Origin of the sequence: Streptosporangium sp. NPDC000396 (assembly GCF_042898655.1) — a bacterium.
In the GTDB taxonomy this organism is placed as follows: Bacteria; Actinomycetota; Actinomycetes; order Streptosporangiales; family Streptosporangiaceae; genus Streptosporangium.
The window spans coordinates 57,672-114,409 of the sequence record NZ_JBIAZA010000020.1 but is presented as its reverse complement, the minus strand read 5'-3'; the positions used below and the strand labels follow the sequence as shown (position 1 = coordinate 114,409).

Annotated in this window: 52 protein-coding genes (2 of these 52 cut by a window edge); 28 read left to right on the top strand and 24 right to left on the bottom strand. The window is 68.7% G+C overall.

Annotated features, from left to right (window positions below):
• Nucleotides 1-382, bottom strand: the 5' portion of a protein-coding gene (locus tag ACFY2X_RS29690; RefSeq protein WP_389944385.1) for a TetR/AcrR family transcriptional regulator C-terminal ligand-binding domain-containing protein. The gene continues 224 nt to the left of window position 1, outside the view; 382 of the gene's 606 nt are visible here — the first part of the coding sequence; it begins with the start codon at nucleotides 380-382; the stop codon falls past the left edge of the window.
• A gap of 230 nt (nucleotides 383-612) precedes the next feature.
• Here ACFY2X_RS29690 and ACFY2X_RS29685 point away from each other — a divergent pair, with 230 nt between their 5' ends.
• The gene (locus ACFY2X_RS29685; protein ID WP_389944382.1) at nucleotides 613-1,263 is read left to right on the top strand and encodes a VC0807 family protein; all 651 of its coding nucleotides are present in this window, start codon (nucleotides 613-615) and stop codon (nucleotides 1,261-1,263) included.
• 69 nt (nucleotides 1,264-1,332) lie between these two features.
• Here ACFY2X_RS29685 and ACFY2X_RS29680 read toward each other — a convergent pair whose 3' ends face one another.
• Together ACFY2X_RS29680 and ACFY2X_RS29675 are read right to left on the bottom strand one after the other, a co-directional pair.
• Nucleotides 1,333-2,193 (bottom strand): aldo/keto reductase, encoded by an 861-nt coding sequence (locus tag ACFY2X_RS29680; protein ID WP_389944380.1) that lies wholly within the window; start codon nucleotides 2,191-2,193, stop codon nucleotides 1,333-1,335.
• A 49-nt stretch (nucleotides 2,194-2,242) separates the two neighbouring features.
• Nucleotides 2,243-3,196: an NAD-dependent epimerase/dehydratase family protein gene (locus tag ACFY2X_RS29675; RefSeq protein ID WP_389944377.1), complete on the bottom strand. Its 954-nt coding sequence runs from the start codon at nucleotides 3,194-3,196 to the stop codon at nucleotides 2,243-2,245.
• A 109-nt stretch (nucleotides 3,197-3,305) separates the two neighbouring features.
• Here ACFY2X_RS29675 and ACFY2X_RS29670 point away from each other — a divergent pair, with 109 nt between their 5' ends.
• From ACFY2X_RS29670 to ACFY2X_RS29660, 3 genes are all read left to right on the top strand, one after another.
• Nucleotides 3,306-3,842, top strand: coding sequence for an Lrp/AsnC family transcriptional regulator (locus ACFY2X_RS29670; RefSeq protein WP_389944374.1), 537 nt, complete (start codon nucleotides 3,306-3,308; stop codon nucleotides 3,840-3,842).
• A gap of 591 nt (nucleotides 3,843-4,433) precedes the next feature.
• On the top strand, nucleotides 4,434-4,739 hold the full coding sequence (locus tag ACFY2X_RS29665; protein WP_389944371.1) for a hypothetical protein: 306 nt from the start codon (nucleotides 4,434-4,436) through the stop codon (nucleotides 4,737-4,739).
• A 421-nt stretch (nucleotides 4,740-5,160) separates the two neighbouring features.
• Complete coding sequence (locus tag ACFY2X_RS29660; protein WP_389944368.1) at nucleotides 5,161-6,375, top strand: amidohydrolase; 1,215 nt, start codon at nucleotides 5,161-5,163, stop codon at nucleotides 6,373-6,375.
• 216 nt (nucleotides 6,376-6,591) lie between these two features.
• Here ACFY2X_RS29660 and ACFY2X_RS29655 read toward each other — a convergent pair whose 3' ends face one another.
• From ACFY2X_RS29655 to ACFY2X_RS29645, 3 genes are all read right to left on the bottom strand, one after another.
• Entirely contained in the window at nucleotides 6,592-7,239 is a 648-nt protein-coding gene (locus ACFY2X_RS29655) for a hypothetical protein (RefSeq protein ID WP_389944365.1), read from the bottom strand.
• 354 nt (nucleotides 7,240-7,593) lie between these two features.
• On the bottom strand, nucleotides 7,594-8,466 hold the full coding sequence (locus tag ACFY2X_RS29650; RefSeq protein ID WP_389944362.1) for an NAD-dependent epimerase/dehydratase family protein: 873 nt from the start codon (nucleotides 8,464-8,466) through the stop codon (nucleotides 7,594-7,596).
• Nucleotides 8,467-8,551: 85 nt separating this feature from the next.
• Complete coding sequence (locus ACFY2X_RS29645) at nucleotides 8,552-12,310, bottom strand: serine hydrolase (protein WP_389944359.1); 3,759 nt, start codon at nucleotides 12,308-12,310, stop codon at nucleotides 8,552-8,554.
• A 247-nt stretch (nucleotides 12,311-12,557) separates the two neighbouring features.
• On the opposite strand from ACFY2X_RS29645, the gene ACFY2X_RS29640 reads away from it, so the two are divergent.
• From ACFY2X_RS29640 to ACFY2X_RS29605, 8 genes are all read left to right on the top strand, one after another.
• A complete protein-coding gene (locus ACFY2X_RS29640) occupies nucleotides 12,558-13,022 on the top strand; it encodes a GbsR/MarR family transcriptional regulator (RefSeq protein WP_389944357.1) in 465 nt (154 codons plus the stop codon).
• Nucleotides 13,023-13,103: 81 nt separating this feature from the next.
• Nucleotides 13,104-14,000: an ATP-binding cassette domain-containing protein gene (locus ACFY2X_RS29635; protein ID WP_389944355.1), complete on the top strand. Its 897-nt coding sequence runs from the start codon at nucleotides 13,104-13,106 to the stop codon at nucleotides 13,998-14,000.
• A complete protein-coding gene (locus tag ACFY2X_RS29630; protein WP_389944352.1) occupies nucleotides 13,997-15,586 on the top strand; it encodes an ABC transporter permease in 1,590 nt (529 codons plus the stop codon). Before ACFY2X_RS29635 ends, ACFY2X_RS29630 begins: the two co-directional genes overlap by 4 nt.
• Nucleotides 15,587-15,974: 388 nt before the next feature.
• Nucleotides 15,975-17,648, top strand: a complete 1,674-nt coding sequence (locus ACFY2X_RS29625) for a CDGSH iron-sulfur domain-containing protein (protein WP_389944349.1) — start codon at nucleotides 15,975-15,977, stop codon at nucleotides 17,646-17,648.
• A 296-nt stretch (nucleotides 17,649-17,944) separates the two neighbouring features.
• Nucleotides 17,945-18,241: a type II toxin-antitoxin system Phd/YefM family antitoxin gene (locus tag ACFY2X_RS29620; protein ID WP_389944347.1), complete on the top strand. Its 297-nt coding sequence runs from the start codon at nucleotides 17,945-17,947 to the stop codon at nucleotides 18,239-18,241.
• Nucleotides 18,238-18,477: a hypothetical protein gene (locus tag ACFY2X_RS29615; protein WP_389944344.1), complete on the top strand. Its 240-nt coding sequence runs from the start codon at nucleotides 18,238-18,240 to the stop codon at nucleotides 18,475-18,477. The genes ACFY2X_RS29620 and ACFY2X_RS29615 overlap by 4 nt, the downstream gene beginning before the upstream one ends.
• Before the next feature lie 235 nt (nucleotides 18,478-18,712).
• A complete protein-coding gene (locus ACFY2X_RS29610; RefSeq protein ID WP_389944341.1) occupies nucleotides 18,713-19,366 on the top strand; it encodes a pentapeptide repeat-containing protein in 654 nt (217 codons plus the stop codon).
• 162 nt (nucleotides 19,367-19,528) lie between these two features.
• Nucleotides 19,529-19,936, top strand: a complete 408-nt coding sequence (locus ACFY2X_RS29605) for a hypothetical protein (RefSeq protein ID WP_389944338.1) — start codon at nucleotides 19,529-19,531, stop codon at nucleotides 19,934-19,936.
• 275 nt (nucleotides 19,937-20,211) lie between these two features.
• On the opposite strand, the gene ACFY2X_RS29600 is transcribed toward ACFY2X_RS29605, so the two are convergent.
• Both ACFY2X_RS29600 and wrbA read right to left on the bottom strand, forming a co-directional pair.
• Nucleotides 20,212-20,610: a DUF6069 family protein gene (locus ACFY2X_RS29600; RefSeq protein ID WP_389944336.1), complete on the bottom strand. Its 399-nt coding sequence runs from the start codon at nucleotides 20,608-20,610 to the stop codon at nucleotides 20,212-20,214.
• Nucleotides 20,607-21,212, bottom strand: coding sequence for an NAD(P)H:quinone oxidoreductase (gene wrbA / locus ACFY2X_RS29595; RefSeq protein WP_389944333.1), 606 nt, complete (start codon nucleotides 21,210-21,212; stop codon nucleotides 20,607-20,609). Before wrbA ends, ACFY2X_RS29600 begins: the two co-directional genes overlap by 4 nt.
• A 110-nt stretch (nucleotides 21,213-21,322) precedes the next feature.
• Here wrbA and ACFY2X_RS29590 point away from each other — a divergent pair, with 110 nt between their 5' ends.
• The 11 genes from ACFY2X_RS29590 (at nucleotide 21,323) to ACFY2X_RS29540 (ending at nucleotide 32,658) form a co-directional block, all read left to right on the top strand.
• Nucleotides 21,323-21,952 (top strand): TetR/AcrR family transcriptional regulator, encoded by a 630-nt coding sequence (locus ACFY2X_RS29590; protein WP_389944331.1) that lies wholly within the window; start codon nucleotides 21,323-21,325, stop codon nucleotides 21,950-21,952.
• Between the two features lie 248 nt (nucleotides 21,953-22,200).
• On the top strand, nucleotides 22,201-23,043 hold the full coding sequence (locus tag ACFY2X_RS29585) for a class I SAM-dependent methyltransferase (RefSeq protein WP_389944328.1): 843 nt from the start codon (nucleotides 22,201-22,203) through the stop codon (nucleotides 23,041-23,043).
• 386 nt (nucleotides 23,044-23,429) lie between these two features.
• Complete coding sequence (locus ACFY2X_RS29580) at nucleotides 23,430-23,840, top strand: hypothetical protein (protein ID WP_389944325.1); 411 nt, start codon at nucleotides 23,430-23,432, stop codon at nucleotides 23,838-23,840.
• A 710-nt stretch (nucleotides 23,841-24,550) separates the two neighbouring features.
• Nucleotides 24,551-26,470 (top strand): ATP-binding cassette domain-containing protein, encoded by a 1,920-nt coding sequence (locus tag ACFY2X_RS29575; protein WP_389944322.1) that lies wholly within the window; start codon nucleotides 24,551-24,553, stop codon nucleotides 26,468-26,470.
• 28 nt (nucleotides 26,471-26,498) lie between these two features.
• Entirely contained in the window at nucleotides 26,499-26,870 is a 372-nt protein-coding gene (locus ACFY2X_RS29570; protein WP_389944319.1) for a hypothetical protein, read from the top strand.
• A 216-nt stretch (nucleotides 26,871-27,086) separates the two neighbouring features.
• Entirely contained in the window at nucleotides 27,087-28,241 is a 1,155-nt protein-coding gene (locus ACFY2X_RS29565) for a methyltransferase (RefSeq protein ID WP_389944316.1), read from the top strand.
• Nucleotides 28,242-28,297: 56 nt separating this feature from the next.
• On the top strand, nucleotides 28,298-29,227 hold the full coding sequence (locus ACFY2X_RS29560) for a lytic transglycosylase domain-containing protein (protein ID WP_389944313.1): 930 nt from the start codon (nucleotides 28,298-28,300) through the stop codon (nucleotides 29,225-29,227).
• Between the two features lie 299 nt (nucleotides 29,228-29,526).
• Nucleotides 29,527-30,018 carry a hypothetical protein gene (locus ACFY2X_RS29555; RefSeq protein WP_389944310.1) on the top strand — a complete coding sequence of 164 codons (492 nt, stop codon included), beginning with the start codon at nucleotides 29,527-29,529 and terminating at the stop codon, nucleotides 30,016-30,018.
• Between the two features lie 71 nt (nucleotides 30,019-30,089).
• Nucleotides 30,090-30,758 (top strand): DsbA family protein, encoded by a 669-nt coding sequence (locus ACFY2X_RS29550; RefSeq protein ID WP_389944307.1) that lies wholly within the window; start codon nucleotides 30,090-30,092, stop codon nucleotides 30,756-30,758.
• 107 nt (nucleotides 30,759-30,865) lie between these two features.
• On the top strand, nucleotides 30,866-32,005 hold the full coding sequence (locus ACFY2X_RS29545; protein ID WP_389944304.1) for a sensor histidine kinase: 1,140 nt from the start codon (nucleotides 30,866-30,868) through the stop codon (nucleotides 32,003-32,005).
• Nucleotides 32,002-32,658, top strand: a complete 657-nt coding sequence (locus tag ACFY2X_RS29540) for a response regulator (RefSeq protein WP_389944301.1) — start codon at nucleotides 32,002-32,004, stop codon at nucleotides 32,656-32,658. The genes ACFY2X_RS29545 and ACFY2X_RS29540 overlap by 4 nt, the downstream gene beginning before the upstream one ends.
• A 30-nt stretch (nucleotides 32,659-32,688) precedes the next feature.
• Here the strand turns inward: ACFY2X_RS29540 and ACFY2X_RS29535 are convergent, their stop codons facing one another.
• Nucleotides 32,689-33,432: a DUF2306 domain-containing protein gene (locus tag ACFY2X_RS29535; protein ID WP_389944298.1), complete on the bottom strand. Its 744-nt coding sequence runs from the start codon at nucleotides 33,430-33,432 to the stop codon at nucleotides 32,689-32,691.
• Between the two features lie 276 nt (nucleotides 33,433-33,708).
• Between ACFY2X_RS29535 and ACFY2X_RS29530 the strand changes: the two genes are divergently transcribed.
• Entirely contained in the window at nucleotides 33,709-34,695 is a 987-nt protein-coding gene (locus ACFY2X_RS29530) for an NAD(P)-dependent alcohol dehydrogenase (RefSeq protein WP_389944295.1), read from the top strand.
• A 186-nt stretch (nucleotides 34,696-34,881) separates the two neighbouring features.
• Nucleotides 34,882-35,736, top strand: a complete 855-nt coding sequence (locus ACFY2X_RS29525; RefSeq protein WP_389944292.1) for a hypothetical protein — start codon at nucleotides 34,882-34,884, stop codon at nucleotides 35,734-35,736.
• Between the two features lie 74 nt (nucleotides 35,737-35,810).
• Here ACFY2X_RS29525 and sigJ read toward each other — a convergent pair whose 3' ends face one another.
• The 8 genes from sigJ to ACFY2X_RS29485 form a co-directional block, all read right to left on the bottom strand.
• On the bottom strand, nucleotides 35,811-36,695 hold the full coding sequence (gene sigJ, locus ACFY2X_RS29520) for an RNA polymerase sigma factor SigJ (RefSeq protein WP_389944289.1): 885 nt from the start codon (nucleotides 36,693-36,695) through the stop codon (nucleotides 35,811-35,813).
• 150 nt (nucleotides 36,696-36,845) lie between these two features.
• Nucleotides 36,846-37,511, bottom strand: a complete 666-nt coding sequence (locus ACFY2X_RS29515) for a rhomboid family intramembrane serine protease (RefSeq protein WP_389944286.1) — start codon at nucleotides 37,509-37,511, stop codon at nucleotides 36,846-36,848.
• 177 nt (nucleotides 37,512-37,688) lie between these two features.
• A complete protein-coding gene (locus tag ACFY2X_RS29510) occupies nucleotides 37,689-38,249 on the bottom strand; it encodes a dihydrofolate reductase family protein (protein ID WP_389944283.1) in 561 nt (186 codons plus the stop codon).
• A gap of 78 nt (nucleotides 38,250-38,327) precedes the next feature.
• Nucleotides 38,328-38,882, bottom strand: a complete 555-nt coding sequence (locus ACFY2X_RS29505) for a hypothetical protein (protein WP_389944280.1) — start codon at nucleotides 38,880-38,882, stop codon at nucleotides 38,328-38,330.
• A gap of 135 nt (nucleotides 38,883-39,017) precedes the next feature.
• On the bottom strand, nucleotides 39,018-43,187 hold the full coding sequence (locus tag ACFY2X_RS29500) for a WGR domain-containing protein (protein ID WP_389944277.1): 4,170 nt from the start codon (nucleotides 43,185-43,187) through the stop codon (nucleotides 39,018-39,020).
• A 387-nt stretch (nucleotides 43,188-43,574) separates the two neighbouring features.
• Nucleotides 43,575-44,114 carry a DinB family protein gene (locus tag ACFY2X_RS29495; RefSeq protein WP_389944274.1) on the bottom strand — a complete coding sequence of 180 codons (540 nt, stop codon included), beginning with the start codon at nucleotides 44,112-44,114 and terminating at the stop codon, nucleotides 43,575-43,577.
• 220 nt (nucleotides 44,115-44,334) lie between these two features.
• Nucleotides 44,335-44,844: a hypothetical protein gene (locus ACFY2X_RS29490; RefSeq protein WP_389944271.1), complete on the bottom strand. Its 510-nt coding sequence runs from the start codon at nucleotides 44,842-44,844 to the stop codon at nucleotides 44,335-44,337.
• Between the two features lie 257 nt (nucleotides 44,845-45,101).
• On the bottom strand, nucleotides 45,102-47,030 hold the full coding sequence (locus tag ACFY2X_RS29485; RefSeq protein WP_389944268.1) for a fumarylacetoacetate hydrolase family protein: 1,929 nt from the start codon (nucleotides 47,028-47,030) through the stop codon (nucleotides 45,102-45,104).
• A 66-nt stretch (nucleotides 47,031-47,096) separates the two neighbouring features.
• On the opposite strand from ACFY2X_RS29485, the gene ACFY2X_RS29480 reads away from it, so the two are divergent.
• The gene (locus ACFY2X_RS29480) at nucleotides 47,097-47,678 is read left to right on the top strand and encodes a TetR/AcrR family transcriptional regulator (RefSeq protein WP_389944265.1); all 582 of its coding nucleotides are present in this window, start codon (nucleotides 47,097-47,099) and stop codon (nucleotides 47,676-47,678) included.
• Nucleotides 47,679-47,834: 156 nt separating this feature from the next.
• Here ACFY2X_RS29480 and ACFY2X_RS29475 read toward each other — a convergent pair whose 3' ends face one another.
• Together ACFY2X_RS29475 and ACFY2X_RS29470 are read right to left on the bottom strand one after the other, a co-directional pair.
• Nucleotides 47,835-48,260, bottom strand: coding sequence for a hemerythrin domain-containing protein (locus tag ACFY2X_RS29475; protein WP_389944263.1), 426 nt, complete (start codon nucleotides 48,258-48,260; stop codon nucleotides 47,835-47,837).
• A complete protein-coding gene (locus tag ACFY2X_RS29470) occupies nucleotides 48,257-49,609 on the bottom strand; it encodes an MFS transporter (protein ID WP_389944260.1) in 1,353 nt (450 codons plus the stop codon). Before ACFY2X_RS29470 ends, ACFY2X_RS29475 begins: the two co-directional genes overlap by 4 nt.
• Nucleotides 49,610-49,631: 22 nt before the next feature.
• On the opposite strand from ACFY2X_RS29470, the gene ACFY2X_RS29465 reads away from it, so the two are divergent.
• Entirely contained in the window at nucleotides 49,632-50,282 is a 651-nt protein-coding gene (locus tag ACFY2X_RS29465; protein ID WP_389944257.1) for a TetR/AcrR family transcriptional regulator, read from the top strand.
• A 214-nt stretch (nucleotides 50,283-50,496) separates the two neighbouring features.
• The gene (locus ACFY2X_RS29460) at nucleotides 50,497-51,174 is read left to right on the top strand and encodes a hypothetical protein (RefSeq protein ID WP_389944254.1); all 678 of its coding nucleotides are present in this window, start codon (nucleotides 50,497-50,499) and stop codon (nucleotides 51,172-51,174) included.
• A gap of 111 nt (nucleotides 51,175-51,285) precedes the next feature.
• Here ACFY2X_RS29460 and ACFY2X_RS29455 read toward each other — a convergent pair whose 3' ends face one another.
• From ACFY2X_RS29455 to ACFY2X_RS29435, 5 genes are all read right to left on the bottom strand, one after another.
• Nucleotides 51,286-51,852 carry a hypothetical protein gene (locus tag ACFY2X_RS29455; RefSeq protein ID WP_389944251.1) on the bottom strand — a complete coding sequence of 189 codons (567 nt, stop codon included), beginning with the start codon at nucleotides 51,850-51,852 and terminating at the stop codon, nucleotides 51,286-51,288.
• A gap of 268 nt (nucleotides 51,853-52,120) precedes the next feature.
• Complete coding sequence (locus ACFY2X_RS29450; protein ID WP_389944248.1) at nucleotides 52,121-53,137, bottom strand: nucleotidyl transferase AbiEii/AbiGii toxin family protein; 1,017 nt, start codon at nucleotides 53,135-53,137, stop codon at nucleotides 52,121-52,123.
• 155 nt (nucleotides 53,138-53,292) lie between these two features.
• Entirely contained in the window at nucleotides 53,293-53,940 is a 648-nt protein-coding gene (locus ACFY2X_RS29445; RefSeq protein ID WP_389944245.1) for a hypothetical protein, read from the bottom strand.
• Between the two features lie 193 nt (nucleotides 53,941-54,133).
• Nucleotides 54,134-55,087: a phosphotransferase family protein gene (locus ACFY2X_RS29440; RefSeq protein ID WP_389944242.1), complete on the bottom strand. Its 954-nt coding sequence runs from the start codon at nucleotides 55,085-55,087 to the stop codon at nucleotides 54,134-54,136.
• Nucleotides 55,088-55,470: 383 nt separating this feature from the next.
• A protein-coding gene (locus ACFY2X_RS29435) for an MFS transporter (protein ID WP_389944240.1) crosses the window boundary here: on the bottom strand, nucleotides 55,471-56,738 show its 3' portion. 181 nt of this gene lie beyond the right edge of the window; only the last 1,268 of its 1,449 coding nucleotides appear in the window; its start codon lies off the right edge, out of view; the stop codon is at nucleotides 55,471-55,473.

Genomic DNA, 56,738 nt, shown 5'->3' with positions numbered 1-56,738 from the left:
GGTAGATCTCCCGCTGGGACGCCTCTCCCCCGGTATGCGTGCTGATCATGGCGGCGCGCAGGAAGACGGCACCCATGGGGCCGGCCACGTCTTCGGCCATCTGGACCGTGTAGGCCTCAAGGTCGCCTCGGAGCGTCCCGGTGTCGGGGACCGGCGACGAGCGCGACAACCGTTCGGTGACCACGTCGTCGATCAGCGCCGTCAGGTTGCCCCAGCGCCGGTAGATCGTCGTCTGATGGACACCGGACCGCTCGGCTACCAGCGCGACGTTCAGATCGCCCCAGCCCTCCTCGCCGAGCAGATCGATGACGGCCTGGTGCACCGCCGCGCGGACACGGGCGCTGCGGCCTCCGGGACGGCGGGCGGGCTCTGCTGCTCCCATACCCCCACCCTAACGCAGCAAATCTTGCTTTAAGCCTTCTCGCGTTCTACGCTCCCCTTGAAGCAAGAAAACTTGCGTTAAGAGGAAGCCGTACACGCGCCTTCCTCCGAGCACGGTGCTCTACCGATCCTGGGCCGTCTCTCCGGTGACGGCCGCACTTCACGACCCGTGATCAGGACACATGACGGCTTCGGCGGCAGCGCCGAAAAGAAACACTTCGGGAGCACAAGATGGGCCACCCCGGCAAAGGCGGAATCGTCTCGATAGTGCTGTGGGACGTCATGCCGGTGATCGCCACGTATTACGGATGCCGCGCCCTGGGCGTGAGCGAGTACGCCGCCCTGCTGGCGGCGGCGAGCGTCGGGTTTCTGCGCGTCGCCTATGTCGCCCTGCGGCAGCGCCGTTTCGATGGCTTCGCCGCTTTCATGGGCCTCGTCTTCGGCATGGGACTCGCTCTCTCCTTCTTGACCGGAGACGAGAAGTTCCTGCTGGCCGTCAAGTCCGTCACCACCTCGGTCGCCGGCCTGGTCTTCCTCGGCACCTGCGTCGCGGGCCGCCCCGCGGCCTTCGCCGTGGCCAAGCGTTTCGGCGCCGAGAACGAGGAAACGGCCCAGCGCTGGGACGTCCTCTACGCGACGGAGCCGGCGTTTCGCCGCATCTATCTGGTGATGACCCTGGTGTGGGGCTTCGCGCTCCTGGTCGAGTCGGCCGCCCGTCTCCCGCTGATCTACCTGCTGCCGACCGATGTCATGGCCGGCCTGTCATCGCTTCTCCTCGTGGGAACCATCGGGCTGCTCGCCCTGTGGAGCGCCTGGTACGGCAAGCGCGGCGAGCAGGCGACGACGCGACTCCCGGCTTCGGAGCCGACCGGCATTTCGTGAGCACGGCACACTCGCGACGCGCTCACGGAAGAAGCGCTCACGGAAAAGGGAATCAGCCGACCTGGGGAATCAGCCGACCTCAAACCGGGCGATCTCCTCGGCGCTCAGAACCAGCTCGGCGGCCGCCGCGGAGTCACGGATCGTCTCGGGGCGGCTGGCACCCGGGATGGGGATGACGACCTGAGACCTGGCGAGCATCCAGGCGAGGCAGACCCGCTGCGGGCTCACCCCGTGGTCCCGCGCGACCTCGTGGAACGCCGCGTGGGCCTGGCCCAGCTCACCGGCCTTGGAGATGCCGCCGAGCGGGCTCCACGGCAGGAAGGCGATGCCCATCTCCTCGCACAGGCGCAGCTCGGGCTCGCTGTCGCGGAAGACCGGCGAGAACTCGTTCTGCACGGAGACCAGTCGGCCGCCGAGAACCTCGTCGGCCTGGCGGATCTGCTCGACGTTCGCGTTCGAGATGCCGGCCATGCGGATCTTTCCTTCGTCGAGCAGCTCGCGAATGGCACCGACGGACTCGGCGAACGGGACGTTCGGGTCAGGGTGATGAAGCTGGTACAGCCCGATCGCGTCGACGCCGAGCCGCTTGAGCGACTCGTCACAGGCTCGCTTGAGGTGCTCCGGAGTGCCGGTGATCGTCCACGAGCCGTCGCCCGGCCGCCCCCGCCCGCCCTTGGTCGCGACGAGGACCGACGAGGTGTCGCCGCCGTAACCGGCCAGCGCTCGCGCGATGAGCTCCTCGTTGTGGCCGATCTCGCCCGCGTGCCAGTGGTAGGAGTCGGCCGTGTCGATGAGCGTCACCCCGGCGTCGAGCGCGGCGTGGATCGTGGCGATCGCCCGGCTCTCGTCGGGCCGTCCCTCGATGGACAGGGGCATGCCTCCCAGGCCGATCGCGCTGACCTGGACATCGCCGATGCGGCGAGCGTTCATGAGAGAAGTCCTTTTAGGTATTTATCTGGTTATTTCGGTTATTTCGGGCTTATCTTCCCGCACCGCCACGCACCGCGACCGCCTCGGCGACGACGCCGGGGAACCAGTCCATGGTGTTTGAGAACGTGAACCCCAGCCGACCGGCCAGGGTGTTGTCCATGCCGTAGTAGTGCTCGAACGAGAACGGCGACACCTCGGCGTCCTCACCGCCGCCGGAATCCACCGTCCGGTAGATCGGCTGCGCCGTACCGTGTGCCGCGATCTGCGCGCAGATGTCGGTGACATCGAGCTCGCCGTGTGAGCAGGCGTTGACGGCCCCGACGAAATCAGATCCCGCCGCCCAGAACAAGAAGTCAGCGATCTCCCGCTCGTGGATGAACGTCGAAGGCCGGCTCTCGCGATGGACGACGATCTCCCCGCCTGTCAGGATCCGCTGGACGTAGTGGTCCAGCCGGCCGGTGAAGTCGTCGGCCCCGCCGCCCAGGACATGGGCGCAACGGACGGCGGCGAACGGAAACACCGCCCCTTGGGCCAGGACCGCTTCCGCCTGACGCTTGCCCTCGCCGTAATGGCGTTCGAGGAAACGCGGATCGCGCCACGGCAGATCGGTCCGCACCGGCCAGAGCTTCGGATCGACGGCCTCCTCGGTCACCGGGGTGCCCGGCGAGGCGGGAGGGATCCCATCGGAGCCGGCGGGGCCGTACACCTCGATGGTCGAGGTCATGACATAGCGCCGGGTGCGGTCACGGAAGAGGCGCTGCGCGGCGGCAGCCTGCAACGGCGTGTAGCAGACCTGGTCGATGACCACGTCGAAGGCGCGATCCGCGAGCGCCCTCTCGAACCCCTCCTCGTCGTCGCGGTCGGCGATGAGATGGGTGATGCCCGGCGGCGGTGACGACGAGCCGCGGTTGACGACCGTGACATCGATGCCGGCATCACGCAGCAGCACGATCAGGCGCTTCCCGAAGTAGCGGCTGCCACCGATGATGCATACGTCTTTCATGCGCCTTCTCCCACGACTGAGGGCCCCCGAACGGGCTCACCGGGCGGGCGAACCCTGCCGACGGGTATATAAGTGTCACGGAGGCAGACCGGGATCTGAAGGGGAATTCATGGGAGATTCAACGTCTGCACCGAAAGTTTCACGGCATCTGCCGGGGTTCACCAACGATCCCTCAGCCGAGCTCGACTCCATCGACACGCAGCTGCTTGAGCTGGTTCAGACGGAAGGCAGGATCACGCTGAGCGAGCTCGGTCGGCGAGTACGGCTGAGCCCGGCGGCCGTGGCCGAGCGGATCCGCCGGCTGGAGGGCAACGGGACGATAACCGGATACGCGGCACTCGTGGCACCGGCCCGTCTCGGCTACGGGCTCCTGGCCTTCGTCAGGGTCAACCCGCATGGCGGCTTCACCCTGCGCCACCCCCGGACCCAGGAGCTGATCGCGCGGCCCGAGGTCCTGGAGGTGCATCACGTGGTCGGCGAGGACTGCTGGATCCTCAAGGTCGCCGTCGGCGACACCGGCCACTTGGAGGAGTTGCTCGAACAGATCTCAGCCCTCGGCCGCACCACGACCTCGATCGTGATGTCGTCCCCGGTCGAGCGCAAGGTGATCATGCCGATCGGTCGCGATCGATCCGGGCATCCCTGACACCACCCCCTGGGTGACCACGCGGCCGGGGCGTCGCCGTGGAGCCCGAGATCACGGCCACCGGGGCCACCGACACCGGCCCGCTCCGAGCCGGCCTTTGACTGGAGCGCGTCTCCCCGGACCGACCCTTGGCCGGAGCGCGTCTCCCTGGACCGGCCTTTGACTGGAGCGCGTCTCCCCGGACCGACCCTTGGCCGGAGCGCGTCTCCCTGGACCGGCCTTTGACTGGAGCGCGTCTCCCCGGACCGACCCTTGGCCGGAGCGCGTCTCCCTGGACCGGCCTTTGACTGGAGCGCGTCTCCCCGGGCGAGCCGGTCGAGATCATCCTCCCGCTCGGCACGAGAACGCCCCGCGCACCCTGCGGAATCGGAGCCTGTGGCCCTTCTGACGATCAGCTACTCCGCTATCCCAACTGTCGACATAGAGATAAATATAGGATAAAGGCCACTAAGTCCCAGTTTGTCGCTCTACATCCACGGATATCAAGACTGCGAGGGATGAATCACCAAATTGGTGATCATTCCAGGCATTTTCCAACCACTCTGGAAATGCCTGAGCGGAGCATCGGATCCTTTCGGGGGGAAAACGCAAATGCCTAGTCTCAAGAGTGTCTTCGCGGGGCTCGTAGTCAGCACGGCACTGGCCGGCGGCATCGTCGGCCTGGGTGCGGCGACCACCACGACCGCTGCCAACGCCGGCGTGACTCCGACGACCTCCGTCGGCTTCCAGGCCTGGGGTGGCTGCGGCGGCTGGGGTGGTTGCGGTGGTTGCGGCCACCGCTGTGGCCGCAACCGGGTCAAGGTGAGGGTCTTCAACGTCAACAACAACAACCTGCGCAACTTCCAGACCCAGCACCAGAAGAAATCGAAGGGCGACGGCTGGGACTGGGACGACTGACGGAAACGGGGCTCTCGGCGGCCGGCCTTGACGGCAGAGAGCCCCCTCCGGGCGCCTTCCGGGCGCCAGACGATCGTCGGATCCCAGGTCACGCCCCAGGTTGAGCACGACGCGTAACCAGATCCGCGGTTGTGACGAGCTCTAAGCCCATGGCGGAGGGCCAGGTGCCCGTGTCCCCGAGATCACGGTCTTCGCGGGAAGACAGTGGTCGCACAGGGGACACGGGCACTTCGAAACTCCCGTGCCCGGCCGAGCGAACCAGATTATCCGCGAAACTCCCCCAACGAGGACTCCACCGGTTTTCGGGCCGCGGATCCCGCACCGGGCCTTTTCCATTTCGCCTCGCAAACCCAGGGCAGCGGAATCACCTTGACGAATTGACCTGCGCGAAGGCGGGACATGGTCCGGTAAGTTGCACTTCATGAACATTGCCATTACCGGTGGATTTGTCGTACCAGTTGACGGCGAGCCGATCGACGGCGGTACCGTGCTGATCCAGAGCGGCAAGATCGTGGCGGTCGCCCCCGACGCCGAGGTCGACGTTCCCTCCGGCGTCACGACGGTCGACGCGGGCGGCTCGTGGGTGCTGCCCGGGTTCGTCGAGGCGCACGGTCATCTCGGCGTCCATGAGGAGGCCGAAGGCTGGGCGGGCCAGGACACCAACGAGATGACCGATCCCAACGGTGCCCGGCTGCGCGCCCTCGACGCGATCAACCCTGCCGACCTGGGTTTCGCCGACGCCCTGTCCGGTGGCGTCACCACCGCCGTCATCAAGCCCGGTTCGGGCAACCCCATCGGCGGGCAGACGGTCGCGGTCAAGTGCTGGGGCCGTACGGTCGACGACATGCTGGTCCGTGAGCCGGTGAGCGTGAAGAGCGCGCTGGGCGAGAACCCCAAACGGGTCTACGGCGACCAGAAGAAGCTGCCCTCCACCCGGCAGGGCGTGGCCGCCGTGATCCGCGACGCGTTCGTCAGGGCGCAGGACTACAAGGCCAGGCGGGAGCACGCCAAGGCCGAGGACAAGCCGTTCGACCGCGACGGCACGCTGGAGATCCTCGTCCGGGTGCTCGACGGCGAGCTGCCCTGGTGCCAGCACACGCACAGGGCCGACGACATCGCCACCGCCCTCAGGCTGGCCGACGAGTTCGGCTACCGCGTGGTGATCAACCATGGCACCGAGGGATACCTGCTCGCCGACGTGCTCGCGGAGAAGGGCGTTCCGGTGATCATCGGCCCGCTGTTCACCAGCAGGTCGAAGGTGGAGCTGCGCCAGCGGTCACTGCGCAACCCCGGCATCCTGGCCCGCGCCGGCGTCGAGCTGGCGATCACCACCGACCACCCGGTCGTGCCGATCCACTTCCTCGTGCACCAGGCGACGCTCGCGGTCAAGGAAGGACTGGACCCCACGGTCGCGCTGCGCTCGATCACGCTGAACCCGGCCAGGATCATGGGCCTGGACGACCGGGTGGGAGCGCTCAGACCGGGACTGGACGGCGATGTCGTCATCTGGTCGGGCGACCCGCTCGACATCATGAGCCGCGCGCTCCGGGTGTTCATCGAGGGCCGCGAGGTCTACAGCTTCTCGGCGGAAAAGGGCGAGGGCGAGGTCGCCGACCCCTACTACCGCGAGGCCTGATCTGTGACTGCCGCGGGATCCGGGACCCGTACTGCCACGGGTTCCGGGATCCCGTACTTCTGCAGACTCCCGGAGCCCGTACCGCCGCAGGGATCCGGCCTGGATCCCGCAGGGAGCCGCCCAGAGGACGACTCCCTTCCCGCAGGCTTCAGGTCGCCGGTGCGAGACGGCCGGAACCGCCTCTTGGGAGAGGCCGTATCCGTTCCGGCGACGAGATCAGAGCTGGCCGCTCTCGATCGCCTGCTTGAGGGCCGCCTGCGTCGCCTCGTGGGAGGCGACGCCGTTCGCGACGGCGAAGTCGATCAGCGAGTTGTCGGCGTCGAAGGTGAGGTGCTCGGTGACCTCGGTCTTCCCGCCGCCCAGATCGGCGAAGACGATCTTCTGGTGCGTGACGACGCCGGGCATCGACCAGGTGTCCGTCTCGTACTTGAGACCGGCGAGGTCGATGCGCTGCTGCGCGTGCGTCTTGAGGGTGACGATCGTGCCCTGGTAGGGGATCTCCTCGATGGCCGTGAAGTTGATGTAGCGCTTGCCGTCCTGGGACCAGTCCTTGTGGGTGACGACCCGCTTCAGGAACGAATGCATGCCGATGTGGTTGTTGATGTTCGAATACGCGGGGAACACCCGCCCCACCGGGGCGTCGATCTCGATCGAGATCTCAGCCTTCTCCCGGCTCAGCCCTGACCCCGGCAGGGGAGGCGGCGCGGAGTCGTAGAACTTGTAGGTGTCCCACGTGGCCTGCCACTCGGCGGCGAGTTCGACGTCACTCTGGGAGGTGTCGGCACGCGCGGCGCCGGAGAAGGCGGTGAGGAGGAAGGCGGCAGCGAACAGCTGGGCCGAGAGAAGTCGGAAGAGCTTCTTCACGTGTACCTCAAGGAGAGAAAGTAGGTGCGAGTGATCTTCTATCGCATCCAGTCGTAATTGAGAACACTTCGCGCAGAAGAGATAAGGCAGGCGCCGCGGCACGATCAGGGGAGTCGCAGGAGGGGCGCCGGCGGGGCTCGGCGTGCGGTTGTGGTGATGGTGAAGGCCGCCGTCGGCGTTCAGCGGGGAACGACCTGTGCGTGGACACCGGGCAAGTCGTCGAACGCGGCAGATGAGTCCATCGTGATCACGACTCTCGCGGTGGCGGCGGCCGTCGCGGCGATCAGCAGGTCGGTTGAGGGCCGGTATTCACGAACCGGCCCTCAACACCCTTCGTTGATGGACGGGCGACATTCAGGCGTAGGAGCCACCGGTCAGTTCCGTGGTGACGTACGGCCGGCTCGGCCGCCACCCCAGCTCGTCCCACGCCCGCCTGCCGGAGACGGTCTGGTCCAGAGCCAGCGCCTGGGCGAACGGCAGACCCAGCGTCTCGGCGGCCTGCTCGACCGGCCACGACTCGGCCCGGCCGGTTCCGCCCGCGGCCAGGTCGGCCGCCGCGGCCAAAGCGGCGGTCGGCACCGCCTCCAGCGCGATGCCGTGCAGCACGCTGCCCGCGGAGCCCTTCTCCAGCACCAGCCCGTACAGCGCGGCCAGGTCGTCCACGTGCACCATCGGCCAGCGTGTCCCCGCCGAACCCACATAACGCCCACGGCCGTGCTCCCGGGCCCAGGCCACCATCAACGCGGGAATGCCGCCGCCGTTGCCGTAGGCGATCCCCGGCCGGATCACCGCGGAGCGCACGTCCTCCGACGCCGCGGCCAGCACCCGCTGCTCGATCCGCGGGCGGTATCCCACGATGTCGATCGCGTTCGTCACCGAGCCCTCGTCCGCGGCCCGGTCGCCCGTCGCACCCCGCACCCACACACCGCTGGTGTAGACGAACGCCCACCCGGTTCCCCGCAGCCGATCCAGCAGGGCGTCCACCGCGGCGGCGTCCACCGCCTCCTTGCCGGTCGGTGTCGCGATGTTCAGCACCGCGTCGATGTCATCCGTCACCGCGGCGCGCAACGAGCCGGGGTCGGACAGATCGCCCACCCGCGCCTCCGCCTCGGCCGCCACAGGATCGCCGGCCTGCACGAACGGCACCACCTCGTGGCCGTCATGCCGCAGCCGCCGCACCGCGGCCGAACCGATGTAACCCGTCGCACCCAGCACGAGAACCTTCACGGGGACTCCCCCTTCGCGTCGTTGATCGAACGGAAGTGACGCTACGGACGGAGGGGGTTCCCCGAATCTGGCGAATGACCGGGTTCTATGCCAGGTCGAGCCGCGCCAGCGCGGCCCGTCCGGCCACGCCGAGCTTGGGATACACGTTGGACAGGTGGTAGCCGACGGTCCGCGGGCTGAGGAACAGCTGGGCGCCGATGTCCCGGTTCGTCATCCCGGTCGCGGCCAGCCGTATGACCTGCAACTCCTGTGCGGTCAGCCGGGCGGCGAGGTCCACCGTTCCCGGCGCGTGCACCGGGCTCGTGCCGGCGGCCCGCAGTTCGCTCCTGGCGCGGTCGATCCACGGCGTGGCACGCATCCGCTCAAACGACTCCAGCGCCGAGCCCAGCGCCTCGCGGGCGGCTCTGCGGCGCTTGGCACGCCGCAGCCACTCGCCGTGGAGCAGTTGCGTGCGCGCCCGCTCGAACGGACGGCCGTCCCCATTGCGGGCGGTCTCATTGTGGGCGGCCCCGTTGCGAGCGGTCCCGTCGTGGGCGGCCCCGTTGCGAGCGGTCCCATCGTGGGCGATCCCGTCGTGGGCGGCCCCGTCGTGGGCGGCCCCGTCGTGGGCGGCCCCGTCGTGGGCGGCCCCGTCGTGGGCGGCCCCGTCGTGGGCGGCCCCGTCGTGGGCGGCCAGTGCGGCCTCGAAGAGCGGCCCGGCCTCCTCGCCCGGCGCGAGCAGGGCGCGGCAGCGCAGCTCGACGGCCCGCGCCCAGGGTGTCCGGATGCTCTCCGCCCACTGCTGGAACCTGTCGCAGGCTTGGCGCGCCTCGGCGGCCCTGCCCAGCCTGGCCGCCGCCTCCACCTGCTCCGGCAGGCTGTGGAGGGCGATCACGGTGTGCCGGTCGGCGCCGGTGGTGACACCGGCGAGCCGGTGCAGCGCGCTCTCGTGCCGGCCGAGACCCAGATCGAGCAGGCCCAGAGCGTACGCGTGCCAGGTCGGGTTCGGCGGGATGCCGTGCGACAGGTCCTCACCAACGGGCCGGCGGCAGCCGTGTTCGTCGCCCGTGAGTGCGGCGAGCACGGCGAGCACCGCGCTGAGCATCGCGACATAGTGATGCTGCCCGGTGTCGCGGGCTATCTCCAGTCCCTCCATGGCGGTCGCGTACGCGTCGCGGTGCCTGCCCAGGAACAGCCGGCAGCGCGCCAGCCGCAGCAGCACCCTGGGCAGCACGCCGAGCGCGCCCTGTTCGCGGCACTCCTGGTCCAGCGCGACGGCCTGCTCGTGCACGCTGTCGTAGTCGCCGAGCAGCATCTCCCAGCCCTGTAGCCGGGAGTGATCGAACAGGCTGCGGTCCCGGCGTGTGGCCGCGACGTGCCCGGCGAACTCCCGTAGCGCGGCGACGCCACCCCTCAGGTCACCCGTGGCGAGCCCGAACAGCCCGGCCGCGCCCCGGCGCAGGGCGCTGTCCCGCGTGTCCGGATCGGGCAGTCTGGCCGCGGTGTCCGCGGCGGCCGTGGCCGGGTTGGGCGTGTCCCAGGCCGCCGCCATCGCTTCAAAGACCATCATCGCGCCCACCGTGGAATCGAGCGTCACGACGTCCCGTGCCGCGTCGACGAGCAGCCAGCGAGCCACCTCGGGCCGCCCCTTGGCGTGTTCCAGGCCGGCACGGATCAAGGCCAGGCGAGCCATCTGTGACGGGTCACGCACGTGTGCCGCCGCGGAGTCCGCAAGCGCGGCGGCGTGCTCGATCTGGCCGGCGTCGTGGGCGGCCAGCGCCGCGGCGGCCCGCGTCCCGACCGGCGGGCGCCGCCTCGGCGAGCGCCCGGTCCGCGGCCAGCTCGCTGAGCAGCGTGAGCGCGGCGGCGCCGACGAGGAAGCGGTCACCGCCCGAGCCCCCCGGCAGGTCGATCGCACCGCGCAGCGCCCGGGCCTGCCGGTCCGGTAGCCGGGGATCCGGCCGTCGTGCCACCAGACGTTCTTACCGCAGCTCAGGGTGGTCCGGAAGATCCCCATTCCGGCCCACTTGGAGCCCTCGCCGGTGTAGACGAGGTTGCTCTTCATCTCGTTGAGCCAGCTCGCCCCGGTCACGTACCCGGTCAGCAGATTCTTGTAGAAGAGGTTGAGTTCGGGGACGGTCGAGACCATCTGGCCGCCCGCCGCCCAGCGCGAGGCGTTCTGGCCGGTGGTCTCGACCCGGGTGGAGGTGTCGGGGTTCCACCAGTAGCCGCGCAGCCGTACTGACGAGAGCGCGGTGTCGGTGGGGACGGAGGTGCCGGTCAGCCCGAACGGGCCGATCAGGTCACGGCTCATCTGGTCGGGGTAGGACCGGCCGGTGACCCGTTCGATGATCATGCCGATGACCAGGTAGTTGCTGTTGGAGTAGGAGTAGCGGGAACCCGGCGTGAACAGCCGTGCGTGCCGGTTCACGATGTCCAGCAACTGCTGGTTGGTGAACCCCTGTGTCATCGTCGTCGCGAAGCCGGGCAGGTCGTCGGTGAAGTTGTACAGCCCGCTGGTGTGCTGGAGGAGATTCCGCAGGGTGATCTGGTCGCCGCCGGTCACGTTGGGCAGATACTGCGAGACGCGCGCGTCCAGCGAGACCTTCCCGGCGGCGGCGAGCCGCAGCAGCTCGGCGGCGGCGAAGGTCTTCGATACGCTCGCGACGCGCACCCGCGCGTCCATGCCGGAGACGTCGCCGTAGTACGCCTGGAACTTGCCGAGCGTTCCGTCCGACAGTTCGGCGATCGCCGAACCGCCGTTGAACCAGGCGGTGTGCAGCGCGGTGTTCTGGACCATGGCGCGGGCCTGGTCGGCGCCAGTCGTCTCCCGGGTCATGACGCCGACGAAGAGTGTCCGGCCGTTCTCGACGTACCCCTGTGCGCTGATCAGCCGGGCGCCCTTGCGCAGTGTCTTGAGGTTGAGCTCGTCATGGCCGAGGCCGTACCACCAGCCCGGCGCCGGACCGGAGGCGTTGCGCAACATGATCGCGTTGAAGGTGCCGTCGGCATTGCGGCCGGCGTCCACCAGCCGCGCGCCGTTCTGGTTCGCCAGGTTGTTGATCTGGACGTCGCTGCCGCCCAGCCACCACCAGAACTGCTGCGAGCTCCAGCCCGTCATCAGCAGGTCGTACCAGCGGGCGCCGCCGCCGGCGTCGAACGGCCGCAGCTTGACGGGCCGGGCGCCGGTGGCCTGCTGCTGCGCGGTCACGAACGAGGCGTCGCCGTAGTACCACCACCAGGGCCGCGCGCCGTCACCGGTGTTGTCGACCAGCGCGACGGCGAACCGCCAGCCGTCCGCGGTCCAGTAGCGGGCGACCGAGGCGGGCCGGGTGCCGGTGGAGTTCGCCAGGTCGACCACGCCCTGGTCGGTCAGCCCGTAGTAGAGCCCCCAGGACCGCACCCAGTAGGCGTTCGCGTTCTTGACGAGGGTGGCGGTGAAGGTGAGCTGCGTGCCGGGCTGGTGGGCGATGTCGCTGACCCGCGCGCCCTGGTTCTGCGCGTAGTCGTAGATCTGCTCGATCGTCCAGCCGTTGACGGTCCACCACTGCGTCGGCGCGGTGAGGTACTGGTCGTCCCCGTAGGACTCGTTGAACGCGGCGGCGGTGCCGGGCGTCGCGGTCGCCCGCGCCATGGCGCCCGTGCCGTCCTCGGTGCGCTGCGGCGCCTTCGTCGTGGGTTTCACCAGATGCCCGCCCGACCGGGTCTCACGGACGACGGGGGTCTTCGGCGCCGCCCCCGCCACGCGACCGTCCTGCTGCCCGACGACGACACCGGGCGGGGGTTCGGGGGCGGCCTGGACGGGCGCCGCCAGGGCGAGCAGGAACAGGGGTATCACCAGCAGGGACAGCAGTCGTCGGCCCACAGGACGCACACCTCTCTCGGAGTTGATCACTGACATGATCAACTAAAGCGTGTGCTTGTTCAATCCCTGTCGATTGCCGAACGATCGAGGGGGCCGGCCTGCCGTTTCGAGCCTGATCCGCCGCGCCCCCAGATCGCCTCGGCATGATCGTCGGCCGAAGCGGCGAGATCTGCGGAGGCTTGTCCATGCCAGTTATTTTAGTCTATCCTGAAATTACTAGCATTATGGCTGTCGTTAGGGTGATCGCATGATTTCGCAGAGCGGTCCAGACCGCGAGCAGGTGCTCGACTGGGTCGAGCGGGTGGCGACCTTCGTCTCGGAGGAGTGGGGGCTGGCCCCGATCACCGGTCGCATCCTCGGCTGGCTCATAGCCTGCGACCCGCCGGAGCAGACCGCCGGCGAGATCGCCGACGCCATCGGCGCGAGCCGGGCGTCGCTGACGGCGAACATGCAGCTCCTGACGTCCGTCCGTCTGGTACGCAGGTTCCGCAAGGCAGGTGAGCGGAACGTCTACTACCAGATCGAGGACGACGCCTGGTCCAAGGTCCTGCAGCAGAAGCTGGCCGCGTTCATCGCCTTCGACCGGCTGGCCGAGGAGGGCCTGAAACTGGGGTGGAAGGACGAGACGCAAACCGGGCGCATCCGCTCGGCCAGGACGTCCATCGCCGCCCTGGCCGCCGTTCTCGACCAGGTCAACGCCACGGGCAGCTGAATCCCGGCACGCCTTCTCGGCCCGGCATCCGCCGCGCCGAGGCCCTGGCATGCCGTAAAACTCTCCCAAGGGGATTGCCTCATGAACGATTTGATCTCGGTTTCCGGTCTCATCAAGTCCTACGGCGCGACGCGCGCACTCGACGGATTCGATCTGACCGTCCGCGCCGGCGAAGTGCACGGTTTCCTCGGCCCGAACGGCGCGGGAAAGTCCACCACGATCCGCATCCTGCTCGGTCTCGTCCGCGCTGACTCCGGCAGCGTGCGGCTGTTCGGCGGCGACCCGTGGCGTCACGCGAGCGAGCTGCACCACCGCCTGGCCTACGTGCCGGGTGATGTGACACTGTGGCCCACGCTCACCGGAGGCGAGGTGATCGACCTGCTCGGGCAGTCCAGGGGTGGGCTCGACGCCCGCCGCCGCACGCAGTTGCTGGAGCGATTCGAGCTCGACCCCCGCAAGAAGTGCCGGACCTACTCCAAGGGAAACCGGCAGAAGGTCGCCCTGGTGGCCGCATTCGCCTCCCATGCCGAGCTGCTCATCCTCGATGAGCCCACCTCAGGGCTTGACCCGCTGATGGAGGCGGTGTTCAAGGCGTGCGTCGCAGAGGAGAAGCGGGCAGGCCGTACCGTCCTGCTGTCCAGCCACATCTTGTCCGAGGTCGAGACCCTCTGCGACCGGGTGAGCATCATCCGCGCCGGACGGACCGTGGAATCGGGCACGCTGGCCGAGCTGCGCCACCTCACCCGCACGTCGGTCACCGCCGAGCTGGCCGGATCGCCGGAGCCTCTCCACGGCCTGCCCGGCGTGCACGCGATGCGGGTGGAGGATGGCCGGGTCACCTGCCAGGTCGATGCCGAGGCGCTGGACGCGCTGCTCGCCCACCTGTCAGACATCGGCGTACGCGCTCTGACCTGCAGTCCGCCGAGCCTGGAGGAGTTGTTCCTGCGCCACTACGAGACCGTGGGGGCCGCGCGATGACCGGCACAGGTCTGCTGCTGAGACTGGTCGTCCGCGCGGAGAGGGTCCGCTCGCTGGTGTGGATCCTCCTCATCGTCCTGCTCGGTGCTGGACTGATCAGCTACATCAACGGCTACTTTCCCACCTGGCGGGATCTGCGTGCCTACGCGGAGGTGATCTCCGCCAACCCCATCTTCCTGGGCCTTGGCGGACCGGTGGACGAGCCGTCCATCGGGGCGATGGCGGCCTGGCGCAGCGGCGGGCTGCTGTACCTGCTGACCGCCTGGATGGCCATGACCATCGTCATCCGCCACACCAGGGCCGAGGAGGAAGCCGGACGCCAGGAGCTGCTGCTGGCCGGGACGGTCGGCCGGCACGCCCCGCTGACCGCTGCGCTGATCGTCGCGGCGAGCGCGTCCCTGCTCGCCGGGCTGCTCACCTCCTGCGTGCTCATCGCGATGGGCATCGAGACGGCGGGCTCCCTGGCGTACGGTGCGGCGATCGCCGCCGCCGGGCTGACGTTCAGCGCCGTGGCCGCGCTGGCTGCCCAGCTAGCCCAGAGCGGGCGGAACGCGACCGGTCTCGGCCTGCTCGCGCTCGGAGTGTCGTATCTGCTCCGCTACCTCGGTGACGCCTCAGGCCTGACGTGGCTCACCTGGTCGTCTCCGCTGGGATGGAGTCACCTCGTCCGGGCCTACACCGCCGACCGCTGGTGGACGCTCGCCGTATCCGCCGGAGCCACCGCGATCATCCTGGCGGTCGTGTACGGGCTGACCGCGCGCCGCGACCTGGGCGCGGGCCTTCTCCCGGTACGGCCGGGCCACGCGACGGGTCCCGGCCTGAAGGGCCCGTTCAGCCTGGCCTGGCGGCTGCAGCGGGGCATGCTGGCCATGTGGGCCGTCGGAGTGGCGGCGGCCGCGGCGCTGTTCGCGGGCCTCAGCGGCGTCGCCCCGCGCCTGGCGGACCAGCCTGGCCGAGTCCTGGAGGGGTTCATCCACCGGTACGGCGGGCCGTCGGGGAATCCCGTCGACGCCTATCTGCGGGTCATCATCCTGCTGCTGGCCTACACGATCGCGCTCTACCCCGTGCTGGCGACGCTCCGGCTGCACCAGGAGGAATACTCCGGCCGTGCCGAAGCCCTGCTGGCCACAGGGGTGAGCAGGGCCGGTTGGGCCGTCGCCCACCTGGTCGTGGCCGCCTCGGGGACGCTCGCGCTGCTGACGCTCGGCGGGTTCGTCACGGGGCTGATCTACTCGCTCCTCCTCGGCGATGTGGCCGTCGACCTGCCTCGGGTACTGCTCGGCACGCTGGGGCACGTGCCGGCCGCCTGGCTCGTCGGAGCGATCGCCGCATTCGCCGTCGGCGTGCTGCCACGGCTTTCCGTCGCGCTCTCCTGGGCGGCGTGGGGGACGGTGGTCGTGCTGGGCGACCTGCTCGGGCCGCTGATCGGCCTGTGGGGGTGGAGCCGGGCCGAGCCGTTCCACTACACGCCCAACACCGTCGCGGGAGCGCCGTTCACCGCGCTTCCCCAACTGGTCATCCTGGCGTTGACGGCGGTGCTCGCCGCCGCGGCGCTGACCCGGCTCAATCGCCGCGACTTCGGCTGACCGTCAGGCCGGGGCCGCGCGGGTGGCCCCGGCCTGCGATCGTGCTCGACGACCCCGTCCGGGTGACGGATTCGAAGGTCGCTTTCCCGGCGTCCTCCACATCGCACTCACGGATGCCGGTTCGCTGGGCTTTGCCGGTGTGCCCGTCCCGCTTATACAACGCCAGGCCGGCGGACGGGACCTTCACCGCGACCGCGACGTACTCGACCGCTGTACTTCATGACAGCTTCGCAACGACAGGCCCCGACGTGATCGATCCCGCCGCCTGGACACCCTCCGCGTAAAGGAGGTCGTGGGCGGCGGCCGACCGAGTCTGACGATTCTCCGGACACGTAGATCAGGTCACGGTACATTTCTGTAATTATGTAATTAGTTGTGAAGGAGTACGATGACGACAGCAATGGCTGACCTGCTGGCGCGGGCCCGGTTGCTCGACGGTGACCTGGCGCCTGGTCATCCGCTGAGCGAGACGGTGATCCGGCCTTTGGCCGCACTGGTCGGCGAACCCGAGGCGGATGTCACTGAGACCGGCCCGGTCGCGGATCGTGTGTGGGAGTTGGCCAAGGATGCGACCCGGCTGCGGGCCCAGCCGGGCGCACCGGAGGGTCTGATCGAGGCGACCGCGGCATTGCAGCACCTGGCCTGCCTGTTCGCCGAGGACGCCGACGAGTTGGCTGCCAGGATCGAGGAACTCAAGGGCATCCAGGGTGCGCTGGGAACGCGGATCGACGTGGCGGTCGACGGCCCCTACCTGGTCACCAACCCTGTGAAGATCACAAACTGGCTGGGCGAGCCGATTCAGACGTTCCCCCAGATGGCCCTGTGCCGGTGTGGCCAATCCGCCACCAAGCCCCTGTGTGACGGCAGCCATGCTCGTGCCGGGTTCAGCGGCGAAAAGGACCCCGCCCGAACGCCCGAACGGCGCGACGCCTACGAAGGCACGCAGGTCACCGTGGTGGACAACCGCGGGATATGCGCCCATTCGGGATTTTGCACCGACCGGCTCTCCAGTGTGTTCCGGCTGGGTGAGGAGCCGTTCGTGGCGCCCGACGGCGACCACGTGGACGAGGTCGTCAGGGCCGTGCGCGCCTGCCCGTCCGGTGCTCTCGGTTACGAGATCGAGGGCAGAAGGGGGTCCGATCTGGAGCGCGAACCGGCGATCGAGGTGTCCAAGGACGGCCCGTACCGGGTCACCGGTGGCATCCCGCTCGACGGTGACGACACCCGGGAGCACTACAGCCTGTGCCGGTGCGGCCACTCGCGCAACAAGCCGATCTGCAGTGGCATGCATTACTACGTGAACTTCGCCGACCCGCCGCTGTCCGAGGACCCCAACCTGTTCGAGTGGGCCGGTGGCCTGCCGGCACTGCGACGAATGACGTCGATCTTCTACCAGAAGTATGTTCCCCGGGATGAGCTGCTCGGGCCGCTGTTCGCGCGGATGTCTCCCGATCACCCCGAGCGCGTCGCCGCCTGGCTCGCCGAGACCTTCGGCGGGCCCAAGCTCTACACGGAGCAGTACGGTGGCTACGACCACATGGTCGCCGAACACGCCGGGAAAGCGCTGACCGAAGAGTGGCGCGCCCGCTGGGCCCAGCTCATCGCCAAAGCCGCCGACGACGCCGGCCTACCCACCGACGCCGAGTTCCGCGCCGCGTTCGTCGCCTATGTCGAATGGGGTTCCCGTATCGCGGTGGAGAACTCCCAGCCCGGCGCGACGCCGCCGCCGCACATGCCGGTGCCGCAATGGTGGTGGGTGTGCAATGCCAGGCCCGGCTCCCGCGTCTCCGCCCTGGCTCCTGCCGCCGAAAAGCCCGAGGTACGGCTGCCGCAGGCAGACGAGCCGGTCAGCTTCGCTGACCACATCAAGCCGCTGTTCCGCGAGATGGACCGCAGATCCATGAGCTTCGCCTTCGACCTGTGGTCGCACGCCGACGTCACGACACACGCCGACGCCATCCTCCTGCGCCTTCGCCAGGGCACCATGCCCTGCGACGGCGCCTGGCCCGCCGAACACCTGGACCTTTTCGCCCGCTGGATCGACGAAGGAACCCAGCCCTGAACCAGATCCTGCCCGAAGACATGAGCACGCCGTAGCCGGTGCCGGCCACCACGCGATCTTCAGGCGTCTTCGCACATTCCGAATGATCACGTGGTGGCCATCTTCACGCCACCTTGAAGCCCGGGACCGGTTCGGGCGTATGCGGGGGCAGGCACTGGCGGCACCCCTGGAGCACCTCTGCCCACCCTTATTGGAACCTGCGCTTACTGGAAGGAGCCCGGTTCCGTTAACAACCTCAAGGGTGCTCACCTCGCGCATCATGTGCAGGATGTACACCTTGCACGTATCGTGGAAGCATGACCAACAAGACCCTGGGCATCGTCGAGGCCCGCAGCAACCTTGGGCCGCTGGTGGCCCGCGCCGCTCACCGGGGCGAGGTCACCCATATCCGCCGTTCCGCCACCGAGCGCGCCGTTCTCATCTCCGAAGAGGACTACGAGGAGCTGCTACAGCTTCGCAAGGAGCGGGAGATCGGCAAGGTGCGCGAGGCGATCGCCGCCCACGAGCGGGGCGAGGTGCGCATGCACCGCTACGAAAGCGCGACCGACCTGTACGGCGACTTCGGTCTTCCCGCCCCCGGCGACCATTCTTGAAGCGGGCGCTCAATCTCGCCGACGCCGTCCGCGAGGCCCTCCGGCACACGGCGCCCAGCCTGCGCATCGCGATCCTCGACACGCTGCTCGACCTGACCGAGGAACCCGAACCACTGGGGGCCCGTCCTTACGGCGGCATCCCCGGTGCGGTCGAGCTGCGCACCGACACCTTCCGCGTTGTCTGCACTCATGGCGCCGACCACGTGTCAGTGTGGGTCCTGCAGATCAACACCTGACCGGCCACGGGGAGCATGACCATCGCGTTCTTGAACCACGAGGGCGGCACCGCCGCAGACGCCCAACCGGCTGGGGCGGTCAGGCACACCCCGCTGGGCGAGCTGCTCGCGCGTTCACCTCCGCGAGCGCCCGTGCCGCCTGCACTTCCTCCTCCGGCGGCACCCGAATCGCCGCGATCCCGTCCTCGGTAAGCACAACGCCGTCGTAACGTCCGTGACCTTTGTGAGGCTCGTCATGTCTGTACCGCGCGAGCGCGCCGACCTTCCCTACGCCGCTCACCTGGACCCGTTCGACGGGCGCCTGGCGCCTCAGGGCGAATACGACACCGTCGCCTTTCAAGGGCAGGAGTTCGAGCAGCAAGACGCCGGGAACGCACGCTTCATCGAGTGCGTGTTCTCCTCGGTGGTCTTCACCGGCGGCGGCTGCCCGCGGGCCCGCTTCAGCGATGTGTGGATGCACGCCGTACGCTGGGTGGGATCGGAGCTGGGCGAGAGCACCTGGCTGGATGCCGAGGTGATCAACGGTGCGTTCGCCGGTGTGCTGCTGAACGCTGCCACGCTGCGCCGCGTGACCTTCTTCGGCTGCAAGCTCGAAGGCGTCAACGCCCGCAGCGCGACGCTGCAGGAGGTGGCGTTCGTCGACTGCCTGCTGCGTGAGGTCGATCTGGCCGGTGCCACGCTGAACAGCGTCTCCTTTCCCGGATCGACCCTGGAACGGGTGCGGCTGGAGGGGGCGCAGCTGAGCAAGGTCGATCTGCGCGGTGCCACCGACCTGGACATCGCCGATGGTCATGCCGCGCTGAAGGGCGCGACGATCAACAGCACGCAGTTGCTGGGACTGGCCCCGGCCTTCGCCCGAACGCTGGGTGTGACGGTCAAGGACTCCTGAGGCGGCACTCGGGTGGGGAGGTTGCGCCGCTCGAGCCGCCGCCGAAGCCACGAGGCTTGGGCGATGCGATAGCCGGCGGCGGAGGACGAACCGGGAGCCGGAGAAAGTGAACCGCACGACACCGGCCTGCCGCGGAGCGCAGGCCGACGGTAGTGCCTACGCTTGGTCAACTTCTCGGCCGTGAACGGGCCGAGCTTGCAGCTCCTCACCATCGATGGCTTCGACGATTCAGGCCGCGTAAGGCAGCGTGACTCACTGCCCGGCATGGCCAGGCCATACCGCGTTGCGATGCCGACAGCGGATCACAGAGCCGTTCCCCGGCACGCCGGGTGCGTTCAATCCCGTCACCGCGTCACCACGTCACCACGTCACCACGTCACCAACAGTAACAACAAAACCAGCGATTACGGCGGCAGGTCCGCCCTGACGGACGTCCGCATCCTGGATGACAACCCCGAAGGCTTCAAAGCCACGGCGAAACTGGCCGAATGGGTGCGCAACGGGGTCGGCCCCGTCTTCGTCTCATGCGGCAACGAGATGGGCGTGACCCTCATCGTCACCCACGTCTGACGCCGGAGGGTGTCACGGACGAGGCGGACGCCGCCCTCCTGATCGGGGCCGCGCGGGGCGACGCCGAGGCGCTCACCAGGCTCTACGAGCGCTTCGGTGAGCGCCTGTACGCCTTCCTCCGCCGCCGGCTGACCACTTTTTGTTCTTTCCTCGACACCGCGCCAGGCCTCGCCGCTCGCAGGAGCGGGTCAAGATGTGGTGCCGGCTCACTCTCAGATCTTCAGGAAGGGGCCGCCAAGGCGGCCCCGGCAGGCTGGGCCCGCGCCCGGACTGGTTCAGACGTCCACGGAGCGCTTCCCGCTGGACCTGTCACCGCGCAGCATCGGGATAAGCACGGCGGCGACCGTCACGTGCATGAGCGCGAGCATCGCCTTCGTGCCCGCGGTAGCCTCGGCGGCCAGGAGCGGCAGGAAGGACAGCAGCAGCACCGCCACCGCCAGGATCGTCCAGGTGGTCCTGGCGCGGACGGTGAAGCGCTCCAGCAATGCCAACGATGCCCAGCCGAGCAGGGCGAACGTCAGCGAGAACCCAATGGTGAGGGGCAGGCCGATCGTCATGGGCGGCTGCCCGTTGCGCATGTCCACACGCAGGTCCACGCCGGCGGCGGGGGCGATCACGCCGATCACCGTGGCGGCGAGTACGGCGCCGCCCACGGCCAGCAGACGGCGCCTCATGCCGCGCTCCTGACCAGCCGCGCAGCGGTTTCCGCCGTCCGGCGGCCCTGGTGGCGGGCGGCTTCGAGCTCGACCTGGCCCGGTCTGTCACCCATGCCGGCGATGAAGGACGTGCCGTAGGGGTTGCCGTGCTGGAACTGGATGGGGTCGGTGTATCCGGGCGGGACGATGATTCCGCCCCAGTGGTAGAAGACGTTGCCAAGTGCCAGCAGGGTGCTTTCCTGTCCGCCGTGCGCGGTCGATCCGGCGGTGAACGCGCCGTAGACCTTGCCCGCAAGCCTGCCCTGGTGCCACAAGGGCCCGGTGCTGTCGATGAACTGCTTGAGCTGGGCGGCAGGGGTGCCGTACCTGGTGGGAGTGCCGAACACGACGGCGTCGGCCCACTCCAGGTCGTCGAGCGTGGCCTCGGGCACGTCGGCGGTTTGGTCGAGGTGTGCCTGCCAGGCGGGGTTGCCGGCGATGGCCTCGGCTGGTGCCGTCTCTGCGATCTTGCGGAGCCGTACTGAGGCAGCGGTCTTCCAGGCGCCTTCGACCACTGCTTGGGCAAGGGCGTGCAGCGTCCCTGTAGAGCTGTAGTAGATGACGGCGACATTGGCTGACATGTGAAACCTCTCTCGAACTTCACATCGTGTGCAGTTTAGAAATTACAGGTAGCATGAAGTTCGATGCAAGAGGGAATTGCACAAGCTATGCACTTGGAAGGTGTGGGCCGATGGCGGCCATCGACGAGCCCCAGAACGCACGCAGCCGCCGCACACGCGAGGCCCTGCTCAACGCCGCCCGCAAACTGATCGAAGAGGAGGGCTTCGAGGCCACGACCATGGCCGCCGTCGCGATCAGCGCGGGGGTCTCACCCCGGGCCCTCTATCTGCACTTCACCTCCCGCGGCGAGCTGCTGACCAAGCTGTATGCGCACCTCGGCGTCACCGAAGACATCGGATCCTCGCTGGACCGGGTCTGGAACAGCCCCGACGCGGTGAGCGCACTGGAGGAATGGGCCCACCACATCGCCAGGGTGCACCCACGGATCATGGCCGTGTCGCAGGCCGTGGAGCGGGCGGCCCGCACCGACCCGGACGCCGCCGCGATGCGCCAGACCACCATGCGCAACTGGCACCACGGCTGTAGCCGATTGATGACCTGGCTGGCCGATGAGGGCAGCCTCGCCCCTCGCTGGTCCGTGCCGGCCGCCGCCGACATGCTGTGGGGCCTGATGTCCTGGGACCTGCTCGAACGACTGGTCACCGACAAGGGGTGGAGCCCACAGGAGTACGGCGCACGCCTGGCCGACCTCCTGCGTTCGACCTTCGTCGACTCACTCGACAAACCCCTTACCGAGTGATCCCAACACCGCCCCATGCCGTTGTGTCGGTGACGGGATGGCAGTGGCTCGCTCGGGTGGGCTGGTGCCGTATCAGGGAACGTTCGCCTGGTCGGGTTCGCTCGGCCGGGCACTGATCGGCCAGACTGTGCGGGTGAGCGAACGCCTGAGGGCCCGTGAGATCGACGATGACGAGGGGCGCCGGCTGATGCGGATCGTGCGCCGGGAGCCGCACCCGGCCGGGGGAGCAGGAAGGAATGCCGGCAGCCGTGTCCGAATTCGATGAGGCCGAGCGGCGGATCTGGGCCGGCCGGGCCGAGGCCTTCCGCGACGGCTTCGCCAAGCTCTGCGCCCACACGGCCCCGGCCCTGCTCGACGCCGCCGGAGCCGGCCCCGGCACCCGCCTGCTCGACGTCGGCACGGGCAGTGGCACCGTCGCGGTGGCGGCCTGCGCACGCGGCGCCCGGGTCACCGCCGTCGACGCCGAGCCCGGCATGGTCGCCCTGGCCCGCCGCGCCGCGCCCGAAGCCGACGTGCACGTCGCCGTGCTTCCCAACCTGCCTTTCGGCCCAGGCACCTTCGACGCCGTGGTGGCGAACTTCGTCGTCAACCACACCGGCCGCCCGGCCGCGACAGTGGCTGCACTGCGCGACGCGACCCGGCCGGGTGGACGAGTCGCCGCGACGATCTGGTGCTCGCCGGTCGGTGTCGGGCACGAACTGCTGGACCGAGCCGTCGACGAGGCCGGCGTCGAGCGGCCCGCCGACCTGCCCTGGCTCGACCCGGCCGACGATTTCCCGCGTACCGCCGAGGGTTTCGCCGCCCTCTTCAAGGACGTCGGACTCGACAGGGTCTCCTGCGAGCCGCTCGCCTGGGACCATGTCGCGGGGCCCGAGGAGTGGTGGGGCGGTGCGGCATCGGGAGTCGGACTGATCGGCCAGACCATCGGACGGCAGGACCCGGCGATTATCGAACGGATCAAAGTCGCCTACGACCGCCTCGTGGCGGAGTACGCCGGCGCGGACGGACAGCTGGTGCTGCGCTACCACGCTCTGCTCGCCAGTGGCCGCGTCGCATCAGGTTCGAACGGATCGACAGGCATGGGCAGCTAGCGCCGTATCAGGCCACGTTTGCCTTGGCGGTGATGCGGTGTAGCGGTTCGTCGTGAGCGTGTCGGTTTCGCCAGATGATGTAGCGGCGGATCACGCTTTGACCGGCGTTCTGGTCAAGCTCGGCGCGGTCTACCCGGGCGGCCTGGGCCGCCTGAGCACGACGTCGCCCGGCGCAAACGGTGACAGCTGAGGTCCGGGCGAGAAGAGGCGCCGCCTTTCCATGATCCGCACCGAGGCCAACGCCGGTCTGGCCGGTCTGGCCGAGCGTGGGCCATGCGAGCTGCCTTGAACGGGGTTGAGAAACCGGCGGACTGCTGTTGGCGCTCGCGAACCTTCTACCGTGCGGGAGCGACGAACTATGTAGTCGACTATTACGGAGACCGTTGATGACTTCGCCCTTTGTCGTGGGACCGCCGTTGACTCGCCCAAACCGATCCGGGCGGCTGAAGGGCCTCGGGCTGCTGGTCCTTGGCATCGTGCTGGGCATGGCACTGTCCGTCGCGGCGCACTGGCCGCTGCGCGAGGTGGTCTACCGCAGCAACCAGCCGGCCACCGTGGCGTACGACGACGATTCGAAGTATCTGCTGGCCTTGGTCCGTAAGAGCACCCTTCTCGGGGAGTCGCACCAGATCTACGCCGGCCGGGATCCCGGCCTTTCCTACGGCCACTGGGTGGACATCGAAACGACCGCCCGGTCTGTGACAACGACCGAGTGGACGACCGCCGGGGTGCGGGTGCTTTTCGACACCGGGCACGAGCTGTTCATTCCTGCCAGGTACTTCATCGGCGGCAGGTGAACCGAGCTGGGCAAACGTCGCCCAGAGATGGGGTCGACCGGGCAACGGCCGTAATCCACTGACCCTCAGGCCGGCTTCTCTCTGTCTGCGAGGGGCAGAAGTGACCGTACGGCATGCGGAGCGGATGCCGCGGAAGACCGGTCGCCCATGGTGGTCCTGCACTTCTTCGTTCGACGAAGTGGAGGAGCGGAGCCACCTTCCATGGGCAAGCCTTTGAAGGCAGGCTGACCACGAGAACGGGGCCGCTCGCCTTCCTCCCGCGCCACTCGTTTCACACGGATGGGCCGTCTCGGACGGCGCCGCCTGGGGCATCTGGAAAGTTCGCGCCGGTGCCAGTCCGCCGCGACGCCTTCAGCCGACCGATGGCGTGCCGGCCGCGCCCGTCATGGTGAGGTCCCCGGTGATCACACCGAGGAAAGCCGATCACATGAGGCGGCGTAAATGTCGGTGGCATCTGAGACCGTTACGCACAGCGTCTGTTCGAAGACAGATGGTCACCGTCACGGGAGGTGATGCGTCCATGGAAACCTGCGGAACCGGTAACGGCACTCCGCACCAACACGCCGCCGAACCACGCACCTCGCAGGACGAAACGCACCGATCTCACCCCTTTCTCCCCTCATCCGATGAGGAGGCCTTCGCCGACGTGGCCGGCACGCGTTCGACCCGAAGGCAGGCCTCCTCCCGTTCCTGGAACAGGAGCCGCAGACGTGGCTGACGAGACGGCCATCACCGACACCGCCCCCGAGCAGGAACAGCACAGCGAGGAGCTGACGTTCAGCTTCGGCGGTGGCGACACCGTCGAATGGGTGGATCACCTCACCGTGCGCCAACTGGGCAGTCGCCTGCCGCAATTGGTTCGCCGTTCCTTCGCCCTGGGCTGGGCCGTGGACCGGCGCGCGGTGATCGCCCTGCTGGCCTGCCAAGTGGCCTCCGGCCTGCTGGAGGCGCTTGGCCTGTTCGCCACGACCGCGGCGCTCAGTGCGCTGATCCAATCCGCCCACGACCCCGCACAACTGCGTGCGGCCCTGCCCTCGGTGGCGACTCTGGCCGGGGCGGCCGGTCTGCGCGCGGTTCTGGGCATCGCGATCCGGGGCCTGTCGCACCGGCTGGGTCCGCGGATCTCCCGGGAGGCGGAGTACCGCATGCTGGAGGCGGCGACGAACGCGGAGATGGCCGCCTACGACCATCCCGGATTCAACGATCGCTGTGACAAGGCCGACCGGGGAGTCGAAGTCAGCCGCGACATGATCGGCCAATCGCAGAACCTGGTCTCCTCCCTGGCCACGCTGACCGCCGCTGCCGTGGTCATCGCCACATTGGCTCCGATTCTGCTGCCATTGCTCCTGCTGATCGCCATCCCGCAGGCGCTGGCGTCCATCGCGGGCGAGCGGGTCGCCTATCTGGCGATCTTGAAGACGTTTCATGAGCGACGGGTGCTGAGCATGCTGCGCTGGCACCTGACCCACAAAGAGCAAGCCGACCAGATCCGCACCGACACCCTGGCCCCCTACCTGCTGGACAAATACCGGGCCAGCGGAGTACGGGTGGACCGGGTCAACGATCAGGCCGCCTGGCAACGCGCCAAGATCAGCCTCGTAGGAGCGGGCATCAGCGGCATGGCCTCGGCCCTGATGTGGGGTGGGGTGATGGTGCTGCTCGGCACCGGAAACATCAGCGCCGCAGCCGCCGGCACCTTGGTTTTCGCGCTGCGCTCGGCCGCCGGCGGGCTGCACGGCATCGTCGGATACGGCTCAGAGCTGATGCGCACCGGCCGTTACCTGGATGACTGGGAGGCGTTCATCGCAGAAGCGGGCGGGCAACGCCTGGATCGAGGCGCGATCGTGCCGGATCGCCCCCGGCATGTCGCCCTGCACCAGGTCACCTACCGCTACCCCGAAGCCGAAGCCGACACCCTGCACGAGGTGGACTTCGAGGTCCGGCAAGGCGAGATCGTCGCCGTGGTGGGGGAGAACGGCTCCGGCAAGACCACGCTCATGAAACTGCTGTCCGGGCTCAACCTGCCCACCTCCGGCGTGGTCACCTGGGACGGCGTCAGCACCCGCGACCTGGACCCCCACGCCCTGTGGAAGCAGTGCGCGGTCGTCCCGCAGGAATTCGCCCGCTGGCCGATGACCGCCCGGGAGAACATCCACCTCGGCCAGCCCCAGCCCGACAGGGATGAGGCCGTGCGGCGCGCGGCAGCCGCCAGCGGTGCCGACGCGGTGATCAACGTGTTGCGCAGCGGCCTGGGCACGCTGCTGGCCCGCGAATGGTGGGGCGGCCAGGCCCTGTCCTCCGGCCAATGGCAGCGCATCGCGTGCGCCCGGGCGATCCACCGGAACGCCGGCCTGCTGGTGATGGACGAGCCCACCTCCGACCTGGACGCCCGCGCCGAACACCGCATCTTCACCGGACTGCGCCGGCTCGCGCGCGACCGGGCGATCGTCCTGGTCACCCACAACCTCGCCAACACGATCGTCGCGGACCGGATCGTGGTCATGGAAAACGGGCGCGTGACTGCCGAGGGAACGTTTTCCCAGCTGACGACCCGGACCGGTCTCTTCCGTGATCTCTGGCTCCTCCAGCAAGACCGCGGTAACCCTTTGCCGGCGAAGGAAACGTCATGACCGACCACCAAGCGGCGAATGCGCACGCGTGGAGCAGATACGGCGACCGCCATCTGCGCCGGGGAACTCCGGCACCCCCACCTCACCGTCCCGGCTGCTGCCCGGCCTGGCCGCGGCATTGCGGCCGGGTGGCCTGCTGGCCGCCTCGGTCCTGCACACCAACCACCTCGGCGAAGGACCATCCGACACCGTCGAGCCGACGCCGCAACGGCTCCAGATGCCCGGCGGAGAAACCGGCATCGTGTATCGGTGGGTGCTGACTCCCGCTGTCTGGGGCCGGCTGCTGGCTGAGCACGGCCTCACCGTCACCACGGTCGATCGTCTCGGCTCAGAAGCCGAAGGCGACCCGGCCTCCTGCTGTCTGATTCGCGCCGTACGTCTCACGGACGACCAGCGGTGACCATGTTCGTCACCCACTTGGGCGTGCCCGGCGTCGTGCCGCGGTCGCGGTGTGGGGCGTTGAGCCGGATGGCGCGGAACGCCCGCCGATCACGGGACGGAAATGCCGGGTGGCTCTGTCTCGACCGTCTGTCAGGGGCTCTTATGAGGGTCACGTGTACGGGCGCAGCCCCCGGGTTACCCGGCGGGCTGTGGCGCTCGGCTAGCCTGAGGGACGATGAACCGTTTGACGACGTCACGAGGTGAGTTCGACCTCACCCGTTTTCCCGAGGATCCCCGCGACACGCTTCGTGCCTGGGATGCCGCTGACGAATACCTGCTGCGGCATCTCGACGGGATCGACGGCGAGCCGGCAGACCTGTCTGGCACCGTGGTCGTGGTGGGCGACCGGTGGGGTGCCCTGGTCACCGCGATCGCCGATCACCGTCCGGCGCAGATCACCGACTCCTTCCTCACCCAGGAAGCGACCCGGGCGAACCTGAAGCGCAACGGGGTGGACGCGGAGGCGGTGCGGCTCCTGTCGGCCAGGGACATGCCACCGGGCCGAATCGACGTGCTGCTGATCCGGGTGCCCAAGAGTCTCGCGCTGCTGGAGGACCAGCTGCGCCGCCTCGCGCCCTCCGTTCACGCGGGAACTGTCGTCGTCGGCACGGGGATGGTCACCGAGATCCACACCTCGACGCTGAAACTGTTCGAACAGATCATCGGGCCAACCCGGACCTCGCTGGCGGAGAAGAAGGCACGGCTCATCTTCTGCGCACCGGATCCCCTGCTCGCCCGGGTCGCCAGTCCGTGGCCGCGAAGCTACGCGCTGCCCGGCGACGTCGGAATGGTCTCGGGCCTGACCGTCACCAACCACGCGGGCATCTTCTGCGCCGACCGCCTCGACATCGGTACCAGGTTCTTCCTGCGGAACCTTCCGGAAAGCCGCGGCCCCGAGCGCATCGTCGACCTGGGCTGCGGCAACGGGGTGGTCGGAATGGCGGCGGCGCTGGCCAACCCCGAAGCCGAGATGCTGTTCATCGATGAGTCCTACCAGGCAGTCGCTTCGGCGGAAGCCACGTTTCGGATGAACGTCGCCGCGAACACCACGGCGGAGTTCCTGGTGGGTGACGGCCTGTCGGGCGTGCCGGCCGGGACGGTGGACCTGGTGTTGAACAATCCGCCGTTCCACACACACCGGGCGACGACCGACGCGACGGCTTGGCGCATGTTCACCGGATCGCGCCGCGCGCTCCGCTCCGGAGGCGAACTGTGGGTCATCGGCAATCGTCACCTCGGGTATCACGTGAAGCTGCGCAGGATCTTCGGCAACTGTGAGGTCGTCGCGAGCGATCCGAAGTTCGTCATCCTGCGGGCCGTCAAGAAGTGATGAACGGCGCTGTGCCACCCGCTTGTGAAGCGGTTCGCGCGATACGGTAGGCCGTTATGAGACTGGTCCACGCCATCGCCGCGGTGCCCCTCGTAGTCGTCCTCTCGGGATGCGGCGGTGTGGCTGACGGATCGGCGACATTGGGACGGCCCGCTCAGAGCACCACCCTGGGCACCACCCAGAGCGCCGCCCCTCGGGCCTCCTCCCCGGCGGAGGCCGTGAACGCACCCGGGCCCGATGTCCCCGTCTCCACCGACCCCGTAAAGCTGGCCGGTGCCCTGAAGGAGACGACCACCGCGCTGAACGAGGCGATCGACGGCTGGATCAAGGGGGCGCAGGAGCGGCCGCCACAGGACGTGGTGCTGCTGGCTCTCCACCAGCAGCGCATCTACCGGGCGATGGCCCGCAGTACGGCGCTGGCTCAGGAGACCATCCGGCGGTTGCCCAAACAACTGGCCGCTGAGGCGCGCGACAATGTCACCGCCGTCGGGAAGCTGCTGTCCATGGCCCGCCCGATCAGCGCGGCGCGGCGCAAGGGGATGCTCCTGGCGGAGCCGCTGCCTGCCATGCGGCTGCGTGACCATATGGTGCGCGCCGAGAAGCGGTTCGGCGTCGAGTGGGAGGTGCTCGCGGCGATCATGCTTGTGGAGACCAAGTTCGGCCGGGTCAGGTCCGCGAGTTCCACCGGCGCGCAGGGGCCCATGCAGTTCATGCCGGGCACGTGGCGGCAGTACGGACTGGGTGGGGATGTTCACAACGCGCGTGACGCGGTGCTTGGTGCGGCCAACTATCTCAAAGCGTCGGGGGCGCCCCGCGACTACCGGCGCGCGCTGTTCGCCTACAACCACGACACCCGGTACGTGGACGCCGTTCTGGCACACGCCCGCCAGATCAAACGCGATTCCCGCAGCTTCTACGCCTATTACAACTGGCAGGTTTTCGTCCTGTCCGCGAAAGGCGACGTCCGTCTCACCGGTCCCCGGTGACCGTGACCGGCGACGCTGTCCGACATCGGGCCGGGCCGTCTTCAACGGCGCGGTCAGGACCGCCGGGCCCGCGGTGTCTTCGCCCTTCTCCCGGGTGGTGATGGTCGGTTCTCAGGGGTGGTGATGGGCAGTCCGGCGCCGGCTCACCCTCTCGAACCGGCATGTTTCCGCGCTGCGGCTGACCGCGGCCGGCGGGTAATTTTCTCCTATTGTGCTTGGTTTGCCTGAGGGGTCGTCATTGCGGGCGGTTCGGTGTAAACCAATTGTGGGGGAGGACTTCATTAGCCGGAGGGCGGGGCATGGAACCGAGGGAACGCCTGGCCGTACGCCGTCGGAAGCCGGGAGCCTTCGATCTAGTGATCATGATCGGTGGTCTGCTGCTGGTGGTGCTCGCCGTACAGAACGCGGGCCCCGCCCTCGCGGCGCTGCGAGGAGACGGGATTCGGGGGGTGTTCACCGCCCAGCGGGTCGAATGCATCCAGCACCCCGGTCATGAGCAGTGCTCCTGGCTGGGCGAGTTCCGCTCGGCCGCCGGGATCCGGCCCGGGATCGCGTTCTACGGAAGCGATCGTGAGATGTTCGCTCCGGGTCAGACCTCCCCGGCCTTCGACACCGGCCGCCGGGGGCATGTGTACGGTCCCGGCGGCTCCAACGAGTGGATCGTCGTCGCGCTGCTTTTCCTGGCAGGCCTGGGCCTGATCGCCCGTCCCTGGCTCCGCCGCCCCCGAGTGGCCGATCCGGGCGGCGCGGTGGATGAAACGCGTGTTGCCAAGGTCCGGCCGTCGTCTTGACCTTCTATCTTCTGCGCCTGGCAGAAGATGGAAAAGGAGAGGTTGCGCGAAGACATCTCCTGAGGGTGACCATGACGACGAATCTGAAGATAGCCCTGGTCATAGTTGCCGGTATGGCCGCGGTGATCGCGGCGGTCGTGCTGTTCGGCGGATCCAGGGGGAGCCCCACGAAGCCGGGGGCAGAGCAGCTCACGTCCGTCCCCGTGGAGTACCTGGTGCGCGCGGACAGTCACAAGCTGTCCACGGCGGCCGACAACAAGGTCACGCTGGTGGAGTTCCTGGACTTCGAATGTGAGACCTGTGGCGCGATCTTCCCTGACATGGAGCGTATCCGCACCGAGTACAACGGGAAGATCAATTTCGTGGTTCGCCACTTCCCTCTTCCCGATCACCGCAACGGCGAGCTCGCGGCACGGGTCGCCGAGGCGGCCGGCAGGCAGAACAAGTTCGAGGCCATGTACACCAAGCTGTTCGAGACCCAGAGCCAATGGGGCGGGGCCGCAGGCTCCATGGAGGAGTTCTTCCTCGGCCTGGCCAGGCAGACGGGCCTCGACATGACCGCCTTCCAGAAGGATCTCAAGGCACCCGAGACCGCTGAGCGCGTGAGGAAGGATCAGCGCGACGGAGAGGCTCTCGGCATTCCGGGCACGCCTACGATCTTCCTCAACGGCGTCATGCTGGACGAGGAACCCAGCTACGAGAACCTGAAGACCAAGATCGACACAGCACTCGCGTCGTGACCGTCTCGAAGACCGTCCGACGGAGGCGAGCGTGAGCGTGCCGGCCGAATGCGCGTCTCGTACTTTGGGGTGATCCGGGGCGGCGCGGGCTCTCATACCATTGTCCGGTGCATGGCCTTCTTCGCTCTGTCTGGGACGAGCCCCGCCCTCCCAGCCCGCCGCGGCGGGGGTGGCGGGACTGGGCGCTCGTGGGAGTGCTCGTGCCGATCGCGGTGCTCGAAGGAGTTCTGCGGCCGGATCTTCCGTGGCGGGCCATCTCGGTGATCATCACTGTCGGGCTGATGCCCACGTTGCTGTGGCGCCGGACCAGACCGCTGTTGATGGTCGCGATCGTCTTCGGCACCACGAACCTGGCCCCATTGCTGACGGGCGGCGACTCCCCAGAGACACACACGATGGTGTATCTGCTGCTCTTGCTGTACTCGTTGTTCCGGTGGGGGTCCGGACGCGAGGCCGTGATCGGGTTGGCGATCATGCTCGTCACGGTCTGCCTCTCGACGCTCTCCGGCCGCCTCGTCCTCGCCGACGCGGTCGGCGCATTCGCCGTCATGTTTTCGGCCGTCGCCCTGGGTGGAGCGTTCCGATACCGGGCCAGGGCGAGGATGCGCGAGCTCGATCAGGTCAAGCTGCTCGAACGCGAACAGCTGGCCCGCGACCTGCACGACACCGTCGCCCATCACGTCTCGGCAATGGCGATCCGCGCACAGGCGGGCCTCGCCACATCGGCGTCGCGACCGGACGCCGCGAACGAGGCACTCCGCGTGATCGAGGCCGAGGCGGCGCGCGCCCTCGCCGAGATGAACGCCATGGTCCGCGTCCTCCGCCGGAACGAACCGGCGGAGCTCACTCCCGGCCGGCACATCACCGATCTCGAACGGCTCGCGAGCCGGGGCCGTTCCGGCCCGTCCGTCGATGTGGAGATCTCGGGTGACCTCGACGGCCTCCCCCCATCGGTTGGGGCCGCGATCTACCGCATCGCTCAGGAGTCGGTCACCAACGCGCGGCGACACGCGCGTCACGCCACCCGCATCGAGGTCCACGTCGCCGCCGACGACACCTCGGTGCGCCTGCGCGTGAGCGACGACGGCGACAGCAGCCTCATACGCCCGGCCGCGTCGCCGGGATACGGGCTCATCGGCATGACCGAACGCGCCGACCTGCTCGGCGGCACCTGCGAAGCCGGACCGAACCCCGATCGAGGATGGACCGTGACCGCTGTGCTACCTCGAACCGGGGCGGCGACATGAGCATCAGAGTGATCGTCGCCGACGACCAGGAGATCGTCCGCACCGGGCTCGCGATGATCCTCAATGCCCAGCCGGGCATCGAGGTCATCGGTGAGGCCGCCGACGGACGGCGGGCCGTCGAGCTCGCACGGCGCCTGCGCCCCGACGTGTGCCTGTTCGACATTCGCATGCCCGGTCTCGACGGCATCGAAGCCACCCGCTCCCTCGCCGGACCGGCCGTCGACGACCCCCTCGCCGTCGTCGTCATCACCACTTTCGACCTCGACGAGTACGTCTACGCCGCGCTGAGGGCCGGTGCCCGGGGTTTCCTGCTCAAGAACGCCGGCGCCGACCTGCTCTCCCAGGCCGTCCACGCCGCCGCCAACGGCGACGCACTCATCGCCCCGAGCGTCACCGCGCGACTGCTCGGGGCCTTCGCCCGCACCGGGCCCGCCTCACCTCTGGTGCAGCCCATCGAGGCGCTCACGGACCGGGAGGAGCAGATCCTGGCCACCGTGGCACGTGGGCGAACCAACAGCGAAATCGCCGACGAGCTGCACATCTCTCTCAGCACCGTCAAGTCCCACATCGCCAGCCTGATGGCCAAGCTCGGCGCCCGCAACCGTGTCGAGATCGCCATGTGGGCCTATGAGACCAACCGGGTCAGGAACTGAGCCCCGGATACGGCGGAGCCACCAGCAGGGTCAGGCGGAGGCGCGGGTTGGACGGGCCGGCCGCTTGCGGATGATCCATTCGGCCACGGCGAGGTTGATCACCCAGCCGGCGGCCATGAGCAGCGCCCTGGTGAACTCGCCGGGTGCGCCGAAGATCAGGACCCAGGGCAGGTGGGTCAGCACCTGCGTGCCTGCGCCTTGGCCGATCGCGTAACCGCGGATCATCCAGGCGCGGTGCCGGGCGATGCGTCGCCGCCGGATCGCGGCGAGACCGAGCACAATGGACAGGGCCATGGCCGTGCCGAACACGAGCCGGAATCCGGCGAGGAGATCGCCATCACCCTCGGGGCGAGGATAGAACAGGGTCATCCACAGGCCCGTAAGCGCTGCGGCGAGTCCGCAGGGGATCAGAAGCCGCCCGGCGGCGCGGTGCCAGCCGGGCCTCCGGCGGCGGAACCCGGGGGCGAACTGGAAGGCTCCCAGAATGCTGTACAGGACGGCACTGGCGATGTGCAGGGTCACGGGCAGGGGCGCCGCGAAGAACCGTGCGTTCTCCGGCGTGATCGTCGCACCTCCGGTCAGTTCGGCCAGACGGACGGCGCCGGCGACCAGGGGAACGGTGCTGAGCATGATCAACGCGGCGGGCACGAGCCACCCCGCCTTCACGATGGAGGCGGTGGCGAAAGTCCCTGCCTTGTTCTGTTCGCCCGTCAGCCGGCCGCTTCGCGGTGACTGCGGGAACGGGGGGCATCCCGTCGTGCTCTCGTCGGTCATGGCCCGATCGTGCCGATTGGGGTGAGGGCGGCTCATCGGCAGAACGGCCCGATCTGAGCTGGCCGATCATCCATCAATCAGGCGTACTTTCGGCTGATGAGCCCTTTGCGTGGGTTTCCTACGATGACTCATCGTGGCTCGAGACATGCTCACTGCCATCCGGAGGATGCCTTCGATCCATCAATGCCGACCACGACGTCGATCTGTGAGCGTGGCGGTCCCGATGGGCCTGCGCCACGGCTGACACCCGCGCCCGCGGTGGATGAGGAGAACGTGATGAAGGCGTTTGTTCTACGCTCGTACGGCTCGCCCGACGTTTTGGATCTGACCGATATCGACAAGCCCGTGCCCGGCGACGACGAGGTGCTGATCCGGGTGCGCGCCACCTCCGTCCAGCCCTATGACTGGCACTTCATGAGAGGGGAGCCGTACCTCGCGCGCCTGATGGCCGGCGGCCCCGGGCTGCGCAAGCCGAAGATCAACATCTTGGGCGCCGACGTGGCGGGGCAGGTCGAGGCGGTCGGCAAGGACGTGACGGAGTTCCGCCCCGGTGATGAGGTGTTCGCCATGCCCAAGCAGGGCGGCTTCGCCGAGTACGTATGCGTCAGGGAAGACGAACTGGCGCCGAAGCCGAAGAACCTGTCGTTCGAGCAGGCGGCGGCCGTACCGATGGCGGCCGGCACCGCCCTGCTGGGCCTGCGCGACCAGGGACGAATCCAGCCGGGACAGGAAGTTCTCGTCAACGGGGCTTCGGGAGGCGTGGGCACGTTCGCCGTGCAGCTCGCCAAGGCGTTCGGGGCGGAGGTCACCGGCGTCTGCAGCACACGGAACGTGGACCTGGTCCGGTCGATCGGCGCAGACGAGGTCATCGACTACACCAAGGAAGACTTCACGCGGAACGGACGGCGCTACGATCTCCTGCTGGATGTCGCGGGAAGCCGTCCGGGATCGGCGTGCCGGCGGGTGTTGACACCTAAAGGGACCTACGTCGCCGTCGGCGGGCCGTCCGGCCGATGGCTACAGCCCGCCGGTCGCATATTCGCGACGCTCGCCATGGCGCCGCTCGTGCCCCAGAGAGTGGTCATGGCGGACGTGGTCCGCTGCACGGAGAACAAACAGAACCTGATGACGCTGACCGAGCTCATCGAGGACGGCAAGATCACTCCGATCATCGACCGGTGTTACCCCTTCGAGGAGATCCCGGCGGCCATCGGATACCTGGAAGAAGGACACGCTCCCGGGAAGGTCGTCATCGCGGTCTGAGACGCCGGATCCGCCACGTGCATGACGGTCGGCCGGTGAGCCGCTCGCACCCACCGCGCCAGGCAGAAGCAGCGCCGGGGCGCTAACCTCCCGGACATGGTTCATCCCCTTCGCCCCTTTCGGATCTTCACGCGGCTCGTTGACGGACAGATCTGCGCCTATGACTTGGTTTCTGACCCTTTGGGTGTGCTTTCACCGACCGAGGTATTCCGGCCGTCTTCGGATGACGAGGTCGTCGGGCACGCGGTTTCCCCGGAGCTTCAGCGTGCCGTCTACACGACCCTGAACGCGGTCGTCTGCGTGACGAACGATGGCGCCGAGGTCTGGCGGTCGGCGTTCGAGCCGCTGTCGGACCAGCAGTACGGGCACAGACCAGGCTGTGTGGTGTCGTTGGACGGCCGCGTGGTGTGGGTCTATCGGCCCGATGCCATGGCGGGTCGGGACAGGCCGGACCAGTGGGTCGCCCTGGACGCCGGGACCGGAGCGGTCATCGCTCAGGCGGATCTGGAGACTGCCGGACATGCGGGCCGCCAGCTTCGGCACCCGGCAGGCGAGCAGATCCTTCTGGACGTCGGTGAAGGACAGGACGGATCGATCATCTACCGGGCCACGCTGACCGGAGACAGGTTGGAACTCACCCGCTACCCCTGGTCCGATCGGTGCCTCATTGGACTGGCACCCGATGGGAGCCAGTTCATGACCGTTCACCATGAACAGGCCGATGTCGCATTCCACACCTACCCCGACGGCAAGGTGACGCTCGAACTCCCGGTCGAGGCCTTCGGTTGCGACCCGGACGAAGCCTATGTGGAATGGAGCGGTGGCTACCTCACCGCGGAGACAGCCATCGTGACCGTCGGCGGCGAGACCGAAGACGAGGAGGAGTGGTTCCGCCACTACCGCGTCAACCTGCGCTCAGGCCAGGTCGGAGCCGAGTTCACGGGAAACGCCGAGCACCTCTACGATCTTGAGCCGCTGGGAGACGGATCCTGGCTCACCACGGACCCTTCCGGCCACCCGGTCCGCTGGTCCGATCGATAAACCAGGTCCGCCAACCACGCACCCGGCCGGCCAGGAACCACTGTGCCCAGGCCGTGACGCCTTGTCAGGGATGATCAGCCGTCGAAGACTGGCAGGTCGAGCCGGCGGAGCCGTTCGGGATCGGACAGCACGTCGATGGCCAGGACCTTCCCGTCTGCGACGGTGAAGGCCATGACGGACAGCGGCTGCCCGTTCGCGATGGCGACGACTCCGGCGGCGCCGTTGATCAGCGCCGGCTGCACGAACGGGGAGAACCGTCTGAAGGTGAGCGCCTGCCCGGCCACGGTGTGTGCGCCGGTGATCACGACCGTGTGGCGGGCGCGTGCGGCGCCGCCGTCGGACCGCAGGACGACGCCGGGGTCGAGCACGGTGACGAGCGCGTCGAAGTCGCCGTCGCGGGCGGCGGCGAAGAACGCGTTGACGACGGCACGCTGGCGGGTGAGATCGGGGTCGGGAAGCGGGGCCTGGTCCCGCACCCGGCGGCGGGCGCGGCTGGCGAGCTGCCTCGCCGCTGCCGGGGAGCGTTCGATCATCGAGGCGATCTCCTCGAACGGCACGGCGAACATGTCGTGCAGCACGAACGCGAGCCGCTCGGCCGGCGACAGCGTCTCGAGCACCACCAGCAGCGCCAGCCCGACCGAGTCGGCCAGCACCGCCTCGTGCTCGGGGTCGACCCCGGAGTCGGGGCTGATGATCGGATCGGGCATGTGCACCTCGAAAGGTTCGTCGCGCCGATGCTGGCGCGAGCGCAGCATGTTCAGGCACACGCGCGCCACCACGGTGGTCAGCCACGCACCGAGGTTCTCCACGTCGCCGGTGTCGGCGCGGCTGACTCGCAGCCAGGCGTCCTGCACGGCGTCATCGGCCTCGCTCACCGAGCCGAGCATCCGGTAGGCCACCGCTCGCAGCTGAGTCCGATGTTCCTCGAAGCGCTCTGTCAGCCATTCGCGGTCGTCCACCGTGTCACGTTCCTTCCTTGCGGAGTGTCGTAACAGTAGACCCGCGAAAACCAGGCGATGTGACCGGGAAGGCGGCTCCCGGGCCGAACGATTGTCCTCGGGCCGGTGAGAACCGGCCCGTCGGCACCGCGCAGCGAGGTATCCGGACCGTCAGAGCCCGAGATCGTCCAGTTCCTTCAGCAGCGCGGCCCGGGGGTTCTGGTGAGGGGAGGCCGGGGTCGGCCGGGGACGGTCACGGTCGCGGTCGCGGAACAGCCAGCCGCCCAGCAAACCGGCGAGGAAGCCGAACAGATGGGCCTGCCAGCCGATGCCCTCCTGGGGCAGCAGCCCGGTGAACTGATAGGCGAAGGACAGGGCCATGACCACGCCTACCACGATGTCGATCAGATGCCGGTCGAATGCGCCGCGCACCAGCACGTAGCCGAAGTAGCCGAAGACAACGCCGCTCGCGCCTGCGCCCGTGCTCTGCGGGTCGGACGTGAACCAGGCGCCGAGGCCGCTCACCAGGATGATGAGTCCCGTCACGCCGAGGAACTTGGCGACACCCCGATAGGCGGACAGGAAGCCGAAGACGAACAGCGGCCCCGAGTTGGCCTCGATGTGCTCCCAGCTCCAGTGCAGGAACGGCGCCGACACGATGTCGGGCAGGCTTGCGGGGTTCCACGCCTGTATGCCGTGCCGGTAGCTCAGTGCATAACTCGATGCCCAGTTGGCGATTTGCATCATCCAGAGGACAGCCAGGAACCCGACCATCACCCAGAACGCCTTGCGGGCTTCGGCGATCATGATCTCGGCCGTACGGCCTGTGGCCTTCACCTGGTTCCTCCCTGGCTGTCCGTGCCTTGTGCGCGGGACCAGTATCGAGGCGAAAGATCACGAATGTGGCAGCAGACCGCAGTCATCCTCGGGCTCTCAGCACGGCGTTCGCCCGCTTGCCCCGACTTCCTGGCCGTGGAAGTTCGCCGTCCAACCACGCGCCCGCTCGTGACCAGCTCAGGAGCGCTTCGGTTCGAAGTGCAACGCGGTGATCCCGCAGTCGAACGGGCGCGCGGCGACGAGGCGAAGCCGCTGGTGGGCGTCGAGGGTGGGGAACACGGGCATGCCGGCGCCGATCGCGGTCGGGTTGACGAACAGGTGGAGTTCGTCGAGCAGGCCCTTGGCGATGAGGTTCGAGACGAGCGTGCCGCCTCCGTAGGCGATCATGTCTCCACCCGGCTGGCCCTTGAGCCTGTTCACCGTTTCGGCGAGGTCGTCGGCGACGACGGTGTTCTCCCAGGGGGATTCGGTGAGGGTGTTGGAGATCACGACCTTGGGCGTCTTGTTCATCCAGTCGATGGCTTCCTGGGTCTCGCCCTCGGGCCCGGCGGCCCACGTCGGGATGAACCCCTCGGCGAGCTTGCGGCCCAGCACGATGGTGTCGACCGGTGCGGTGAGCGCGGCGATGTAGGCGTTGATGTCGTCGGTCCACGGGAACGTCATCCAGTCCATCTCGCCATTCGGGCCGGCCATGTAGCCGTCGACGCTGGTCTGGACCTGGAGCTTGAACGTGCGCATGAGGTGTTTCCTCTCAGGGGGAGTGGCGGGGCCGTCCGGCCTGCTGTTTTCCTGTGCCTTCAGCTTGGCGGAGCCCCCTTACGAAACGCTTAAGGTCTCCTTCCGGTCGGACGGCGGCCGGAGAAGGTCGGCCAGCACCCTGCGATCCGGCTCCCCATCTCGCCGCATCTCCGCCGTCAGGCAGGCCCGCAGCGCCGTACCGGCGCTCTCGCCCGGCGCCGCCGCGAGCAGGTGGATCCCACACTGCCGGGTCTTGCGGGACCCGCCCGAACCGCCGGCGGCCAGTTTCGCCCAGGTCGGCACCGCGGCGGCGAGATGGGTGTAGATCTCGTGGTAGGCGCCCTCGACGCCGTGCTTGAGGAAGTGTTCGGTCGGCTTCTCCTGATCGGCGGGAACCGTTTCGTAGAGGTGCCGGAGCTGTTTCGTCGCGCCCAGGCTGCCATCGCGGGTCGCGACGCGGAGGATGAATTCCAGCAGCGCCTCCGGAACGTCCTCCTGGGCCATGCCGGCCACCAGCGCGATCATGAACCTCAGGGTGGGCCCGGCGATCTCCGAGACGGTGTGCTGGTGCAGCACCTCATCCCACATATCGCCCAGCGCCTGGTCGACGGCGAGGTCGTCGGGTGCCGCCAACCCCTTGAGCAGGAACGGGAAGTGCGCGCCGTCGCGGCCGAAGAACGTCTCGAACCGCTGCCATGATGATGATCAAGAAGTTTCCGGCAGGCCGGAGGCCCGGCTCTCGGCGGAGCCGGGTCCTCGCGGGTCCGGTCAGGGGGTGTCGGCCCGGGTTTTGCCGGGTACGGCTTCGCGGTAGCCGTCCTTCTCCTTGGCGGCGACGAGCTTGGCCGCCTTGTGAGCCGCGCGGGCCGGGTCGTCGTACCGCCGGTTGCGTACGGCACCGGCCGCGCCGACCTTTCCGGAGCGGGTGGAGACCAGGCCGAGTGTCTCGTCGTACAGGAGCTCCCAGAACCTGGGGGTCTTGCCTTGCTCCCTCAGCTCGAAGTAGCGGCGCTGCGCGTCCGGGTTCAACCGCTGGCCGTGGTTGAGCTGCGCCACCACGGGTGCGGCCTCCTCGATCGCGTCGGCGAAGAGGTCGAGGAAGCGCGTCGCCAGCATCCACGACAGGGATTTCTCCCACCAGAAACTGCGTGGATCATAGTCGGCATGGGTGAAGACCCGGCCATCCTCGGCCTCCCGGTCGGCGAGCACGGTGAAGATGCCAGAGCCGTCGAGCGTCTCGACCAGCACGTCCAGCGCGCTCATCAGCGGCCGGGCGGCGTCGGCCTCGGCAGGAGCCAGCCTTCGAAGGAAGTCCTCTCCCAGCTGCCGCGCGGCCGGCCGGCGGGACAGCACCTGCGACGGCGACAGGACCCGCGTTCCCACCCCGCCCACGGACCAGCGGGCGTGGCCGATCTCGCGCCAGAAGGCGCGCAACACCTCGGGGATCGGGTGCCGGCGCTCGGCCTCGTAGGCGGCGATCTCGTCGTCGGAGACGCCCGAGCCCACCTCGACCTCGATCGAGCCGATCAGGTCACCGTAGCCGTGGCTCCTCAGGTAATCGACGATCTCGGTGAGCGCCCGGGCGTGCCAGGCCGCGTCGCTGGGGTCGTCCCGGATCCGGTCCCTGATCCATTCCCGCACGGTCATGTCCTCGGGCCGGAGTCGGTCGTCCTGCCACTCCAGGCAGGTCAGGCCCGCGTCGTGGTCCCGTTGCGCCTCCAGCTCCCACCGTTCCTGTGCGGCGACCGCCTCCGCCTCGGTGGCGAAACGAGGGCCGCCGTTGATCCTCCGGTCGAACACGCGGCGATAGTCGCTTGAGTTGTTCGGGCCGTCGGGGTCCGGCGTGCGGAAGGTGCGCAGGATCGCGCCCTTGCCCGGCACGTACCAGGGGCTCGTCTCGGTCATGCCGGCCGCGGCGACGCTGCTCTTCACGCGGGCGAACGCGTTGGCTGCCGCGTCGACGCCGGGGAAGGAGAGGCCGAGACCGTCGAGCGAGCAGTTGTTCTGGCCCCACACGTAGGTCAGCCGGTCGCCATAGCGGATGACCTCGACGAATTCGTGTGCCCGGCGGTCCCAGAACAGCGCGCGCTCGGACAGTTCGGTCACGCCATCGAGGAACGCCCGCATTCGGCCGTAACCGATCGCCCGGGGCTCGAAAGGGAGGCCGGTGATCTCGTATCCGTCGAAGGCGCGCGCCACGCCGTCGACGTCGAGGAACCAGATCTCCCCGGTCGTCCTGTCATGCAGCAGCCGTCGCCGGACGGTCGTACCGGCCAGGATGCCGAGTTTCTTGTCGGAGATCTTCAGCCGTGGCGTGCCCTGGAGGCGGGCGGCCACGCCTTTCTCGACGAGGCGGCGGCGCTTGTCGTCCGCGGCTCCGGACAGGACCGCCTCCAGCTGCCCGGCCAGCTCCTCCGTCTCCAGCGGGTTGTCCCACCGCCTGGCGCGCGCGTGCTCGTCGGGCTGCAAGGGCGGTTCCGCGATGGAGGAGGCGAGGGCGTGTGCGGCGCGGACCAGGTCGTACGCCTTTGCGGTCAGGGCCGCCTCGATCCCGACCATGAGGGCGTACTTGAAGAAGCGGCGGGAAAGCTCCTCCACCGGCACCGGCCAGCCGGCCAGCTCCTGGAGCAGGTCCACCTTCGGCGGCCCCTGCTTCACGAAGTCGGCCAGGGCGTACGCGTAGCAGCCCGCGCCCATTCCGTCCCGCCGCTCGCGCACCATGGCCAGCGCCTCGCGGTGGACCTCGGCGGAGAAGACGCCGCCGATCGCGTTGCCCATCCGCCAGAACTCGCGCCGCTCGGTGAAGAGCCGCTCGATCAGCGCGGTCCGTGACCGGGGCGTCCCCATGTTGCCGACCGCGGAGTAGAGGTTCGCCACCAGGTCCTTGAGGAGGTCGTCCTCGGTCTCGCCGCGGTCGAAGACCTTCCCGCCCTTCTCCACGGAATCGGCGAAGCGCCTGCCGTACTCGTTGAGCGCCTCGATCAGGAAGTCCTCGGCGCCCGCGTGGGCGAAGCGGTAAAGCTGATGCCCGGCGGTGTTGCGGGCGAGGATGACCGGATGCGTGAGCTGGGTGGCGATCATCGCCCTGGCCACCCGCACCGCCTGCTCGTCCGAGAGCCGGGGCAGGACGTAGGTCTCCTCGCTGAACGGGTTGAACAGCTGGCTCCACAGCGAATCGATGGTCGTATGGCCGGCGGGCAGCTCTGCCAGGCGCATCAGCTCGTCGAAGATCTCCGGCTCGTGCGCGAACGGTGCGAGCGCCGTGAGGACCTCCTTCTTCATCTGCTTGGCCGTGTAGGTCGCCATGGAGTCGGCGTCGTCGGGTTCGGCGGCGTGCTCCAGCACCCGCAGCATGACGCGGACGAGAGGGTGGCCGGGGGAGGTGATCTCACCGGCGATGTCGGCGAGCACCTGCTGGTGGGACTGGAACGGCAGAGCCTCGAAACCCCGGGCGGCGAGTTCCCCCCGGTCGGGGTCGTCACCCGCGAGGACGGCGCGGATCGCCCACGAGCTCACCTCGGCCGCGTATTCGTCCACGTCCGCACGGTGCAGGACGCGGCGCGCGACCGCCCGCGCCAACGCCGGGTCGGCGATCCTCGAGATGATCGCCGAGTGGTCGTCCGGCGTCGCCAGTTCTTGCAGGATCGGTGCGGACGCCTCCGCCAGCGCCCACGCCCGCTCCAGTTCGTCGGCGGGCATCAGGAACTCGCGCCCGGCCAGTTCCTGAGCGTGCTGGAGTATGGCGAGGACGCGCCGATGGTACGGATCCTTGTCCAGCAGGAAACCGATCACCGTCTCCAGTGCGTCCAGGTCGCGAACCAGCGAATGGACCTGCCACAACGTCGCCAGCACCCACGGCCAGGTCTCGCCGGTGGTGGTCGCCGTCCGCGCGAACTCGTCGGCATGGGGGCTGGCCTCCATCCCGGCGCGCTGGTCGAGCAGGGCGCGCAGCGCCGCGGAGCCGGGCGCCGCATCCATCCGTGTCGCCGCCGCGGCGACCTCGGCGTCCGTCAACGTGCCCCCCTCCAGGCCGTCACGGACGAGCACGAACTTCATCAGCGACTTCGCCCGGGGCTCGATCTCCATGGAGACCAGCGCGGTGCGCGCCTGTTCCGCCTCGGGCGCGTCGTCGCCGGTGTACAGGAGCGCGAGCGAGCGGCGCGTCCTGAATCCCGGCACGATCGTCACATCCCCGTCCAGCGGCAGCGACCCGAAAGCCGCCGCGAACGCGTCGACCAGCGGCGTACGGCACGGCGCCTGCCCGATCGCCGCGAGCACCCGTGCCCGCTGCGGCTCCATCGCCAGCAGCGACGTGTGCAGCAGCCAGTAGATCGCCAGATGCGGGTCCCCGGCCAGCAGCGGCAACTCCGCCAGCAGGCTCTTCTCCGCGGCCTCATCTGTCGGCCAGATGGCGCGGAAACGCCCGATCGCGCTCCGTGTCAGCTCGTCGTCGTCCTGGATCACCCGGCCCTGGTGGTTGCGCAGCGGTTGCGAGAGCAGCCAGACCAGCCACTGGTACCTCGTGGCCAGCGCAGGCGTGCCGGGCGCCTCGCCGGGCCGGGCCGCCGGTCGTTCCTTGGTCCGGAAGGCGTCGCGAAGCTCGTTCTCGTCGCAGCCCTTGTCCACTTCCTCCTTGAAGGCGCGCCAGTCGTCCAGCGAGTCGAAGTGGAGGTAGAGCTCGCGGGTCTCGTGGTCCTGCCACCACACCCGCCCGTCCCCGCGGACGTCCAGCAGCGTGTAGTTGTCGCCCTCGTCATCAAGGACGAAGAAACCCGCGAGCGTCTTGTCGATCGCCCCGAAGTACGAATAGTTGCTCCCGAGATGCGCCTTGACGAGATCGTCGGCAAACGGGTCGGTCAGTTGCTCCACCGACGCCGCGGCCGTCTCCGGGGTGATCGGCAGCCCGTAGAACCGGCTGATCGGGTCATGCTCGTCCATCGACGATTCCTCTTGCTCATGTGTCAACGGGGGCCGAACCGCTTCTCCGCCTCTGCGGCGCTGATGACGCGATGCCCGGGAGGCGAGGGCACGGTGTTGTTCATGCCGCGGATGCTAGAGCCTGCGCCGGACATTCCCATGATCCCGCTCACCGGTCCGGTCCGGCACGGGCCCGCCGGTCCGGCGGTGGAGCGCTTCGCCGGCCGGTGGTGACATACCTGGTCCGCCGGTGACACGCCTGGTCGGCAAGGTCAGGGAAGCCGGCGCGCTGGAACCGTACGGCAGCGCCGGACCGGCCGCGCGTCGGTAAATCTACGTACCAAAGTTAGGTATTTCTACTGACACATCCCGTGCGCCCCGGCCGGCGGTGATCTCGTTGTGGCGAGGCTACTCTCCGGTGAGCCCGTCCACCGATTCCCGGAGAAGGTCGGCATGGCCGTTGTGCCGCGCGTACTCCTCGATCATGTGGCACAGGATCCATCGCAGGCTCGGCGCCCGGCCGTCGGGCCAGGTACGGCGGGCCGGCTGCTCCAGACCGCCGTTGGCCAGCGCGTCTGCGACCATGGAGCGTGAGTGGGCCACGGCGTTCTGCCAGAGCGTCAGGAGCTGCTCAGGCGAGTCCTCGGCGGCCGAGTGCCACTCCCAGTCGGGGTCGGCCTTCCAGTCCACCGTGTCCCACGGGGGTTGCCGGTCTCGCCCGTGCAACCATCGGGAGAACCAGTCGGCCTCGATGTAGGCCAGGTGTTTGAGCAGCCCGCCCAGGGTCATCTGCGAGGATCCGACCGTCGCTGTCAGACCCTCCGGGTCCAGTCCCGTGCACTTCCACGCCAGGGTCGCGCGCTGGTACTCCAGAAACCCCAGAAGGGTGGCGGTCTCGTCGGCCGCGAGTGGAGGTTCCGGACGCTCCTGCTCACCTAGATCAGTCATGGGCGGTGAGTTTATCGGCGGATCATCGCTAATGCCTTTTAATAAGCAAGTCCGCGTTCTCGCGACGGCTCCGCTAATTGATCCAGGGTTTTCTGACCCAGAAATCAGGCCCATATCGCCATGCCCCGGAGGGCGCGCGCGGGAACCGCCCCCCGCGGGGGCTCTGCCACTGGGAGAGCCCCCGCGGAGGGCGGTGTCGTGCGAGTGAGCGTGCGCGACCTCAGCTGTCGGTCGTGACCGCGGCGTACTGGTACTTCGTGTAGCCGTTCTCATCCCCGGAATGCGACCGGCCGGTCATGACGTGGTAGGGACTCACCGACGCGAAATGGTTGCTCTCCTTCATGCTCGAGCTCCAGATCCGGGAGATGACTCGCAGCTGCCTTCCCTGCCAGAACAGCGCACCGGGCTGGTAGCTCGTGTAGCCGTTCTCGTCCCCCTTGTGCCGCCTGCCAATGATGACCTCGTTCTCATTGGTTTCGTAGAGCGAACTGCTCTCCCTCCCCGCGGAAACCCAACTGCGGGGTTCCACCGTGACCTGCTCGCCGTTGATGAGAATCCGGCTGCAGTAGTACGTCGTGTAGCCGTTCTCGTCCCCGGAGTGCTTGCGGCCGGTCATCACCTGGTTGGCAGGGCAGGTGAACCAGGCGCCGTCCGACTCTTTCACGGTCGAGGTGGTCTGGAGTTGGACTTCGACCGTGTTGACCGTGGCGGCGGACGCCGCCGGTGCCATGGTCAGAACGGCCCAAGCGGCAGCCGCAATCCCAGCGGGTAGGGCCCTCTTGTACATGTTCACGTCTTTCGGGTTCCTTTCTGCCATCGTTCGGTGTGTCCCGGAGAGCGTGTGCGCCGGCAGCTCACGCCCTTCCGGGTGTTGATCCACAACCAAGGCTGGCGGCCGCCTCTTGTATCTGAGCAGGAGCCGGCTTGCGGCCGCGAGGTCGATGACTTGGAAACCAGTGAAAGAGCGGACGCCCGGGGAGCGGGAGGTCAGCCGCCGCGTACGGCCTGCCACTCGGCCATCAGCGCGAACAAGGTGACCGGGTCCAGCGCGGGCAGTCCCGGATCGAGTTCCCGATACCGCTGGTGGACGTTGACCACGACGCGCTCGGCGTCCAGCCAGGTGCCGTACTCGCCCAGGTCGATCCCGAACGCCGCCTCCTTGGCGTCCAGGCCCTTGGCGTACGCCGCGTCGGCCTGCTCGGTGACATGGCCGAGGTAGCCGCGCACGGCGCGGATGCCGTCGATGTCGGTCACGGGCCCGTGCCCCGGCACCACCAGCGCGGGATCCAGGCCGATCATGGTGTCGCAGGCGGCGATCCAGTTGGCGATCGGGCCGCCCCACACGATCGGGGTGCAGCCGATGAACAGCAGGTCGCCGGCGAACAGCACGCCGGCGTCGGGAACGTGCACCACGGAGTCGGCCCCGGTGTGCGCCGGGCCCAGGTCGAGCACGTGGATCTCGCGCCCGCCGACGTCCAGCGTGAGCCGGCCTTCGTAGGTCTGGTCGGGGTGCCGCAGGCGGATGCCGCTGAAGTCGAACGTACGGAAACGATCACGCAGGTACGGCGTCAGCACCGGCCCGAGATCGACCACCTGGAGTGCCACGGTCATGTCGGGCGGAACCTCGGTGTGCATCTCCTCCGCGGTGCCCTTGGCGGCGATGACGCGGACCGACTCCGCCAGCAGCTGCCCGCCGTGCGTGTGGTCGCCGTTGGCATGGGTGAGCACGGCGTGCGTCAGCGGGTTCCGGTCGGTGATCTCGCGCATGGCGGACAGCATCTCGGCGGTGAGCGGCAGGTCGTAGAGGGTGTCGACGAGCAGCGACGCGCCCTGGCCCGCGACGAGCCCGGCGTTGCTCAGGCCGTACCCGCCGTCGGGCAGCAGCCACGCCCAGACGCCGTCGCCGACCTGGTGCAGCCCCCTCGTGTACGGCACGGCCGCCCTGGCCCGGTTGACCCGCGGCCTCCCACGTTCGGCGGCGGGCCGGGGACGGGAGGGGAGCGGCAGCGGCGGGTCGGTGGCGCGGACGGCCTGCCGTACCTCGCCGAGCCCGTCCACGCTCAGGGTGACCACGTCGCCGTCCTTGAGCCAGCCGGGGAAGGCCGCGGGGGCGGGGAAGCCGAAGTGTTCGATCAGGCAGCACCCGGGCACGGTGCCCGACCCGAACACGTCGCCCGGCCGTAGCTCGACACCGCGCGAGGCATAGGAGATGACCTCGCCGAACGTCCAGTCCATGGTGTCGGTCCCGCCGCTTCCGATCACGTCGCCGTTGACCTTCGCCTCCGCGCGGAGGGCGAGCCTGCCGTCGCGGCGGTACGGCTCCAGCTCGTCGGGGGTGACCAGCCAGGGGCCGAGCGTGGTCGCGCCGTCCTTGCCCTTGGCCTGCCCGATCTTGAGCTGGCCCTCCAGGAGTTGCAGGTCGCGGGCGCTCCAGTCGCAGTAGATGGTGTAGCCGGCGATGCGCCGCTCGGCCTCCTCCGGGCTCAGGTCGCGCCCTCCCTCGCCGATGACCGCGGCGATCTCCAGTTCGAAGTCGAACCACGCGCTGCCCGGGGCGATCGGCACGTCGTCGTACGGCCCGACGACGGTGGAGGGCGCGCCGAAGTAGAAGGCGGGGATGTCGTACCAGATGCCCGGCAGCTCTCCCGAGCCCCCCGCGACCTTGAGGCAGTTCCGCATGTGGTCGAGATAGCACAGGCAGTCGCGAATCGACGGTGGCACGGGGACGGGGGCGCGCAACCTGGTCCCGGCGAGGGGGATCACCTCGTACGGCGCGGCCAGCGCCCGCGCGCCGGCTTCGCGGAGATCGGCCAGCAGGTCGATCAGCGAGGTGCCCGGCGGCAGCCCGTGGATTCGCTCGCCGTCGAGGACGCCGACCCGGTCTCCGCCGTCCGACATGTAGGTAACCCAGCGCATGAAACCTCCAAAAAGAAGTTCTGTGTTGGCTAACATATAAGATGTCGGAGAGCATAGGAGATCCGGATGGCAAGAAGACGAGAGCAGACGAGCCAGGAGAGCCGAGATCTGATCCTGGCCGCGGCGGCGGAGCTGTTCGCCGAGAAGGGATACCGGCAGACCACGTTCGCCGACGTGGCCGAGCGGTCGAAGATCAGCAGGGGTTCCATTCCCTGGCACTTCGGCAGCAAGGAGGGCCTGCTGCTGGCCGTACTGGAACACTCCGTGCAGACGCTGCTCCAGTCGCAGGCCGAGCAGCCGCCGCCGGACGCGGAGGGGCTGGACCGTCTGCTGGCGGAGGTGGTGGCGTTCCTGCGGCTGCCGATCTCGAAGCTCTTCGTCACGCTGCTGGTGGAGGCGCTGGAGCCGGACTCGCCGGTCCATGATCGGTATGTCGCGATCCAGACGGCCATGCGGGAACGCGTCCAGACCTGGGCGGAGGGTCTGCCGCTGCCCGAGGGGGTCACACCGCGCGCGGTCGCGGTCGCCGTCATGGGCGCCATGGTGGGCATCCACCAGCAGTGGCGGCTCACGCCGGACGGCGTGGACCTCGACGAGGCGTTCGGCGCCCTGCGGTTCCTGCTGGGCGGCGTGCTGAAGCCCAGGTAGGCGGTTGCGGGCGCCGAGACCGGATGCCCTCGCCGGGGCGGTCTCCGCCGGGTCCGATCATCCCGCGATCCGATCAGCGGGTGGCGACAGGGGAAACCCCGCCGAAGCGCACGCCGCGGCGGGGCGGCCGCGTGTGACCCGGCCGACCGGTAGGGATCAGAGGTTTTCCGGTATGTCGATCATCTGGTTGAGCAGCGGGACGAGCTGTTCCTCCTCGTAGTCCAGATGGGCCTCCAGCTCTCCGGCGAGCCGGTCCAGCTCGGCCCCGATCGCCGCCTGATCCCCGGTCTCGGTCAGCGCCCGTATCCGGGCCAGGATGCGCGCCACGGCCTGGTGCTCGTTCCTGAGCCGTGCCAGGACCTCGGCCAGCTCGGGGTGGAGACCGTCCAGGTGGGGGAAGAGGACGTCGTCCTCGCCCACATGGTGCGCGTGCAGGGCCTCGCAGAACGTCAGGCAGTGCTCGCGCAGGCCGGGCCCGAGGCGCGCGGTACGGCGCAGCTCCGCGAGGTCGCGGCGGAAGCCGTCGTGCAGCTTCACCAGCTCGTCACCCCACGCCACAAGCCTGTCGTCATGTGCGGTCATGCCGGCTCCTTCGTCAGTACGCCTGGAACTCGCGCCAGGACGTGGTGGATGAATCCGAAAAGTGCGGAAACGAGGGCTGCGATGGCCGCCACGCCGAAACTCCATCCGGCGTCGCCGTCCGAGAGCAGGGCTCCGGCGATCGTGCCGGCCAGGCTGCTGCCGACGACTCGGACCAGGGCGTTCACGCCGCCGGCGGCCGCCGTCTTGGCGGGCTCGACGTGTTCGACGGCCATGGTGCCGAGGGCGGCGTAGCCGAGCCCGACGCCGACGCCCAGGATCGTCGCGGCTATGTACAGGTCGGAGGGCGTGTCGTGCGAGGCGATCAGCCAGAGGGCGGCGGCGGCCACGAGCAGGGAGCCGGTGCCGACCAGGGACGCCGCGGGGAAGCGGCGCATCAGGGGGCCCGCGAACAGTGAGACCACCAGCATCAGGCTCGTGGTCGGCAGCAGGTACAGGCCCACCTGGAGCACCGACGCGCCCAGTGCGCCCTGCGCCACGGCCGAGATCGTGGTGATCGTCGCGAACAGGGCGAACCCCAGCAACAGCGACGCCACCGTCGCGCCGACCGTCCCGCGGTGCAGCAGCATCGGGATCTCGATCAGCGGGTGCGTGGCACGGCGCGCGGTCAGCACCCACACGCAGGCCACGACGGCCGCCCCGGCCAGCAACCCCAGGGTGAGCGGCGAGGCCCAGCCCCAGGCCGCGCCCTTGTTGATGGCGAGCAGCAGGCAGACCAGCCAGACGGTGACCAACGCCGCGCCCACGAGATCCGGGCGCCCGTCGTCCACACGGTCCCGGCGGGGTTCGCGGACGAAGGACGCCACGAGGGCGAAGCCCGCCGCGCCGAGCCCCGCCAGGATCCAGAACAGTCCTTGGTAGGTGCCTCCGACCAGCCCCGCGAGGATCATCCCGCCGCCGCTCCCGACCCCGATCATCGCGCTCAGCACGCCGATGGCCGTGGGGAGCCGCTCGCGGGACACGATCTCCCGCGCGAGGCCCATGGCCAGCGGCAGCAGGGGAGCGGCGACGCCCTGCAGCACGCGCCCGACGATGAGCAGCGGGAGCGTGGTGGCCACGGCGGCGATCAGCGACCCCACGACCAGGAGGGCGAGCGCGGACAGTGCGACCGGCCGCCTGCCGTACAGGTCGCCGAGGCGCGACAGCAGGGGGATGGCGACCGCGCCGGAGAGGAGAGCGGCGGTGAGCGTCCAGGAGACGGAGGTGAGCGGCGCGTGGAGCTCGCGCTGCAGCACGGGCAGCATCGGCACCACCGCCGTCATCTGCAGAGTTCCGACCGCGACGGCGTAGGCGAGCACGCCGACGGCGATCCATGGATACTTTTTATACACGTATAGAAAGTAACATGGCAGGATGCCGGCTCGCACGGGGCGACCCCCCAAGATCTCCAGGGCGGACATCGTGTCCGCCGCCCACCGGATCATCGACACGGAGGGAACCCAGGGACTGACCATGCGCAGGCTGGCCCGCGAGGTCGGCACCACGGCGATGGCGCTCTACCACCACGTGCGAGACAAGAACGAGCTGCTGCAGCTGCTGCTCGACGAGTACGCGGCCGGGGTCGAGATGCCCGAGCCGCACGAGGACGACCCCGTCGAGCGCGTCGTGGCCGCCGCCACCGCCATGCGGGAGGCGCTGGTCGGCTGCCCGTGGATCGTGGAGGTGCTCAGGGCGGACGACCTGCTGTCCGTACGCGCGCTCTGGTACCCGGAGACGATCATCGACGGTCTCCTGCGCGCGGGGCTGACGCCGGAGGAGGCCGTGGACGCGTACCGGATCATCTGGCACTACACGGCGGGCGAGATCAGCGCGCGGGCGACCGCGGCACGCCGGCGCGAGGAGAACAGGCCGACGTACCGCAGCCGCATCTTCGCCGAGCTCGACCCGGCCACGCTGCCCCGGCTGGCGGCGCTGGGAGAGCGCTGGGAGGAGCTGACCGCCCGCGACACCTACGACAAGGGCATACGCGCGCTCGTCCACGGCCTCCTGCCGCCACCGGCCTAGGGTCTGTTTTGTGGATCTTTCCACCTACTGCGGTCGGCCAGACGGCGCCCCGCCGCGTTGTCGCCCCACCCCACGAAAACGCTATGCAAGCTCCGCGTTTGCCGCGGGGGTCCCGGGGTCCTGCCGCCGTGGCGGTCGCGAGCCGGCGTCAACGCACCGTCGGCCGGGGTCACGAGCACGCGGCCGGGGTCACGAGCACGCGTATTCTCGCGCCGTGAGGATCATTCGCAGTGTGGTCGCCGCGCTTGCGCTCGGCGCGGGATTCGGCGCGGTCACCTCCTTCGTCAACGACGTGTCCTCCCCGTACGGAGAGGCCGGAGGCCGGTTGGTGAACGCGGGGTGGGCCTGGGTCACCGAGGTCGCAGGAGTGGCAAGCCTGTTGCTGGACGCGGGGTGGGCCTGGGCGGCACTGGCGGTGGCCGCGGGATGGCTGGCCGGCGCCCTCGCCCGGGGGGCGGTCGCCGGCGCCGTGGCATTGGCGGCGGCCACGGCGGCGTACTACTGCATGGACTCCCTCCTCCGGGAGGAGCCGTTGGTCTCATACCGGGAGGAGACGCTCTACTGGTGGCTCGCGAGCCTGGTCCTCGGGCCGGTTCTCGGCGTCGTGGGCGCGAGGGCCGGGCGCCCCGGAACGATCGGCCTTCTCGCGAAGCTGACGGTGCCGGTCGGGGCGATCGTTCAGATGATCTTTCTGCCGCCCGGATTCGGCCTGACCGTGCGCCCGGCAGCGGTCTGGGCTCTGGTGATCGTATGGGGGGCCGCCGCGGCGGGCATCGGTGTCGTCGTCACTCGGTTCGCCGCAGAGCGGCGAGTACGGCCGGTGCCGGCCCCGCTCCCGCAGTCAGCACTGGAATCCCACGGATCTTCCCGCCTCCCCGGTCGTGCAGGATGACCTGACTCGTGGATCCGAAGCCGAGCCCCGCGACGTCCTCGTGGCTGCCGGCGCCGCGGCGACACTCTTCGACGTGCGCCTGGGCGGCTTTCCGAAGAGAGCAGCCCGGGTTCACTCAAGATTCGTGTGGCGTGACCTCAAAATCTCCGCCGATTCCGACCGGTGTGCTCGAACTCGATTCGTGATCAGGTCGACGAGAACGAGAAGAGCGATCTCATAGGCGCTGCCCATGGGCAGCACGGCCGTCGAGGCGTGATCGTCGGCCATGGTCTGAGCCCTGATGTGGACGATGCGATCCGCGTGGTCGGCCGGCGAGTTCTGAGGCTGTGCGGTCAGGTAGAGCAGGCGGGCGCCCGTCTGCACCGCTGTGCCGGCCAGTGCCTCGACCGTGGAGAGGCGGCCGGGGCCGCAGGAGAGAACGACGAGGTCGCCCTTCCCCACGGCTGGGCAGGTCATCTCGCCGACGTAGTGCGCATCGAGCCCCGCGTGGAAAAGCCGCATGACGAGGCCGCGCAGGACCAGGCCCTCCCGGCCCGGTGCGTAGCAGGCGATCCGGCGCGCCGCGAGCAGCTCCTCGACAACCACGTCGAGCTCGGCCTCGGGCACGCTCCCGACCGCGGCGGCGATTTCCTCCATGGCGCGCTCGGCGTCGCCGGGGAGTCGACGGGGAGTCGTCATCGCGGCCTCCTTCGACTGGCGGCTTCTGAGTGCACGGCTCACAGGCCCGCCGGGCCCTTGAGCATCAGACATCAGCCCCCGGCGCAGTCCTCACATGAGGATGTCGGCCACCACCGCGGCGTAGGCCTCTTCCGGGGAATGCCCGTTTCCACGGTAGCTCCGGCCAGGTGCCGGCCGGAGCTCCGACTGATCGGTGAGACCGACCGGTACATCGGCCGCCCGCCGGGTTGCCGGTACTAAGACCGCACCGGCGAGTTGCAGCCATGCATCAGCAGTGACGATCCCGGTTGACCGCGTCGTCCGAAGCCGGGCTTTCCACGCGCTCACGTGGTCGCCCATCAAGGCAGGCAGACTGGCTGACTGGCGTCAGAGCGGTGACGAGTCGATGAAACCAATCCTGCGCGGTTCCCCGCACCCCGGGGTGTTCTGCGCGAAACGCCGCCCAGTCCGCTTCCCCGAATCGCACCGAGTTCAGGTGGAAACCACTCGTTCCAGCGCTCGTGGGGGAGTGGTGAAGAACCTTCCGTAGAAGCTGCGGCGAGAGCCTCGTGCGATCGTCCTCAGCCAGAAGGACCGCGTCGTACAGATCCTTGCACTGCGATCTGCCGCCGGCTGCGCCGTCGGCGTGCAGCCACAGAAGTTTCCAGGCCAGAGACAGCTCCCGGCTCGCCGTTCGGACAATCGGCGGTGCACCACCGTCCCCTCTGGACATCATGGTCCATACCGGGGGCTGGGGAAGCTTCTCATCCAGGGCGAAATCAAGCTGCGCTTCACCGGAGGGCAGCCCCTCCGCCTGCCACGGGATGATGATCCGGAGCCCACCGGCGCCGTACCCGCTGTAGGCATATGCCCAGGTGAGGTCCCTGCGGGCACTGTCCGCGCGGAGCACCACTCCCGGTGCCGCCTCCGGCTGCCGACGGACCAGGTCAAGCAGGTCGTCATATGAGGGGAAGGGGTCCGCCGGACCTGGATCCCTGTCCCAGCGGAATCCCTCCGGGGGGACGATCGCCCGCAGTCCGCGCGTTTCGAATTCTTCTTCTCCGTCTTTCCAGATTTCGTACCGGGCCGCGCCGGCGGCGGCTTCCGGCCACTGCTGGATGACATCGATCCGATCCACGTAAGGGTATGGATCCAGGGAATCGACGGGGACCGCCGGCTCGGACAGAACCACGAAGTCGAGGTCGGCCGGCTCGCGTGCTTCGCTGCCCGCCCACGCGGTCATGACCATGCTTCCGCGTAACATCAGGTTCTCGCTCCACGGAGCATCCGCGATGAGGCTCAGCACATGGTCGAGGACCGCACGGCGGGCCGTTCGCCAGCGGACCGCGCTCTCCGGATCACCGAAGTCAGGCTCTTTCGCACGGCTTCTCCGGTTGGGCCGCCCCGGCAGGTCGGGCAGCGGCTCCTCACCCGGACGGCCAGGCCCCGGATGGTCCTCGGTCATGCGTCGGCGTCCTGTCCGCCGATCCAGCCGGCGTCCATGCCCGGGTTGTCATCGTGCACCACGAACTCTTCCTCGACCTCCACGGCCGCGTACCCTGCCTGCGCAAGGTCGCCCAACAGGGCTTCAAGCCTTCGGCGGGCCTCGGGCCGGTCGACTCCCCGGCAGCGCTGGGTGACGAAGCGCTCATGACGGCCTGCGTCCACGACGCGACGAGCGTTCCATGACACGTGCGCCGCATGGCGCCCGCTGAGCTTCCGTACCGCGGCAACCTGGGCGTCACCGGCAAGGACGAGCTTCACGTGGTGCTCGAAATAACACTCCGGCGGGAGCGCGGCGGCCTCCTCGGCGGTCTGCGGCACGTCCGCGTTCCACGGCGACGCTTCGATCTTCACCCGTGCAACGCCGAATCCCTCGCCATGCAGCCGCTTCACCCACACTCGTGCCTGCGATCGCTGCGTGGTCAGCACGCCCCGGCCGCGATAGGTGAGCATGGGCTGATCGGGAGTGCTTCCCCGCTCCAGCAGAATCCTCGTGTACTTCATCTCATTGCGCTCCGCCCACCGGCGTATCGCCTCGTCGCCACCGCCCAGCCGGCTTGGCAGCACCGTCAGATGCGTTTCGAACACACCAGTGAAATCCTTCACGCATCCTCACAGTCGACCGTACGTGTTGCAGCAGGGACTGTAGTAACCGGGAGCGACAAAATACCCCGAAGTCATCTCGAAGTAGACCGGGGCCCTGTCGCAGTAAATGCCCGATTTAATGCGATATCGGCTCTAAGGTGATCATTGCGATCTGGGGCATGCCCCGCGATCTTCGGTGGCGGTTTGGTGTAGATCAGTCGATTTCACTGATCACGCAACACGCCTCATCGCGGCTCTCCTCAACCCCGAACCAGCGGTCGGCCAGCTCGTCAAAGGTAGTGGCGCCCGAAGCAGGGATCTCCCGGAAATACCACGGCAGGTGCGAGTACACGTGCAGCAGGGCGTAAGCCATCACCTTGCGGGGTAGCGCCGCCCGTCGCTCCTCGGGGTAGCCATAACCGTCCAGGAAGGCACGCATCAGCAACCGGTCGCCACCTGTAAGGAAGACCCCCACGGCGACCAGGTCGTACTCGCGAGCGCCACGCATCGCGGGCTCGAAGTCGAACAACCCGAACAGCCTCCAGGCGCCCGCTTCCTCCCGAACCAACACGTGCACGTCCATGAACTCGGTGTGCAATAGAACGGGCTCGCCCGGTTCGAGGTCGACCGAGTCCAGGAATCCCGGGATCTGATCCAGCCACGTCTGGTCCAAACCGCCAGCCCGGTTCTGCTCGGCCGTGGCTGCGGCACGCTCGGCGCAGAAGGCGGTCCAGTCAGGCGGGCCGAGCACATCTGGCGGGGTGATGGCGTGCAACTCCGCAAGCGCCTTCCCGAGCTGTACGGCAAGGCGCTCCCGCTCACGCCGCGGAATCTTCGGCCAGGCCCGCTTGAGGTCCTCGCCGTGCAGCCTGTCCATCAGGATGTAGCCCCACCCGTGGAACTCACCGGCATCCTTGACCCCCGGCGTGGGGATCGACAGGTGGCCCTCCAGCGCACGCAGCACGTCCCGCTCGATGGGCGGCTCCTCCTTGCGAAGCGGCGGGTAGAGCTTGATGACCAGGTCGTCGCCGACGGCGTAGACCGGTAGGGAGCCCTCGTCGAAGGCCACGACTTCGCCCGTCAGCCCAAGGTGTTCACATAGCGCCAGCACCCCTGCCAGCAGTTGCGCGTCATCGATCGCGTTGTATTGCTCTTCGGTGTCAGCCACAGGAAGCACATCAGTGACCATATTGACGAGGTCAACCGAATTTTCTGGAACGCGGGGACGTCCGACGTCGCCTCCATCCAGATACGGCTCTGACACCCCGCCACGTGATCACGGGACACGCCCGAGGGGCCACCCCGTCTCGCGTGCACACCGATCCGGGATCGCGTGACGCATGCCCGCGCAGAACCACTACGCTCGCGTCCCATGCCGACGCTGCGAGAGGAAGACGTCAAGCAGACGCTGGGCCCGCTGGTACGGTCGCGGACGGTGTTGGAACCGGCATCATGAGGGCCAGGGGCGAGACGGGGCTCACCGAGCACGAGGTGAACGACCTGCTCGACGGCGGCGAGGCAGGGCCGGGGGATGACGCGGTGCGTGTGCTGTCACGCCTTCAGGGAGCGGCGGGCGAGAGCACGGCTTCCAACCGCGATGGCGAGCGCGACGACGATCAGAATCGCCGCGACCGCGAACGTGGTCCGCATGCCGGCGGCGACGGCCTCGGGGCCCGCCGTTGTGATGTCGGTCGTCGCCGATGCGAGCGCGAACACGGCGCCCATGACGGATGCGCCGGTGATGAGCCCGAGGTTGCGCGACAGGTTGAGCACGCCTGAAACGACGCCCCGCTGGTCCGGGCGGACATCTGCCATGACGGCGGTGTTGTTGGCAGCCTGGAACAGCGCGTAGCCGGCGGTGGTGACGACGAGGGGGACGATGTAGCCGGAGACGCCGAGCGTCACCGGCATCGCGGACAGGAAGAAGGAGCCGGTCGCTGTCCCGATGAGCCCGGCGACGGTCATGCGTTGTGCGCCGAGACGGTCCACGACGCGACCGGCCGGCACACCGGTCAGCGCGGAGACAAGCGGACCGGCTGACATGACGAGCCCGACGAGAGCCGGGTGGAGCCCGAGCGCGCGAGACAGATAGAACGGCCCGACCACCAGCGTCGCCATCATCACCGTCGAGACGAGCGCGCTCATGGCGAGGCTCGCACTCAGCACCGGATTGCGGAACATCGCCAGTCGGATCAAAGGTGATGCTGTTTTCGCCTCGACGAGGACGAAGAGGCCGGCTCCGAGAGCGGCGGCCAGCAGCAGAGCCGTGTTGAGCGGGCCGAAACTGCCGCGCCCGATCGTCATGGCGAGAGCGTAGGCCGCGAGCGTCAGCGCGAGCAGCAGCGTGCCCACGTTGTCGAAGCCGGTCCGGCCGGTCTCCGACCTCCGGTGGTCAACGGGCAGGTGGCGGCGCGCGAGAAGGAACGTCAGGACACCCAGCGGCACGTTGACGAGGAAGATCGCCCGCCAGCCGAGCCCGGAGATCAGAGCGCCGCCGAGCGACGGGCCGAGAGCGGTGCCGATCGCGGACATCGTTCCGAGCAGTCCCATGGCGCTACCGGTCTTCGCCTTCGGAACCGCCTCACCGACAAACGCCATGGTGAGGGCCATCATGACGGCCGCTCCAAGCCCCTGCGCCGCCCGGGCGGCGATCAGCGCCCAGAGCGTGGGCGCGACTCCGCACGCGACCGAGGCCGCCGTGAACAGGAGGATTCCAGCCAGTAGCAGCCGCCGGCGGCCGGTGATGTCACCAAGCCGTCCGACGCTGACGATCAGGGTGGTGATGGTGAGGAGATAGGCGAGGACGATCCACTGGACTT

What these genes read in the sequence shown, in the direction of transcription:
- ACFY2X_RS29685 (WP_389944382.1), top strand. Translation starts at nt 613, where the DNA reads ATGGGCCACCCCGGCAAAGGCGGAATCGTCTCGATAGTGCTGTGGGAC.
- ACFY2X_RS29680 (WP_389944380.1), bottom strand. Translation starts at nt 2,193, where the DNA reads ATGAACGCTCGCCGCATCGGCGATGTCCAGGTCAGCGCGATCGGCCTG.
- ACFY2X_RS29675 (WP_389944377.1), bottom strand. Translation starts at nt 3,196, where the DNA reads ATGAAAGACGTATGCATCATCGGTGGCAGCCGCTACTTCGGGAAGCGC.
- ACFY2X_RS29670 (WP_389944374.1), top strand. Translation starts at nt 3,306, where the DNA reads ATGGGAGATTCAACGTCTGCACCGAAAGTTTCACGGCATCTGCCGGGG.
- ACFY2X_RS29665 (WP_389944371.1), top strand. Translation starts at nt 4,434, where the DNA reads ATGCCTAGTCTCAAGAGTGTCTTCGCGGGGCTCGTAGTCAGCACGGCA.
- ACFY2X_RS29660 (WP_389944368.1), top strand. Translation starts at nt 5,161, where the DNA reads ATGAACATTGCCATTACCGGTGGATTTGTCGTACCAGTTGACGGCGAG.
- ACFY2X_RS29640 (WP_389944357.1), top strand. Translation starts at nt 12,558, where the DNA reads ATGATTTCGCAGAGCGGTCCAGACCGCGAGCAGGTGCTCGACTGGGTC.
- ACFY2X_RS29635 (WP_389944355.1), top strand. Translation starts at nt 13,104, where the DNA reads ATGAACGATTTGATCTCGGTTTCCGGTCTCATCAAGTCCTACGGCGCG.
- ACFY2X_RS29630 (WP_389944352.1), top strand. Translation starts at nt 13,997, where the DNA reads ATGACCGGCACAGGTCTGCTGCTGAGACTGGTCGTCCGCGCGGAGAGG.
- ACFY2X_RS29625 (WP_389944349.1), top strand. Translation starts at nt 15,975, where the DNA reads ATGACGACAGCAATGGCTGACCTGCTGGCGCGGGCCCGGTTGCTCGAC.
- ACFY2X_RS29620 (WP_389944347.1), top strand. Translation starts at nt 17,945, where the DNA reads ATGACCAACAAGACCCTGGGCATCGTCGAGGCCCGCAGCAACCTTGGG.
- ACFY2X_RS29610 (WP_389944341.1), top strand. Translation starts at nt 18,713, where the DNA reads ATGTCTGTACCGCGCGAGCGCGCCGACCTTCCCTACGCCGCTCACCTG.
- ACFY2X_RS29600 (WP_389944336.1), bottom strand. Translation starts at nt 20,610, where the DNA reads ATGAGGCGCCGTCTGCTGGCCGTGGGCGGCGCCGTACTCGCCGCCACG.
- wrbA (WP_389944333.1), bottom strand. Translation starts at nt 21,212, where the DNA reads ATGTCAGCCAATGTCGCCGTCATCTACTACAGCTCTACAGGGACGCTG.
- ACFY2X_RS29590 (WP_389944331.1), top strand. Translation starts at nt 21,323, where the DNA reads ATGGCGGCCATCGACGAGCCCCAGAACGCACGCAGCCGCCGCACACGC.
- ACFY2X_RS29580 (WP_389944325.1), top strand. Translation starts at nt 23,430, where the DNA reads ATGACTTCGCCCTTTGTCGTGGGACCGCCGTTGACTCGCCCAAACCGA.
- ACFY2X_RS29565 (WP_389944316.1), top strand. Translation starts at nt 27,087, where the DNA reads ATGAACCGTTTGACGACGTCACGAGGTGAGTTCGACCTCACCCGTTTT.
- ACFY2X_RS29560 (WP_389944313.1), top strand. Translation starts at nt 28,298, where the DNA reads ATGAGACTGGTCCACGCCATCGCCGCGGTGCCCCTCGTAGTCGTCCTC.
- ACFY2X_RS29555 (WP_389944310.1), top strand. Translation starts at nt 29,527, where the DNA reads ATGGAACCGAGGGAACGCCTGGCCGTACGCCGTCGGAAGCCGGGAGCC.
- ACFY2X_RS29550 (WP_389944307.1), top strand. Translation starts at nt 30,090, where the DNA reads ATGACGACGAATCTGAAGATAGCCCTGGTCATAGTTGCCGGTATGGCC.
- ACFY2X_RS29540 (WP_389944301.1), top strand. Translation starts at nt 32,002, where the DNA reads ATGAGCATCAGAGTGATCGTCGCCGACGACCAGGAGATCGTCCGCACC.
- ACFY2X_RS29535 (WP_389944298.1), bottom strand. Translation starts at nt 33,432, where the DNA reads ATGACCGACGAGAGCACGACGGGATGCCCCCCGTTCCCGCAGTCACCG.
- ACFY2X_RS29530 (WP_389944295.1), top strand. Translation starts at nt 33,709, where the DNA reads ATGAAGGCGTTTGTTCTACGCTCGTACGGCTCGCCCGACGTTTTGGAT.
- ACFY2X_RS29510 (WP_389944283.1), bottom strand. Translation starts at nt 38,249, where the DNA reads ATGCGCACGTTCAAGCTCCAGGTCCAGACCAGCGTCGACGGCTACATG.
- ACFY2X_RS29500 (WP_389944277.1), bottom strand. Translation starts at nt 43,187, where the DNA reads ATGGACGAGCATGACCCGATCAGCCGGTTCTACGGGCTGCCGATCACC.
- ACFY2X_RS29495 (WP_389944274.1), bottom strand. Translation starts at nt 44,114, where the DNA reads ATGACTGATCTAGGTGAGCAGGAGCGTCCGGAACCTCCACTCGCGGCC.
- ACFY2X_RS29490 (WP_389944271.1), bottom strand. Translation starts at nt 44,844, where the DNA reads ATGGCACCGGCGGCGTCCGCCGCCACGGTCAACACGGTCGAAGTCCAA.
- ACFY2X_RS29485 (WP_389944268.1), bottom strand. Translation starts at nt 47,030, where the DNA reads ATGCGCTGGGTTACCTACATGTCGGACGGCGGAGACCGGGTCGGCGTC.
- ACFY2X_RS29480 (WP_389944265.1), top strand. Translation starts at nt 47,097, where the DNA reads ATGGCAAGAAGACGAGAGCAGACGAGCCAGGAGAGCCGAGATCTGATC.
- ACFY2X_RS29475 (WP_389944263.1), bottom strand. Translation starts at nt 48,260, where the DNA reads ATGACCGCACATGACGACAGGCTTGTGGCGTGGGGTGACGAGCTGGTG.
- ACFY2X_RS29465 (WP_389944257.1), top strand. Translation starts at nt 49,632, where the DNA reads ATGCCGGCTCGCACGGGGCGACCCCCCAAGATCTCCAGGGCGGACATC.
- ACFY2X_RS29455 (WP_389944251.1), bottom strand. Translation starts at nt 51,852, where the DNA reads ATGACGACTCCCCGTCGACTCCCCGGCGACGCCGAGCGCGCCATGGAG.